Raw genomic sequence first — 45634 nt, 5'->3', positions numbered from 1 at the left:
TGATTGGGGGATTTTTCTTATCATCTACAAAGGTACAAAATTTCTATCACATTGAGTAATAGATAGTTATAAATAATCTTAAAATTTAACGACACTCCCTAAATAACAATCTTACGCTCAAAAAAGATAATTTATTCTCTTTTTCTTTGCTGAATCGATTTTTTGCACTATCTTTGGATAAGATAGGCTGCATCTCAACAAAAAAAATAAAAAAAAGCTTTTTTATTTGGTTTTGTCTTCGATTTAAATAAAAATCTTACGCTCAAAAAAGATAATTCATTCTCTTTTTCTTCGCTAAATCGATTTTTTGCACTATCTTTGGATAAGATAGGCTGCATCTCAACAAAAAAAATAAAAAAAAGCTTTTTTATTTGGTTTTGTCTTCGATTTGCACTATCTTTGCAGCGTGTATTCCATTTGGAGTCAAAAGTAAAGATTTTATTATGAACATTGATGAACATATTAATAATATATTAAATGGAACAGAAGACATTCCTAAGTTTAATCAGCCAGAGCATGCAGGAGTCTGCTCAGCTGGTCCGCTCCTCGTTGGGGCGATCCTCGTATGTGATTTCACCCGAAAAAGCATTGAGTCAGGTGGAAATGCTGGAAAAGGCGAAACGACTCCAGCAAACTGGGAAATAGACGAGGCCCAAGAGAAGGCCATTCAGGTATGGGCAGAACAAAATGGCGTATGGATTGCTTAAGCAGAAAATTGGCTTAAGGACAACTTTGGGCCTGAGCTTGCGCATGGAGCCGAGGCTAAGGTTTTTTGCAAGATGGGAGATTCGCATGTCGTAAAACTACGTGCTTCTATCTATTCCACATTAGGTCGTGCGCTTGAAGCTATAGCTCTTCATAATTACCTTTTCCCTGAAACTATAATGCGGGTTGTTGGCTTTACACGTGATGATGATGGATTATTTCGCATCATTTTGACACAACCGTATATCGAGTGCCTTAGGCTTGCCACAAAGGAAGAAATTGACTTAATGGTATCATCAAAAGGATTTCATGACAATGGTGATTCGTTAGGGGTAAATTATATTTCTAATCGCTTATATCTTGAAGACATGCATCCTGCAAATGTTTTTGTTGAAAGTCTTTCCGGTAAACCGGTTTGTATTGATTGTATTGTAAAGTTTAGATAATGACACGAATCAGGGGACAGGTCATGAAGTGAACCCAAAAAGTTGGACACAACCCTTACTGTTCATATGGAAAACACGGAGGGGAACGGAGGTCCGCAGGCGGACGGAGGAGGGGAACGCGAAGTTATTCACACATTGTCAATTAAAAGAGGTGTTCATCAAGCTGAAGCAAGTTTCGGGAATTATTCGTAAATTGAAGAAAAAAATATATATCCACAGATGACACATATGGACACAGATGGAGGTCCGCAAGCGGACTTTGTGGGAGAACTGCTTTTGACTAATGATGAAGGATTATTCGCAAGCTCATCAAGCTGCGCAAGTTTCTGATAAGAGGGGGGGGGAATGTTTGGTGGATTGGAATTATTTGAGTAAATTTTGATAAGATAGGCTGCATCTCAACAAAAAAAATAAAAGTTTTTGGACTTTAAATTTGGTTTTGTCTTCGATTTAAATAAAAATCTCACGCTCAAAAAAGATAATTTATTCTCTTTTTCTTCGCTAAATCGATTTTTTGCACTATCTTTGCAGCGGATTTTTAAAGATATACTGCTATGGATAAGATAAAAATAACAAGAGAAGAAGCTCTAAGACGTTGGAATTCAGCAAAAGAGACTAAGCGCCGAATGGTTGAAAGACTTGAGGTATTGGCACGCGAGAGTTATAAGGATCAAACTGGTGAATACCCTGTAGAAGTAGAAGTTTGGTGATGAATCCTCTTTCGTTATCTTCAATAAATTCCAATTCTCCTTATGAGGTGAAACAACGTGGTGATGAAACTTTCAGTTTCATCACTGATTCTTCTGCTGAAATATTTGTCAGCTTTGAAGAAGACGACATACTTCAATCAGGGCTTTCTTACCAGTTTGGAATTTCTAATCCCAAAGGCTCTAAGTCTCCAAGAGACTTAAAAGTTCGTGATACAATTCTTTCAATAGTTCAGGAGTTCTTTGAAAAGAATCAGGCTGGTCTGCTTTATATATGCGAAACCGGGGATGGTATGCAGAAGATGAGGAACCGTCTCTTTAAATATTGGTTTAGTTTGTATGGTAAGAGTGATGATTATTACTTTCAGCCGATGACTATATATGATGAAGATGAGAACGAGAATTTCGCGGCCTTGATTATTCGTTATGATAATCCCAAATTCTCGGATATAGTTAAAGAATTTACAACAACTATTAACCTCTTGAATTCAAAGCCTACAGCAGGAGAATAATTGCATTTATTCACGGATGGACACAGATTTGGAGCCGGTGGCTCGGATGATTAATGAACTGTAATATTGTGGTGGGAGGTTATAAGCCGAAGGGCTTTAGCTTTTTTGTTAAAGATTTTAAAATTCTTCACATAATTATTGTAAAATGATTGGGAAATCAACTATTTTGATTAACTTCGCAGCGAATTGATGACTACTAGTAGTGTCTTTTCGCTTATCACTTTCCTGTCTTTCAGGTAATCGCAACATTATGATACATAGTTTATCTTCCAAATCATAAGATATATGAAACCCATGATATTCTCCCTCTCCGCCAGTAGTTTCCATTTGGCCAAAATCTGTTTTTTGTCCATTGTGCTGACATGTGTAAATGTGTTGACATCCGCGGCCACCACCTTGGCTGAATTGCAAGCACAGAACGAACTGTTGCAAGTGAGGTCGAAGGTGAATTTCCTCTCCCTCTGTGTTGTTATCAGCGTGATGATGATTTTCTTTATATGGGGTTTGAGGGTGCGTCACCGTCAGGGGATGATGCTGCTGGAGCGCAAGAACCGAGCACTGCAGCGTACCAACCGGTTGGTGGAGGAAGCCAGAGACGAGGCTGAGCGGCTGTCGAAGAAGAAGACCGTCTATACCCAAAACCTGGCTCATGAGATACGCACCCCGCTCAACCAGATGTATGGTTTTGTGCAGCTTCTGGCCGACGAATCGATGCCGCTCGATGATGAGCAGCGGCGTGAGGTGATACAGGGCATCCATGAAGGTTGTGAACAACTCACCCGGGTGGTGCATGAGATAGATACGGTGGCGGCCAAACTCGACGAGATGGACTCGCTCATGAAGGTAGAGTCGGTATTGAAATAGTCATAGCAATCAGGAGGCCTCCGTATGATACGAAATGTATCCCATCACCCACTGGCCATGCGTTTGGCTCTCTCGCTGCAGCATCTGTTAGCGGTTTTTGCAGGTACCGTGTTTGTACCTATTGTTTTGGGCTTGTCCATCCCTTTGGCTCTGCTTTTCTCGGGTGTTTCCACCCTGATGTTTCATTATTTTACATCGGGTAAGATACCCTTCTACTATGGCAGTTCGTTTACGATACTCGCTGGCATGACGTTCATCCATCATCAGGCTGTCAGCAGGGGGATGACTGATGTGCTGGCCGATTGTTACGTCTGTCTCGGGTCACTGTTTATCGGCGTTATTTATTTGTTGGTGGGCCAGCTGCTCCGGATGGTGCCGCGGGAGAAGGTCATCAGCCTCTTTCCCTCGACGTTGGCAGCGCCGCTGATTATGGTCATTGGCATCGACATGCTTTTCTCCTCCACTTATTCCATCCGCACCGACTGGCTGACGGGCATCGTCACGATAGTGGCTGTGGCCTTGGCGCAACTGTTCTTCAAGGGAAGGGTGAGATTGTTTTCCATTTTTATTGGTATGGCGGCAGGATTGGTATTGTCTCTCGTTAGGGGCACATTCTCGCTGGATGCACTCCGGGGTGCACACTGGTTGGCATCTCCTTTCGACAGTGATTGCATGGCTTTCAGAGTACTCGAACATTGGGATGTTGACATGGTGGGAATCGTCTTCGTGACGGTGTTGCCGCTGGCAGTCATCGCCTTGAGCGAACATGTGGCGGATATGATTATTATCTCATGCACTGCGAAGAAGAATTATCTGCGAATCATCGGACTACCGCGCAGCATCAGTGCCAGCGGACTTGCCACCTTGCTTGCTGCTGTGTTTGGGGCTTCTCAGCCCACAGCCTATACGCAGACAACGGGACTGATTCGGCTTAACCGCATCTGTGACCCCAGCCTCCTGCGTATGGTGGCAGTGATGATGATTGTGCTTTCCTGCTGTCCCAAACTCACAGCTCTCATCAGTAGTATTCCTGCAGCTGTCATCGGGGGTATCACGTTCATCATGTATATCATGGTCATCTGGGTAGGTTGGTGTACGGCAAGACTCCTTGAGAAAAAGAACCGGCATGCGAGGTCGCTCGTCATCATCTTCTCCACACTCGCTGCATACGCCATTATTGCACTCCTCTTGGATGGAGGCCTTCGGGTAGGCAATATCAGGCTCACATCCATCACCGTTGCCTTTATCACGGGACTGGTTCTCCATTTGGCCATTCCCAATCGAGCAGCTTTGACTCCCCAGGAAGAGCATGCTTCTGACGAAGATGCTTCGTCCCCCACCGGCCTTGCCGACCATCATGATGAACCCCAAAAGCCGCAAGCATGAAATAGAAAGACAAGATATATGAGAAAGATAGCCAAGATATTCGGATTCAATAGTAGCCAGCATTCGTTGCGAACCGAGGTGTTTGCCGGGACAAGTACTTTTATTGTCATGGCTTATATCCTCGCCTTGGCCCCAAAGGCTTTTGAAGGAGTGGGCGGGACGGCCGACCCCTTTCCAACGGCAGCTCTGTTTACGGCCACTGCACTGGTAAGTGCAGTGAGTACCTTCTTGATGGCGGTCTATGCCAAGCGTCCTCTGGCAGTGGCTCCTGGTGTGGGACTGCTTTTTTTCATCAGTGGTACGGTGTGTATGCAGATGGGCTATTCCTGGCATTTCGCCCTCACGGCCATCCTGTTGGAAGGTGTCTTGTTTACGGCTCTTGCCTTCTCCAGGTTGCGCTATCTGATTATGGAGAGCATCCCCCTCTCGCTGCGCAGTGCTACGGCGGTGGGAGTAGGTTTATTTTTGGCCTCGCTTGGACTCAAGAGTGCAGGTATGACCGACTCGGGAGCTGCCATTGTCTCTCTGGCCAGTATCGTTACCGAACCAGAGAAACAACTCTTTGCCATCTGCGTGATGCTGTCAGGCGTGCTGATTGTCTATAGGGTAAAGGGAGCTATCTTCTTGAGCATCATTGCCTCCACGATTCTTGGCATTCCCTTGGGATTGACCCGTTTCGACGAAGTGATGAGGATACCCGAATCGCCTGCACCCCTGTTTATGCAGATGGAGTGGAGTGAGGACATATTCTCTATAGATATGTTTGTGTGTGTGGTGTCTATTTTCTTCCTCGATGTTTTCGACACCATCGGTACTGTCTCAGGTGTACTCAGCAATACGAGTCTGAGCCGTAGCAATGGGCGCATCAGCCGCATGTCTCATATCTTCCAAGTGGATGCCATCAGTTCAATGTTGAGCGGTTTGATGGGCACCACTACCTGTACCAGTTATCTGGAAAGTGCCGCGGGTGTGGCCGAAGGTGGCCGGACAGGGGTCACCTCTTTGGTGACAGCGATATGCTTCCTCTTTGCCCTCTTCTTTTCACCCCTTTTCCTGGCCATTCCGCCCGTGGTTACAGGTGCCATTCTCTTGGTGGTCAGTTTCCACATGTTTGCAGCCATCAAACACATCAACTTTACCAATCCTGTGGAGGCCATCCCCTCGGTGCTGGTCATCCTGGTGATGGCAATTATCGGAAGCATCAGCGATGGCATTGTCGTGGGTGTGATAACCTATGCTGTGCTCAATTTCACGGCTGAGATGAAGAAGGAGCGGGAACGCCGTAAACGTGGTCATTTCTTCACGATTAACAAGGACGAATAAATTGAAACACCGTTGGCTACAGAATCGAATGCCAACGGTGTTTTGTCGATTATCATAGAACTTTTGTCTCAAAAAAGTTCTTTATCTTATATATACCAATGTCGTGTTTGTAACGCCCAAACAGAAGTTGTGGATTAACATTGTGGTTGTCAGCTTCCATTTTGATATATGGAGCAATCTTGTAAGGAATGACATTGCGAGTTTTTGACATGAACTTTTTCCAGTCGGCACTAGGAATGATTGCGTTCAAAGCGAAATCATCTGCCTCAGATTCCTCTATGCTCTTCTTGTCCTCCATAAGGTTGATCATCGCTTTGCCGTTTGGGGAAAGATGCCTGAATACATGCCCGACTTCATGCAAGGTAGTAAAGGCGAAATTGTCAATGGTGGCAATCCTTTCTGTGATGACAATAGTTGGTGTGTCCCCATTCCAAAATGACATCCCGTCGACAGGTACCTGTCCGACTTTATTAACAACAATGAATTTGATGCCATATTTGTCAAGAACCATTTTTGTCCGATTGACCGTGTCCTTGTTCTCCTTGAATACACTATTCAGCTCAATAGTCAAAGCCTGAACATCCGCCCCTTTGTCAAAAGGGCATGATGGGGATTCAACGGATTTTGAAAGATGATAGCAGTAATACTTCCATGACAATATATCTACAGGGTCTGTTTTTGCCTTGTCGGACTTGCGATAATATGAGAGTTCCATCTCCTCGGCTTTCAAACCAAAGAAATCATCTAAATTGTCAACGGCAAATACTTCAAAGATGCGCTTCACATCCTCGACTATGTTTCCATTGACAATATTTACCTTTCTGAAAAAAGGTATTGACACTTGTACTTTAAGTACATTCCATATCTCTAGCATTTTAGTCTGCAACATAACCTTTTCACTCAGTTTGGCACAATCCAATTCGTATTGTGTCTGAATGTTCATAAGGTATGTTGCAGAAATGCCAAGAGCGTTTTCCAGCAACAAAGCCATTTCTGGTGTCAGAGAGCGTTTGCCTCTTATGACATCATTCAGAATGGGTTTCTGTATGCCTGTGAGTTCGGACAATTCGCTCTGCTTCATATTACGTGCAGATAATTCATCCTTAATAACCTCTCCTACATGAGTTGCCTCAAATGGTACTGCCTGATTGAAACTAAACTTAGTCATAATGATGCGAAATTTCAATTAATACTATTTCGGTAATGATAATGCTGCCGTCTGCAGGAGAACTTTGGAATATCAATCTCCAGACGTCATTGCACCTTACGGATTCTTGGTCTTTTCTGTCTCCTTGAAGTCTCTCGTATCGTAAACCGTTATCGCGCATGATGTCTTCAATTCTTGTCGCAGCTCTCATCTTGTTGACAGCCTTAACATAACCTTTGATTGCGGCTATTGGAAGTTTTCTATACTTTCTGCTGGATGTCCTGCCGTTTTCGAACAATTCCAGCAAAGCTTCATCTCCTGTTGTTATGTTCATATATTACTTTCAGCCATATATTTTGGCTGCAAAGATATGAATTTAATTTTAATTATCAAAATTGATAATCAAAAATTATCGAACTTATAGCCCTTTTTAACAAAAAGAGTGTTCAAATGCTCTTGAAAGTATTGTTTTCCTCATTGTTCTGCTGATTTTGTAAGCAACCACATCATGCTTGACAAGAATTGTGTTGCAAAGTTACCTGTTTCCTGTATCTATCCTTCATAACTGTTCAATGATTGCGGTATTGTTATCTTGTATATGTAAAGTTTGCCGCCTTTGACATCTTCCTCTATGGTTTCTGTAACCTTAAAAACATTCGTGCGAAATGGCCTGAAGCATACATCAAAGCACTCGTCCTTCATCCAAGACGGACGTTTCGCGGATGTATCTAAACATATTACAACAAATAAATGAGAAACCATCATAACGGTTGAAAATAATGCCGTTTTATAAACAATTTGTTTATTTTTGGGCACAAATTAAGTGATTTTCACAATCATTATCGGCTTCATTCGTGATATAATCACACTATTAATAATCAACTATTTGACTTTGGATATAGACATGAAAAAAGGACTTCCGAAGAAGTCCTTTATTTCTGACCATTTGGGCTTTACTGTGACTCGCATGGGGCTCGAACCCATGACCCCAACATTAAAAGTGTTGTGCTCTACCAGCTGAGCTAGCGAGTCATCGGGCCACTTTTTTAAAAGCGGTGCAAAGGTACGAAGTTTTTTTGAAATAGCCAAATAAATTCCCGTTTTTTTTCGTTTATACCTGTTTTTTCTCTTCTATTTCTTCTTTTTGTACCTTCTCGTCTGCCATTATCTCCATATTTTCACCTTCTATTTCATCCCCTTCTTTGGTCACATACCGCTTATAATAAGCAATGAGTAGTGTGGTGAGAGGCAAGGCAATTATCAGGCCAATAAAGCCTAAGAGGGCGCCCCACACGGAGAGAGAGAGGAGAAGAATGGCGGGGTTGAGTCCCATGGCCTTCCCCATAATCTTGGGTGTGAGCACCATGTCGGTTATGAGTTGCACGATGGCAAATACGGCAAGTGCGGATATGAGGATAACCCAGTAGTTCTGACCAGTATCGACAGCCTTTAGTCCAGCAAGAAGAGCGATGGGGATAAGTCCAAAGCCATGGACGTATGGCACGAGACTGAGCAGTCCCATGAGAATGCCAAGGCCAATGGCCATAGGGAAGCCAATGATGGTGAAACCGATGCAGAAGAGGATGCCTATACACAGCGCCACCAACCCCTGTCCGCGGATGTAGCTATTGAGCTGACGTTCAACGTCGTCCATGAGCGAACGCCAGAAGGGTCGATTCTTCTTAGGGAACATGCGTATGAATCCCTGTGACAACACTTCGTAGTCGAGTAATATAAAAAAGAGGTAGATGAGAGTGACGAGCGACGCTATGATGCTTATGATGACATTTGCCGTCTCGGTGATGACAGCAAAAAGCTTTGGCATAGCATTGCGTATGGCCTCAGAAACCTCCTTATTGCGGAAGAAACGTTGAATCTCGTCGCTGTTCTGGTCAAGCCACTGGCGCACTGCCAAGGGGAAATTGCCGATATGAGTAGTCTGATGGAGATAACGTGTGACCAGTTCGCCAAGTTTTTCAAACTGCTCTATCATTGGAGGTATGATGAGATAGACAATGCCTGCTATGACAGACAGCACGAAGACCAGGGTGACGATGATGGAGAGGGCTCGCCCCGGGACGTGCATACGATGCTGCACAAACGACACTATGGGATAGAGCATGTACGCCAACAGCCACGCCACAAAAAACGGCAGCAGCACATTGCTCAGATAGTTGACAACAAACAATATTGCCCCTATAAGCAGGGCCGTGAGCATCCCACGGACAAAGCGGTCAAATGTAATGGTCTTTTCCAACATATATATATAAATGGTGATTGATGACTAAATAGTGAGGGCGTCGTTAGCTCTGGCTGACACATTTCTTGTAACACTCGCGGCAGAGAGGCTCATATTCGCGGGTCTCGCCAATGAGCACCCGCTTCTCGCCCTCCACGATGCGATGGCTGACATAAGCCAGGGCACCACACTTCACACAAATGGCATGCACCTTCTGCACATCGTCGGCTATGGCACATAAGGCCGGCATGGGGCCGAAAGGGATGCCACGGAAGTCCATGTCGAGACCAGCAACGATGACACGGACGCCACGGTTGGCCAATTCGTTACACACTTCGACAATACCATCGTCGAGGAACTGAGCCTCGTCGATGCCTACTACATCGATATCGGAAGACATCAGCAAGATCTGTGCCGAGGAGTCAATGGGTGTTGACATGATGGCATTGCTGTCGTGACTGACGACCTCTTCATCGGAGTATCTCTTGTCTATTGAAGGCTTAAAGATCTCCACCTTCTGACGGGCGAATTTCGCCCTCTTCAAACGACGGATGAGCTCCTCAGTCTTGCCCGAGAACATCGATCCGCACACCACTTCAATTCTGCCGGGACGGTGCGCTTCCCCTGTTAAGTTTTCTATCATTTGGGCACAAAATTACAAATACGTATTAAAATATGCAAAGTTTTTGGGCTTTTTTTTCGTCATTTGCCAATAATTTACTACATTTGCCGATAATATGGGCACATTATACATCATACCTACCCCCGTGGGCAACATGGAGGACATGACATTTCGCGCCATCAGGATACTCAAAGAGGCCGACCTGGTGCTGGCTGAAGACACACGAACGTCGGGTGTCTTGCTGAAGCATTTTGAGATCCAGAACCGACTGATGTCGCACCATAAATTCAACGAGCACGGCACCTCGGCCGGCATCGTGGAGAGACTGAAGGCTGGGCAGAACATCGCCCTGATAAGCGATGCCGGCACACCTGGCATCAGCGACCCAGGATTCTTCCTTGCACGCGAAGCCGTAAAAGAAGGCATAGAGGTGACCTGCCTGCCCGGAGCCACCGCATTCGTACCGGCACTGGTGATGAGCGGACTGCCATGCGACCGCTTCGCCTTCGAGGGCTTCCTGCCCCAGAAGAAAGGAAGGCAGACAAAATTGACTGAGCTGGCCGAGGAACAGCGCACGATGATATTCTACGAGTCGCCATACCGCCTGGTGAAGACACTGCAACAATTTTCCGAATACTTCGGCACTGAAAGACAAGGATGTGTATGCAGAGAGATATCAAAGATACACGAAGAGGCTGTACACGGTACGATGCAAGAACTTGTGACACACTTTACAGAAACCGCCCCCAAAGGGGAGATAGTAATAATAGTAAAAGGTAAGGACGAGAAACAAAAAGAAGAAAAAAAACAAAGAATTTAAAAAGATAAGCTTATGAGAAAACTTATGTTAATGGGTTTGTGTATGGCTGCCATGGTGGCCTGCAAGCAAGAAAAGCCAAAGACGGACTTTGCCCTTGAGCAGCAACGCGACTCGCTCAACCAGATTATCTCACAGAAAGACAATGAGATAGAAGACATGATGGCTACGATGAACGAAATCGAGGTGGGCTTCCGGGAAATATCGGAGGCAGAAAACCGCGTGAGCATAGCCAAAGACGGCGAAGGTGCCAACAAGCAACAGAGGATACGCGAGAACATGCAGTTTATACAACAGACGATGAAACAGAACCGCGACCTCATCAACAAACTGCGCCGACAACTGCGCGAGAGCACGTTCAAGGGCGAATCGCTGAAGCAGACAATAGAGAACCTCGCCCAACAGCTGGAGGAAAAGAACCAACAGATACAGCAGCTGAGAGCTGAGCTCGACGCTAAGGACATCCACATCTCCGAGCTGGACGAGAACATCGCCAACCTAAATACCGATGTGAGCAACCTCACAGCCGAAAACTCGAGGAAGACAGAGACGATAAACGCCCAAGACAAGGAACTCAACACGGCATGGTTTGTGTTCGGTACAAAGAACGAGCTGAAAGAACAAAACATCTACTCAGACGGCAAGGTGCTGCAGCAGAACTTCAACAAGGACTATTTCACCAAAATAGACATAAGAATAGACAAGGAAATAAAGCTGTACTCACGCAACGCGAAGATGCTTACCGCCCATCCGTCGAGCAGCTACACACTGCAACGTGACGCTAACAAGCAATACGTGCTGAGAATAACCAATCCACAGCAGTTCTGGAGCACAAGCAAATACCTTGTCATTTTAGTAAAATAACAACAGTCATACTGACATAAATGAACAAAGAACAGGCTATACGGAGCGGCATTCCATGTTTCAGCATGGAAGAGCCGCCCTTATATGATGTAATAATGCACAATGACGACGTCACCACGATGGAATTTGTGGTTGATGTGCTGATGGATGTGTTTAGGAAAGACAAGGGTACTGCGGAAACCCTTATGATGAAGATACACGTGGAAGGATCTGCCGTGGTAGGAACATATACTATCGACATTGCAATGACAAAGGCAAAAATAGCCGAGACAAAGGCCCGTAGCTTCGGTTTTCCGCTAATTGTAACAACTTCAAAAAGATAATGCAAAAATACTATAAACACTTAAATTTCTTCCATTGTACGGAAAAGGCAGTAAAAGCCCTACGCGATGCCGTAAAGAGTGCTATAGACGAAGGCCGTGAACTTCTCACTCCTGAGCACGTGCTCTATGAGATAACATTACAGGAAGAGTTTATATCTGTATGCAACGAAAATGGTTTTGATATAGATGGACTGAGGCAAGGACTGACAGAATACGTGAAGAGCATTGACACGGCATCGCCAGACACAGTTCAAGAAGTGATTCCGTCCATGCTCCTCTCGCAATTAACAAATCTGATCAACACCAACAATCACATAGTGTATGACTCTTTGTCAGAAAAAGACAAAGACATGCATAAGTTGCTGAGTGTATGTGCCCCTACATGTATAGCCAGCATCATCATCTCGATGATGGAACTTGACGACAGTGTCGGCAAATATCTGCTATTCAAGTATTTAGGCAACGACACGTATGCTCTCACTTTTATGCTTATGGAAGCGTATTCAAAGGACTTGAGGGATTACTACACTCGCGAATTAACAGACGACGTCCAAGAAACAAACGGCGAGCATCTGGAGGAAGGAGAGGACGAACAGGACGACGACGAGACCAACCAACCCGACGACCAAGACGACGCAAGCGACGAAGACTTTTCAATAGAATTCCCTCAACGACATGTCAGCATAAAAATCATAGACGACATAGGAGTACTGGGAGCAGGAAAGGACGCTAACAAAAAAGAGATTTACAGCAAACTGATGGAGACTGCCGACAGACTGTTTGGCTCTCTGAACAAATTAGGCAAGGCGCAAGGCGAAGGGGCAGGAATACCTTTCGTAGCCATGGGCGCGAAGCCTAACAACCAGCAAAAAGACCAACGATGGAAACAGTATGTGACAAATCTCAACCTTACGGAAACAGCTCACCAATGCTTCTGCCGGGAAAAAGAGACTGAGCGTGCCCTACGTGTGCTTGCCCGCAAGGATAAGCACAACCCCCTCTTTGTGGGAGAGCCAGGAGTTGGCAAGACGACTGTAGTGTATGGCCTTGCAAAAGAATTCAACAAAGAGAGGATGGAAGGCAAGCCTCTCACCATCATCTATTCGCTCGACGTGGGTACGCTGATGGCGGGAACAAGCTTCCACGGAGAGTTTGAGAAACGTCTAAAGATGATACTCGAAGGACTGATGGAAGAAGGCGATTGCATACTCTTCATTGACGATATCCACTCGCTGATGAATACGGGCGGCAACCAGATGATGAGCGCCACCGACATCCTCAAACCATATCTCGAAGCCTCAAAGATAAGGGTTATTGGCGCTACATCGTACTCGGAATACAACAAAAATATCGCCAATATGAAGCCCATTGCAAGGTATTTCGAACTGATTGACGTGAGAGAGCCAAATACGGAAGAGACACTCATGATGATAGAGCCCTTGCTACCTGTCTATGAGGAACACCATAGAGCAAAATACAAAATTGACGCCGTGAAGTATGCCATAGAACAGAGTCACCTGCTCATCAACGACCGATACCTACCCGACAAGGCACTGGACGTGATAGACGAGGCTGGAGCCTATCGAAAGACCCACAGGCTGCTCTCCAAACGGGGAGTAGAGAAGCATAATAGATACCAATACGTTGACAAACAGGTAATTGACAAGATACTCACCGAGGTGTGCAGAATAGACGAGAAGGCGCTAAAGAGACAGACCAACGACCTGCTCAAAGACCTCGACAAAAGGATTGGCAACGAGATATACGGACAGGACGAGGCCATCAGGCAGGTGGTGAACGCCGTGATGATGTCGAAAGCCGGACTGCTCGACCCAAACAAGCCAATAGCCTCACTGCTGTTTGTAGGACCTACCGGTGTGGGCAAAACGGAGGTATGCAGAGTGCTGGCCAAAGAACTGGGCATAGAACTGCTGAGATTCGACATGAGCGAATATACGGAAAAACACACCGTATCGAAACTCATCGGCTCTCCAGCAGGATACGTAGGATATGAAGAAGGAGGATTGCTGACCGACGCCGTGCGCAAGACACCACACTGCGTGCTGTTGCTCGACGAAATAGAAAAAGCTCACCCCGACATATACAATATCCTATTGCAAGTGATGGACTATGCCAAGCTGACCGACAACAAAGGCAACAAGGCAGACTTCAGAAACGTGATTCTCGTGATGACAAGCAATGCCGGCGCACAATATGCTGGACAGGCAAACATTGGATTCAACAACAGCATCACCAAAGGACAGGCTATGCTCAACACCGTGAAGAAGACCTTCAAGCCTGAATTCATCAACAGACTCTCAGGTACCGTCGTCTTTAACGAGATGGACCGAAAGATGGCATGCCTCATCCTTGACAAAAAACTGAGACAGCTATCACAACGTCTGGAACGTAAGAATGTAACCGTGACGCTTACGGACGAAGCCCGACAGCAACTCATTGACGAAGGCTTCTCAAGCCAATTCGGCGCACGTGAGATGGACCGTGTGATACAACGAAGACTCACTCCGCTGCTCATGGAAGAGATCCTCTTCGGGAAACTGAAGAACGGCGGTGACATCGTAGTGGGGAAAGACATGCTGAAAAGCTGACAGCATCACCACACACAGACATAAAAAAACAACGCAACCCCCAACAATGGTAGAGGATTGCGTTGTTTTTGTCGGGATGACAAGACTCGAACTTGCGACCTCACGCCCCCCAGACGCGTGCGCTAACCAACTGCGCTACATCCCGCTCTCATGCTCCAACTTTTCGCTTTTGCGCTGCAAAGGTAGATATAATTTGTGAGATATGCAAGTTTTTATGATATTTTTTTTCTTTTTATACTGTATTCTCTTGTTTATACCAAAGAAAATGGTTACTTTTGCACATGGAAATAGAGTAATACATTATTATATATGCAATATATCATTACCGCACCAGCAGCACTAAACTGCACAGTGAAGCTACCAGCTTCGAAAAGCATAAGCAATCGTGCCCTCATCATCAACGCACTGGCGGGTGGAAACACCATACCAGAGAATCTCTCAGACTGCGATGACACCGACGTAATAATAAAGGCACTAAAAGACAATCCTAAAGAAATAGACATAAAGGCAGCAGGAACAGCCATGCGCTTCATGACCGCTTATCTCGCAGCCACTGAAGGCGAACATATACTTACCGGCACTGAGAGAATGAAACACAGGCCGATAGCCGTGCTCGTCGATGCGCTGAGATACCTCGGGGCAAAAATAGAATATCTCGGGGAAGAGGGCTACCCTCCCCTACGTATCACAGGAAGAAAACTATGGGGAAGGGAGCTGCATATCAACGGCAACGTGAGTTCGCAGTTTATTTCTGCACTGTTGATGATAGGCCCGACACTGAGAGACAAACTTGAACTACACCTCGAAGGGAACATCATATCACGACCATACATAGACCTCACTCTATGGATGATGAAAGAGTATGGAGCCGATGCAGAATGGACCGACATCAACGTCATTACAGTGAAGCCAAAGCCCTATACACCAAGAAGATACTACATAGAAAACGACTGGAGCGCAGCTTCATACTGGTATGAGATGATGGCGCTGAACGCCCGTACGGAAGACACCGTCACACTCACCGGACTAATGGACAACAGCAAGCAGGGCGACTCGATAGCAAGATACCTCTTCAGTCTGCTCGGCGTAAAGACCACATTTGTAAAAGACGACAACAACGGTCCTGACATGGTGAAGCTGAAATACTCTGGACACTCAGTGTCGCACCTCGAATATGATTTCCTCAACTGCCCAGACCTTGCGCAGACATTTGTGGTGACTTGCATTGCAAAGAATGTGACATTCCATTTCACGGGACTCCAAACGCTGAAAATAAAGGAGACAGACCGCATAGAGGCTCTGAAGACCGAGATGAGAAAGTTAGGATACGTGATAGAAGACAGGGACGGATGCGAACTGACATGGGACGGGACATTATGTAAGGCGGAGAAAGACAACGACCTCGACGTGGCCATCGACACATACGAAGACCACCGTATGGCCCTGGCTTTTGCACCTATGGCATTCACCAGAAGCTACATACGTATCAACAACCCGCATGTGGTGACTAAGTCATACCCCCACTATTGGGAACATCTTGACAATATTGGGGTGGAGATAGAACAAGAAGAATAAACAAAAAACGGACAAGCGAACGCACTGATGAACATCGTCGTGATATTAATTCTGCTCTTAGCAGCCGGAGCCATCATAGTGGGCGGACTCCAGTTCTTCTTCTCGTCAGAGGAACTACCCATAAACACCAAGCCCACTTGCGCTACATGCAACGGTGAAGACAACCGCTGCGAGCAGGAGTGCATGATGGAAGCGGCGACCAAACCCGTAGAATATTTCGACGACGAAGAGCTCGACCGCTTTGCCGGACGACAGTCTGATGATTACACTGACGAAGAAACGGAGGAATTTCGCGAAGTGATGCTCACCATGAAACAAGACGAAGTGAAAGAATGGAACCGCAGCCTGATACTACGCGGCATAAACATTCCTGACCAGTTGAAGGACGAAGTGGTGATGATGATAGAAGGCTGAATAAGAGAGAGACGGATGCCGTTAGACATAAGAACAAATAATACAGAAAGCAATGCTTGAACTCCTACAATACACTTTCTTCCAGAACGCACTGATAGGCAGCGTGTTGGCAAGTGTGGTATGTGGACTGGTAGGTACATATATCGTCACACGCCGACTGGTGTTTATCAGCGGAGGCATCACACATGCCTCGTTTGGAGGCGTTGGTCTCGGCGTATTTTTCGGCATCAGTCCTATACTCTCTGCCATGGTCTTTGCCGTAGCAAGCGCATGCGGGGTGGTGTGGATGTCTGACAAGCACAAAGTGAGAGAAGACAGTGCCATAGCCCTATTCTGGACTCTTGGAATGAGTATAGGCATCATCTGCAGCTTCCTAACACCAGGCTTCATGACCGACCTCCCCTCCTACCTCTTCGGCAATATACTCACTATCGGCACAGAAGACCTCTTGCTGTTGGGTGGACTGACCATACTTACGGTATTGTTATACGTATTGTTTGCCGACACCATAATGAGCGTGGCCTTTGACCCCATATTTGCCAAGACACAAAACATGCCGGTGAAGTGTATAGAGTATCTCATGATGACACTTATTGCACTGACGATAGTCGCGACATTGCGACTGGTAGGTATTGTACTGGCTATCAGCCTACTCACCATACCACAGATGACGGCAAACCTTTTTGTTTGCCGCTTTACGACAATGGCATGGCTTAGCGTGGGCATAGGGATCATTTACTGCATAGCAGGCCTCGTGTTCTCGTATCTCCTCAACGTACCTTCGGGAGCATCTATTATCTTCGTTTCGATAGTGATATACACCATACTGAGACTGACTAAAAGGGAATGACCATGAGAAAAGTACGGAGATACATAATGGCGATGCTGACATGTGCTATCACAATGGCGATGCTGACGGCATGTTCTACTCAGAAGAACACGTCGTCGAGCAGATGGTGGCATGCGTTCAACGCCCGGTATAACACCTACTTCAATGGCAGCGAAGCATTTATCGAGGGGTCGCAGGAAAAAGAAAGCCAACACAAAGACAACTTCACCGAGCAGTTGCCTTTATACGCAGCAGGAACGAAGAGCGGCCGGGACATTGGCAAAGACAAATTTGACAGAGCGATAGAAAAGGCCGAGAAAGCCATAAAGCGACATAGCATAAAACGACGCCCACAATGGACAAAGAAACGGCGAAAGACCGAACGCGACATTGAATGGCTGTCGAGAAGAGAATACAACCCATTCATCTGGAAAGCATGGTTGCTACTCGGAAAATCACAGTTTCAGAAAGGAGAGTTTGAGGAAGCAGCAGCCACCTTCTCATATATATCAAGGCTTTATGCCACACAGCCTGCCATAAACGGAATAGCAAGGGCATGGCTGGTGAAGAGCTATAGCGAGATGGGCTGGATATACGAGGCAGAGGACGTGATAGTGAAGATGAAACGCGACACGATGCACTACAGAGCCATAGCTGACTGGGACTATGCCTACTGCGATTTCTACCTCCACAACGGAAAACGCAAAGAGGCCATCACCTACCTGAAAAAGGTGATAAGGCATGAGAGAAGGAAAAAGCTGAAGGCAAGGCAATGGTATATCATGGGACAACTGCTGGCCGAAGAGGGAGACAAGCAAGGAGCTTATAAAGCGTTCAGAAAGGTGGTGGCACTGAACCCACCATACGAGTTGGCCTTTAACGCACGAATAGCACAAACTGAGGTGATGGCCTCCGGAGGGTCGAAAAAGATGATTGGCAAACTGAGACGAATGGCAGCCTCAGACAACAACAAAGACTACCTTGAACAAGTGTATTACGCCATAGGAAACATCCACCTGATGAAAGGCGACACGCTGAAGGCCATAAGCGCATACGAGGAGGGAAACCGCAAGGCGACAAGAAACGGTATAGAAAAAGGTGTGTTGCTGCTGAAGCTCGGCAACCTTTATTGGCAACGGCAGCAATATCCGGATGCCGGGCGATGCTATGGTGAAGCCATCGGACTCCTTGACAAAGACCGTAAAGACTACGCGGAGATGGACGAAAGGTCGAAAGTGCTTGACTTGCTCGTCCCACACGTAAACACCATACACCTACAAGACTCGCTACAATATCTTGCAACTGCACCTGAAGACGTTCGCAATGCCGCCATAGACAGGCAGATAGAGCTGCTGAAGAAGAAGGAGAAAGAGGAACGGGACGCCCAGATGGAACAAGAGGCAGAACAAAAACAGCGAGAGAACGCACAGGGCAACGCCAACAACAACCGCAACGACAGGACTAACACCACCCAACAAAACACGCCTGGAGGCAAGGCCGGCGTATGGTATTTTTATAACCCACTGACAGTAAGCCAAGGCAAGGCTACTTTTGAGAGGATGTGGGGAAAACGAGATAATGTGGACAACTGGCAACGTATAAACCAGACTGTGGTGCAACTTAACGACGACTTCGCGCATAACAACGAAGAGGAACAGACAGGCACTGACACTGACGACACCACAACAGAAACCACAAAAGACGATGGGCCGACGACAAAGAGTAACGACCCTCATACACGCGAGTACTACCTGGCACAGATCCCCATGACAACAGAACAAAAAGAAGCCTCAGACAGGCTGATTGCCGAGGCACTGATAGAGGGAGGAATAATACTAAAAGACAAGATGGACAAGACAGAGGAATGCTGCAAATACCTCGAACGCCTACTCAATAGCTGGCCCGACTACGAACGCAATGACGAGACTTGCTACCATCTCTTCCTCGCATATTCACGACAGGGACGACACACCGACGCGCAGCGCATGGTTAAACGGTTGCAGGAAAGGCATTCTGAAAGCCAATACACACGTCTCCTGACAAATCCATATTACCTGGAAGACGCAAGATGGGGCGAGCATATCGAAGACTCAATATACGCAGCTACGTATGAGGCGTTTAAAAAAGGCATGAACGACGTGGTAAAGGCTAACACAAGGATATCGGACGAGAGATTCGAACAAGGAAACAACCGTCCGAGATTCCTCTTTATCGACGCGCTGACCCTGCTAAGCGAAGGAGACACAAAAGGATGTATAAGCCGAATGACCGAAGTGGTGGAAAAGCACCCCACTGCGGAGATAGCCGAGATGGCCGGCATGATAATAAAAGGAGTGAGACAAGGCAGAAAACTCCAAGGAGGCGGGCATTTCATTGGCGACATCTGGAACAGACGCATGACGGAAAACATGGCTGACACCATTAACGCCGACACACTCATGGTGGAACAAGACGCCAACCACGTGGTGATTATGGCATTCCCGTCAGACTCCATCGACTCCAACCAGATGCTGTATGAACTGGCGAAATACAACTTCACGAACTTCCTCGTGAGGAACTTTGAGATAGCTGTGGCCGAAAACGAAGGCCTATCGAGCATGACCGTCAGCGGGTTTACAAGCTACGACGAGGCACTGCAATATAGGCAACAGCTGACAAGACAGTTTGACGCACTGAAGAAAGAGAACAAGAACATAAGACTGTTTATTGTCAGCGAACAAAACCTACAGCTGCTCGGAACGACATTCAGTTATGCCGAATACGACGAATGGTTTGACACTCACTTTGCGCCTCTCGCGCCCGTGGAACAACCACTGCTCAACGAGCCTACGGAAGTAGTGAGGAAAGAGGTAGAGACAGAAGACGACGACGGCGATAACGAACAAGAAGAGGAGGAAGAAGAGAACGACGACAACATGTTTGACTTTGATGAAGATTTCTACAGATGAAAAATGGACTGCTGCTTTGGGCTGACGACGAGATAGAACATCTCAAAGCCCACGTCATATTCCTGCAAAAGAAAGGATACGATATAGTCACCGTAAGCAACGGAAGAGACGCCATCAGCGAGTGTGAACGACGCTCGTTTGACCTGGTGCTTCTCGACGAAATGATGCCAGGACTCTCTGGCCTGGAGACCCTGCAACGCATCAAAGAGATACAACCCTCTGTGCCCGTAGTAATGGTAACAAAGAGCGAAGAGGAAGACATCATGAACCAGGCTGTAGGTAAGAATATTGCCGACTACCTGATAAAACCTGTCAACCCCAACCAGATTCTGCTGTCGCTAAAGAAGAACATACACCATAAGGAGCTAGTGGCAGAAGTGACACAGATGGACTACCAGCAGAGCTTCCAGCAGATAGGCATGCAGATAGATGAATGTCGCTCTTGGCAGGACTGGACTGAGGTATATAAGAAACTCGTCCACTGGGAACTTGAACTGTCACAACTGTCGGCTCATGACTCACCGCTATTGGACATTCTTAACATGCAAAAGGAAGAAGCGAACAACGGCTTTGCACGTTTCATCAAAAACAACTATCTGGAATGGATGGACGAGATAGCCAAGCCCGGACAGCACAGCAGCGGACGTCCCCTGATGAGCCATGAGGTGATGAAGACGGCTGTCTTCCCCACTCTCGACGCGGGAGAGAAAGTATTTCTCATCGTCTTCGACAATTTCAGATACGACCAGTGGAGAATGATGTCTAAAGAGATAGGCGACATGTTTGACATAGACGACCAGTTGTATTTCAGCATCTTGCCTACCGCGACACAGTATGCCCGTAACGCCATCTTCAGCGGACTTATGCCAGACCGCATATCACAGATGTTTCCCGACCTGTGGGTTGATGAAGATGAAGACGAAGGGAAGAACCTCAACGAGGAACCACTCATCAGGACACAATTAGATCGCTTCAGGCGTAAGGACACGTTCACCTACACAAAAGTCAACGACTCGGCTGCAGCAGAGAAGATGATACAGAAGTTTAACGAGATGAAAAAGCGCGATCTCAATGTGGTGGTTTTCAACTTCATCGACATGCTTAGCCACGCAAGGACAGAGTCGAAGATGGTACGCGAGCTTGCCAATGACGAGAAGGCCTACAGGAATATCACCATGAGCTGGTTTAAGCACTCTGTGGTATATGACTTCTTCAAGCTCCTCGCCTCAAGCGACTTTAGTGTGGTGGTGACCACCGACCATGGCAGCATCCGTGTGACACGACCGGTGAAGATAGTAGGAGAACGCAATACCAACACCAACCTCCGATACAAGTTGGGACGAAACCTTGGTTATAATTCACGCGACCTCTTTGTGGTAAAAGATCCACAACGCATCCACTTACCACAGCCCAATGTGAGCACGAGCTACGTCTTTGCACAGGGAGACGAATTTTTTGCCTACCCCAACAACTACAGCTACTACGTGCAATACTATAAAGACACCTTCCAACATGGAGGCATATCCATGGAAGAGATAATTATCCCATTAGTGAAACTTAAACCCAGAAAGGTATGGAAATAAGAATAGACAAACTGGAAAACATCCGTGAGGCTGCGAAACAATTTGTGGCAGCCATTGACCAAAGCACCGTATTTGCCTTCTATGGCAAGATGGGAGCAGGAAAGACAACATTCATCAAGGCGATATGCGAGGAACTCGGCGTGAATGACGTAATCACCTCGCCCACGTTCGCCATAGTCAACGAATACCGTTCAGACACGACCGACGAACTCATCTATCACTTTGACTTTTATCGCATAAAGAAGATTGATGAGGTATATGACATGGGCTACGAAGACTACTTCTACAGTGGTGCATTATGTTTTATAGAATGGCCAGAACTGATAGAAGACGTCTTGCCGGGAGATGCGGTAAAGGTAACCATAGAAGAAACGGAAGACGGAGGAAGGACAGTGAAATATTAGCAATAAGGCGGATGATGAACATCCGCCTTATTATGTTTAATGAGACCAAGTTTAGAGAAGAGCCTTGAACTTCTCTTCAATCTTTGCCTTATTAGCAGCGCCGACCATCTTGTCAACAACCTGTCCGCCCTTGAAGAAAAGGATGGTAGGGATGTTGCGGATGCCAAACTCTCCGGCTATGTCGTCACACTCCTCGACATCACACTTGCCGACATTGATTTTGCCATCATATTCTGTGGCCAGTTCCTCGATGATTGGAGCGATCATTCGGCATGGTCCACACCATGTAGCCCAAAAGTCAACCACCAAAGGTAATTCACCATTCTTCAACTCTTCGAAATTGCTTGTTGTGATTTTTGTTTCCATTTCTTTACTGTTTAATGTTTGATATTATAAGTGATTTAATTAATTTTATATTCCAATCCATCTTGTTGTTCGATATACTGTAGAAGACGACTGCGAATGTCGATTGAGACAGAACGGCTCTTGAGCAACACATGGTTCTTGCCTTGAGAGTCACGCAACTGGAAGAACAGCTGGGTCTTGCCAGGATTCTCGTTGATTATCTCGTTAAGCTCCTCCACCACCTGAGCATCAAGTTTGTCGGTGTTAACAGATATCGTTATCTTTGTCAGTGTACTGTCCTTAACTGTCTGGAGATACTTGACGTCAGTGACCTTAAGATCGTAGAGTGCACTGTCGCGGAAGCGTTGCTTCAATTCGGCATTGATATACACTGTAGAGCCAATCTGGAACATTCCCGCCCATTTGCCCCAGTCTTCACCGAAAAGGGCAAGAACCCCACTACCGTCAAAATCCTCAATGGTGACAAAGCCGCAAGGTTTTCCCGTCTTAGTGTATTTCTGGCGTATGGCGGTGACGATGCCTCCTATCACCACCTGTTCCCTACCCTGCAAGCGCGACACATCCTCCATCTCCTGACAGGATGTGTTGCAGAGGTTGTCGAGTATCACCTTATATTCGTCAAGCGGATGGGCAGAGAGATAGATACCCACGAGATCACGTTCTTTATTAAGGCGTTCGATGTCACTCCACGGTTCTCCCTTGATTATTGCCGGTGTAGATATCTCTACTGCATTATCATCACCGAAGAGGGAGTACTTCTGCTGCATCATCTCCGTCTGATAGAGCTGACCATAACGCACCAGTTGGTCGATAAACATCTCTCCCTTGGCATTCTTCGCGAAATAATCTTCACGACGCAGTTCGGTGAAACAGTCAAAGCCACCGCTAAGCACAAGAGACTCAATACACTTTCGATTGCAGCTGGAGAGGCTCACACGCTGGATGAAGTCAAAGACAGTCTTGTAGGGGCCGTTGCTCTCACGCTCCATGATGATAGCCTCAGCAGCAGCACCTCCCACACCTTTTATGGCACTGATGCCGAAACGTATCTCACCCTTTTTGTTTGCGCTGAACTTCTGACGACTCTCGTTGACGTCGGGTCCCAATGTAGGGATATTCATGGCACGGCACTCGTCCATGAGTTTGGTGATCTCGGTGATGTTGTCAAGGTTTCGACTCATCACGGCAGCCATATATTCGGCGGGATAGTGAGCTTTGAGATATGCCGTCTGATATGAAACCCACGAATAGCATGTGGCATGACTCTTATTGAAGGCATAGGAAGCGAATTTTTCCCAGTCTCCCCAGATTTTCTCCAGCACCTTCGGATCGTGTCCGTTCTTCTTTCCACCCTCAATGAACTTAGGTTTCATGGCATCGACGATAGCTTTTTTCTTCTTTCCCATCGCCTTACGCAGGGCATCGCTCTCACCGCGTGTGAAGTCGGCAAGCTGACGGGAGAGAAGCATCACTTGCTCTTGATATACGGTAATGCCATAAGTGTCCTTCAGGTATTTCTCCATACAAGGGATGTCATACTTTATCTCCTCCCTTCCGTTCTTACGGGCAATGAACGAAGGGATATAGTCCATAGGGCCTGGGCGATAGAGGGCGTTCATTGCTATGAGGTCCTCGAAGACAGAGGGATGCAGTTCACGCAAGTATTTTTGCATTCCAGGAGACTCAAACTGGAACGTGCCTATGGTGCGTCCGTCGCAATAGAGCTGGTATGTGAGTTCGTCGTCGATGGGTATGGTATCGAGATCGATGGTCTCACCGGTAGTGACGCGAATATTCTCCACTGCCTCCTTCATGATAGAGAGCGTCTTCAGACCAAGGAAGTCCATTTTGATAAGACCAGTGGATTCTATCACATGGCCGTCATACTGGGTACAGCGTAACTTATGTCCGGGGTCGTTCTTGTCCTCAGCCACTGAGACAGGCACCCAATCGCTGATCTTGTCGCGGCAAATAATGAATCCACAGGCATGTATGCCCGTGCCTCGCACTGTTCCCTCAAGCATCTTCGCATACTCCATGGTGTTATGTAGCTTTGGGTCAGGACTTGCCTCAGCCTCACGTAGCTCCGGGATACACTTTATGGCATTGCCAAGATTCATCTTCAAGCCATCGGGCAACTTGTCAGGAATAAGTTTGCAAAGCCAGTTTGCCTTTTCAAGAGGAAGTTTTTCCACACGTGCCACATCCTTGATAGAGTTCTTTGTTGCCATGGTGCCATAGGTGATGATATGAGCACAGTTCTCATGACCATACTTGTCTTCTACCCATTCCAACACACGTCCTCGTCCGTCGTCGTCGAAGTCGGTATCGATATCGGGGAGGGAGATACGGTCAGGATTAAGGAAACGCTCAAACAGCAGGTCGTATTTTATTGGGTCTATCTTTGTGATACCCAAGCAATAAGCCACCACAGAGCCGGCAGCCGAGCCACGCCCCGGACCTACCATCACTCCCAGTTCGTCGCGTGCAGAGTTGATGAAATCCTGCACTATGAGGAAGTAGCCTGGAAAACCCATGGTCTTCATGATATGCAGCTCGAAGCGTATGCGGTCATCCACCTCTTTAGTAAGTGGCATGGGATATAGCTTTGCTGCACCTTCGTATGCCAACTTACAGAGATAGTCGGCCTCGAATTTTATTCGGTACAGTTTGTCGTAACCTCCCAATTTCTGGATTTTCTTTTCTCCTTCATCGCGTGGCAACTGGTTTTGGCCATTCTCGTCAGACGTAAACTCATTAAACAAGTCTTCTTCAGAGAATTTCTGACGCCATTGTTCCTCTGTGCCGAATTCCTCTGGAATGGGGAAGAACGGCATGATGGGTGGATTCTCAATATCGTAGAACTCCACCTTGTCGAGTATCTCGATGGTGTTGGACAACGCCTCAGGTATATCAGCAAACACCTCGTTCATCTCTTCGCGCGTCTTGAACCACTCCTGTTTAGAATAGAGCATGCGCGTGGGGTCGTCAAGGTCCTTACCAGTGGAAAGACAGAGCAGATGGTCATGTGCCTCGGCATTCTCCTGATCAACAAAATGAGCGTCGTTAGAGCATACGACCTTGATGCCATATTCCTTAGCAAGTTCAACGAGCACCTTATTTGCCTCTTGCTGCAGGGGGAAGGTCTCTCTGTTGGCGCGGATAGTGGGGTCTTTTACCTCGTGTCGCTGTAGTTCGAGATAGTAATCGTCGCCGAAGACCCTCTTATGCCACTCTATGGCTTCGCGTGCTCCTTCGATATCACCTTTTAATATTTTCTTTGGCACCTCTCCTGCTATACAAGCCGAGCACACGATAAGGTCCTCGTGGTATTTCTCCAATTCGAAACGGTCTGTACGTGGTCGGCCATAGAAGCCATCAACCCAGGCATTAGACACAAGCTTGATAAGATTCTTATATCCATTATAGTTCTTGGCAAGCACAATGAGATGATAACCACTCCGGTCACCATTATCCTTGTTCTTGTCTTCCTTTCGATGACGTGCCACATACATCTCGCATCCAAAAATAGGTTTAAACGGCTCAAGGCCCTCCTTCTTCCTGCCTCCATTGATTTTGTTGCAGTAGTCGAAGAACTCCTTAATGCCGAACATGTCTCCATGATCGGTCACCGCCATACCCTTCATGCCGTTGCCAACAGCCTTGTCAACGAGTTTTGAAATACTCGACTGACCATCGAGTATTGAATAGTATGTATGAACGTGAAGATGAATAAAATCCTGCATTTTTTGTGTCTTTTGTCGTTTTCGAGGTTCAAAGTTACGGTAAATATGCGAAATAACCAAAAGAAATTGGGAAAAGTTTGCTATTTCTCAAAAAAAAGCAGTAACTTTGCACAGCAAATAAACAATCAAGCGTTACCCCATGGGACAAAGAATAAGAAAACTGAAAAAACAAAGAATACACAGAGAAGGCACCGGGACACTTACATACAGTATGACAGCCATCGTTGTAATAGCACTTTTGCTGCATTGGTTAGACCCGTCGCATATTGCCTTTTGGTCATTTGTTGCCGTTGCCGGCACGGTGTGGGCTATAGTGCTAAACTTCTATCGTTGCCCAATACGAGAATTCAAGGAAGATACCGAACGTGTGGTGGTAGCTCCTGCCGACGGCAAGATAGTGGTGATAGAGGAAGTGGATGAGAACAGGTACTTCCATGATCGCCGCCTAATGATTTCCATATTCATGAGTCTTGTCAACGTCCATGCCAACTGGTTCCCCGTTGACGGGAAAGTGAAATTCGTGAAACATTTCAACGGCAACTTCCACAAAGCCTGGCTGCCCAAGGCAAGCGAAGAGAACGAGCATGCCGATGTGATGATCACCACACCTGAGGGCGAGGATATCCTTTGCCGTCAGATTGCCGGTGCCATGGCCCGCCGTATCGTCACCTATGCCAAGGAAGGAGAGGAATGTTACATAGACGAGCATCTTGGATTTATCAAGCTCGGCTCGCGTGTCGATGTATATCTCCCTATTGGTTCTGAGGTTTGCGTGAAGATGGGTCAAGCCACTACTGGCGACCTCACCGTGATAGCCAAACTGAAAAAACATGGTTGTTGACCGCATATATAAATAAGGTATTATGGCTAATATCATCACTAAGCATATACCCAACACCCTGACGTCGTGCAACCTTATCTCAGGCTGTATCGCCGTATATTTCGCCTTTGCCGGGTGTTATGAAGAGGCGTTATTATTCATTGTCATCGGCGCAGTCTTTGACTTCTTCGACGGTATGAGTGCCCGACTGCTGAACGTGTCATCGCCGATAGGTAAGGAGTTAGACTCATTGGCAGACGATGTCACGTTTGGAGTGGCACCATCAGCTATGATATTCACCGTGTTGTATATTCACGACTATCCTTCTTGGCTTGAGCCATACAGGGAAATAATACCTTTTCTGGCTTTTGTCTTAGCGGCATTCTCAGCCATAAGACTGGCGAAATTCAATCTTGACGAACGTCAGACCACCTCATTTATCGGAGTGCCAACACCGGCAAACGCATTATTTTGGGGCGCACTGATTGCAGGTAGGGAAGATCTTCTCAATTCATCTCCATGGATGGTGGTTATGATAATAGGAATGGTTTTTTTATGCAGCTATCTGCTTATTGCCGAGTTCCCGTTATTTGCATTGAAGTTCAAACATTGGGGATGGAAAGGCAACGAGGTGAAATATGTGTTTCTCATCACCTCCATACCCATCCTTGTCCTTATGGGCATTGCTGGAATATCCGTGGTTATCATGTGGTATGTGTTCTTGGCTTTTATCTCAAACCAGTTTAAACTAATTTAACATCTGACATTATGCTTAAAGGTCTGCTTATATTCGTAGTCATCATATTGGTTGTTGTCAGCGTCATTGTGCTGTTGGCCATAAATGTCATATTAAGATTTATGAAGCGTATGAGGAAAATGGCAAACGGCGAGTTGACGGAAGAAGAATATCGACAGAATACCACACAACGCCGCAATAACCAGTACGAATATCGTGGAGGTCAGCGCAATCGTCAGAAGCCAAGCGGTTCGTCGTTTACCCAACAGACAACGACATCGGAAGACGGTCGTGTGATAATAGACAACCGTCGTCCTACGGAACGTAACCGAAAGATTATTTCCGAGGACGAAGGTGAATACGTAGAATTTACTGAAGAGTAAACGTCAGTTATGTACTAATGTGCCAATAGGCTCACCATCCATAACCTTCTTTAGATTGCCTACTATGTCCATGTTGAAGACATAGATGGGGAGATTGTTTTCCTTACACATCGTGGTGGCTGTGAGGTCCATCACCTTCAGTCCACGTGTATATATCTCATCATATGTGATATCAGTAAACTTTGTGGCTGTCGGGTCTTTCTCCGGGTCGGCGGAATAGATGCCATCGACACGTGTTCCCTTCAGCATCACGTCAGCCTCAATCTCTATTCCACGCAACGACGAACCAGTGTCTGTAGTGAAATAAGGACTTCCGGTACCAGCAGAGAAAATGCACACATATCCAGCTTCCATTGCCTCAATAGCCTTCCACTTGGTATAGAACTCGCCTATAGGTTCCATGCGTATGGCTGTGAGCACCTTTGTCTTCACACCGAGAGCACCGAGAGCAGAACTGAGGGCGAGAGAGTTTATTACTGTGGCACACATACCCATTTGGTCGCCTTTGACGCGGTCAAAGCCTTTCTGCGAGCCGCTGAGTCCACGGAAGATATTTCCGCCACCAATAACGATACCAATCTCTACGCCCATCTCACTGACCTCCTTTATCTGTCGAGCATAGTCAGCAAGACGTTCTGGGTCGATGCCAAAATTCTGTTTGCCCATGAGGCTCTCGCCACTGAGCTTAAGAAGGATTCTTTTATACTTTGCCATATTATTATATCTTGAATTTTACTTCCTTAAATTCATATTCAGACAGTGTTCCATCATGCCGTTGGAGCACTAAATGACCATTATCAAGCACATCCTGCCATGCTGCTTCAAACTCTCCTTGTGAGTCTTTGTAAGGCCAAAAGCCCTCACGTCTGTACAAGCAGTGTTTATAGAAGTCGGAGATTTGATCATATAGTCCCTCATCTATCTTGGCGAAATAAGTCTCAAGACGCTTTATTATCATGTTGAATACCTCTTCCCTATCTACCTCATGTTCCAAAATATTTGCCAAGGAGACAGGATTGGGAGCGTCAGAGACGAAGTCAAGCTGATTAACGTTGACACCAATACCCAAGATGCAATATCCTATTTCCATACCATGGATAGAGCATTGCGACAGCGTACCGCTAATCTTTTTGTCGTGCCAATAGATGTCATTGGGCCACTTTATGGTTATGCCATCAACAAAGGCAGCGAGCACATCGCGTACAGCAAGAGCGCCAGCCTGGAGCAGAACAAACTGCCGTGAGGCAGGTAGATGGAGAGGCCAGCTCTTGGCACTGAACGTTAGGTTCTTGCCTGTCTGGCTCTCCCATGTATTTACGCCCTGACCCCGTCCTGCCGTCTGATATTCAGCTCTTGCTACGGTCATCCTTTTCCCTTCCTCTCCCTGATAGGAGCACAGGAAGTTGTTTGTCGAGTCAACCTCGTCCAAGGAGATAATCAGCGTGTGGTCTGTCATAAGTGCTATTTGTGACGGTTAGCGCGCTGCTCGCGGTATTTAGCCTTCTGCTTTGCCGAACCGCTTCCGTGTGCACCGGTGATATATTTCTTTTTCTTTGCCTTTGTCTTTATCTTTCCGGCATTGGGGTCACCCTTTGGTGCGCTTTTAAAAACGAGCCCTCCACCAGCGATAATATCATCTATATCCGCCATAAAATCGACTTTTATTATTACGTTATTCCTATCAATGGTGGAACAGTCTCACGCCGGTGAATGCCATAGCTATGCCATACTTGTCGCATGTCTCGATGACATTGTCGTCACGAACGGAACCACCCGCCTGAACGATAAACTCCACTCCACTCTTATGGGCACGCTCGATATTGTCGCCGAACGGGAAGAAAGCGTCACTGCCAAGGGCCACACGAGTATTTTTGGCTATCCATTCTTTCTTCTCTTCCATGGTAAGTACCTCGGGACGCTCTTTGAAGAACATCTGCCATGTGCCATCGCGAAGCACGTCGTCGTGGTCTTCTGATATATACACGTCGATGGTGTTGTCGCGGTCGGCACGTCTGATATTATCTACGAAAGGCAGGTTCATCACCTTCGGATGCTGGCGCAGCCACCAGATGTCGGCTTTGTTGCCTGCCAGACGAGTACAGTGAATACGGCTCTGCTGTCCTGCACCAATACCGATGGCTTGTCCGTCCTTGACATAGCATACAGAGTTGCTTTGTGTATATTTCAATGTGATGAGAGCGATGATAAGGTCGCGACGTGCCTCATCTGTAAATGTCTTGTTCTGGGTAGGGATATTCTCAAACAGAGCAGGATCGTCGAGTTTCACCTCATTACGTCCCTGTTCGAACGTGATGCCAAAGACCTGTTTACGTTCGATAGGCTGTGGCACATAGTCTGGATCGATCTTTATGACGTTATATGTGCCCTTACGTTTCTCCTTGAGTATCTGCAAAGCCTCAGGCGTATAGTCTGGTGCTATCACACCATCGCTAACCTCGCGCTTTATGAGGAGAGCCGTAGCCTCGTCGCAAGTATCGCTAAGAGCAACGAAGTCGCCATAAGAGCTCATGCGGTCAGCTCCACGGGCACGAGCGTAAGCGCATGCTACAGGCGTCAGCTCTACTTTAAGGTCATCGACGAAATAGATTTTCTTCAAAGTGTCGTCTAATGGCAAGCCAACAGCAGCGCCAGCAGGCGAGACGTGCTTGAATGAAGCGGCTGCGGCCAGTCCTGTGGCTGCCTTTAGTTCTTTCACGAGTTGCCAACTGTTGAAGGCGTCGAGGAAATTGATGTATCCTGGGCGTCCATTAAGTACCTCTATGGGCAGTTCACCTTCTTCCATAAAGATACGAGAAGGTTTCTGATTCGGATTGCATCCGTACTTCAATGCTAATTCTTTCATATTGTCTAAATGTTATTGTCCACTATTTTGGGTACAAAGTTACACATTTTTTTGCAATCCGCAATCATACTGCACCATTTATTTTGCCTTATCCTTTATATAGTCGCGTGGAGAGATGCCAAAAACAGCCTTAAATGCTGTTGAGAAAGAGCTGGTATTGTTAAATCCCACGGCATACATCACGTCGTTGATATTCTGATGTCCGGCATCAAAAAGCCGGGCGGCCTGATTGATACGGATATTTCTGATGAAGCTGAGCGGCGACTGATTGGTGAGTGTCTTCATCTTCCTGTAGAAATGTACACGACTAAGTCCCACCTCACGTGCAATAAACTCGACATTAAGGTCGGGGTTACTCATATTGTTGTTGACCACTTTCATCACCCTCTCCATGAGTTTGTCGTCAGCGGTCTTCAATTCCACATTCTCCACCTTAGCCTCTTGAGTCTCATTACCCTTCAGTTTGTTTCTCAGTTTGCTTTGCGATGCTATCAGATTCAATATCGTACGTTTGAGGATGTCGATATTGAATGGTTTTGCCATATAGACATCGGCACCAGTCTCAAGTCCCTGCAGTTTTTCCTCATCGCTCGACATTGCTGTTAGCAATATGACTGGTATGGTATTAGTACGAATATTACACTTCAGTTTAGCGCACAATGTGTTTCCATCCATGATGGGCATCATTATGTCGCTCACCACCACGTCGGGCAGCTCCTTCAATATACCGACAAGTGCTTCCTGTCCGTTTCCATAAGTGGTGACTTTAAAGCTCGCGGACAACTCGCGGACAAGATAGTTTTGTATCTCTATGTCGTCCTCTACTACCACGACAGTCGGTTTGCATCCATGGGTTGTGGGCAGTTGCTCTTCGACCTCGATAGTCTCCGGGTTTTGGTAGGTTTCCTCCAAGAGGTTTACGATAGCGTCCTCTTTGTCTTCCGTATCCATCTCTTGTTGCATTTCCTCCTCGCTCAGGTGTTGCGAGCCCAGTGGTATGGTGATGGTGAATGTAGCGCCCCCACCCTTCTCGTTGTTGGCGGCTTTTATGTCACCATGGTGAAGGAGGACGAGCGAATTGGCCAGGTCGAGTCCGATGCCAGTACCCAGATGGCGGTTGTTTCCGCTGATAGGTCCTTGATAGAAGCGTTCGAAGATCTTTCCCAACATTTCTTTTGGTATTCCCTCGCCCGTGTCAATCACCTTCATTGTCATATTCTTATCGTCGTGTGTCAGATTGACGGTAATAGAACCACCTGCAGGCGTGTATTTAAAAGCGTTAGAGAGGAGGTTTACCACAACTTTGTCGAAGTTTGACCGGTCAATCCACAACATCAGTTTGTCAATGTCGTGATTAAACACGAATTTTATGTCCTTTGTTTTTGCCTGATATTCAAACATATTACAGATGTCCTTGACGAAGCTGACAAACTCCGTCTCCCTCATCCTCATCTTCATCATGCCCTTCTCTATCTTTCTCAAGTCCATCATTTGATTGATGAGATTCAAGATACGTTCGGCATTACGCTTAATGGTAGTATATACCGCCACTCGCTGCGGGTCATGGTCGGTGTTGAGCAACGACACAAGAGGTGTGACGATGAGAGTCATTGGTGTGCGTATCTCATGGCTGATATTCATGAAGAACTTTATCTTCGCCTCGTTGAGTTCCTCTGCATGTTTGTGTTCTTGCATCATAAGACGTTCGCGTTCGTCACGCTTGCGATATTTGAAATAAAAATAGACAAGACCAACAAAGATGATGAAATAGAACAGATAGGCTATCCTTGTCATATACCACGGAGCGTGGATAGAAATGACAAATTCCTTAATTTCCGACTCTTGTCCGTTCTTTAATGCTTTCACCTTGAAGCGGTATGTAGCTGGCGGGATATGGCTAAAGTTGATTTCATTCTGTCCTGGCTTAAGATAATTCCATTCCTCGCCGTTTATTGAATAGGCGTATGAAATGTGCTCAGGCGCGTCGTATGTCAGAGTGGAGAGCTGGATTGAGAACGTGTTATCTGACGAAGCGAGGTCGAAATGATTGCTCATCATCACTGGTTCGTCAGTGATAGTATAGAATCCGGACTCCTCTCCTGCGGAGATATCGTTTCCATTGACAATAAGGTTGGTGATTTGTACGGTGGCATTCCACTTGCGTGCATCCACGGCTGCCGTGTTGAACCAAGTGATGCCCCCCACTCCACCGAAGAGTAGCGATCCGTCGGGACCCACAGAGGCAGCTCCGTCACTGAACTCATTGCTTTGCAGACCATCGTCAACATAATAACAGCTTCCCACCTGTCCAGACTTTGTGTCTATCTTGCACAGTCCGTGATTAGTAGCCACCCACAACCATTTTCCCTTGTCCCTAATGATGGAGGCGATGCCATTATCAGGCAGTCCCTTGGTCTCGTCGAAGACCACGGTCTTCCTTGTGCGCATGTCATAACCGTACAATCCGTTGTCGGTGCCATACCAAATCATATCGTTATCATCCTGCATCACAGTCCTGACGTAGATGCCATATTGCAGCACATTCACTCCAAAGGTATTCACCCATGAGTTGTTCTTTATGTCGTAGCAACATAAACCCATTGTAGTGGCAAGAATAACTTTGTTCTTGTCGTTTGACATTGAAATGCTGGAAATATACCCATTGGTAAGCGCATTTAACTTTCGATTACGCCCACACTCAGGATTGGCTATGAATTGCCTTATCTCTCCCGTCTCCTTGTTATATCTTATAAGTCCATTTCCCATGGTGGCTAACCAAAGGTTTCCCTTGTAGTCATCCTCAACACCAAATACATGAAGACGGTCAAAGTCACCGACTTTTACGCTATGGAACACATAGTTCTCATCTACATATCCCAAACCGCTCATATACGAGCCTAACCATACCCTTCCCTGCTCGTCTTGACGGATGCTAAGAACGGTAAGTGGCTCTTCAAAATGACATAATTGTTTATGTTCGTTGTCAAGCACATAGAGTCCGTCGCGGTCGGTTCCTATCCAGGAATTACCTTTCTTATCAATAAATGCACTTACCACGCAACAGTCGCCGATAGGATTCCTGTTGCCAAGCTTATATCCTGCATAATGGAATCCCGTAAACGCCTCTGACTGCATAAACACACCCTTTTGGAGCAATCCCACCCACAGATTGCCTGCTCGGTCTTCAACAAAAGAGCATGCTTTACAATGGCGCATATCCACCTGATAGCTATAATATGGATGATACTGCATGGAAAGGGTATATGGGTCGAGGATAGCTATTCCTTCTCCATCAAAGCCAACCATGATTTTTCCGTCTCTGCGCAGATAGAGAGCACCCACATGCCTTCCTTCTGTACCTTTTACCTGGTCGAAATCCAATGAAGGCACCTTTTGCGCATATATACCCTGATCGTATGTTGAGATGAATATCCTGCCATTACTATCCTCGCATATATCTGCAAATATCAAGTTATTGTTATTTTTGTAAAGATGTTGTAAGATCTTATTATTCTTGATGACCAGCACTTCATTTGTCTCCGTGAGCATCCATATACGTTTCTGCGAATCCTCAAACATCTTTTTCACGCCCAAAATACTCTTGGTAGGTTCATAAGACGTTGCGGTATTAATATCCTTGACCTTGAAGACGCCATTGCCTGAAGTGCCGATAAGTATGGTTCCGTCATGCAGTTCGAGAATACTCTTTACGAATGAAATAACCTTCTCACCATTGTTGTCATATAGACTCACATCATGGAAGCTGTCGTTATAATAAGTCTGGATTCCACGGTTATTACCGACGAAAAGTGTCTTTTCCTTACTCTGTAGAACGACATTGATATAATTTGACTTCATCCCATCACAGCCAGGAAGTCCGATTTTGAAGACCTTAAAATTATATCCGTCGTAACGGTTCAAACCGTTTCGAGTGGAAACCCATATAAAGCCATCGTGGTCTTGGTAAACATGACCGACGAAACAACTTGACAGGCCATTGTCTGTGTTAAACAAACGTCCAGTCTGCGCTCCCGCTGTTAGACACAGAAGAAGCAGGGATAGCAATATTTCATATTTTCTCTCCATTAGGTTCAAAACTTTAAGACAATGTTAGTTAATTACTCGCAAAGGTACAAAAAAAAATAATTACCAAACAAATAAATACACATAAATTAACATAAAAAAAAAGACAAGAAGAGAAAGGGATGGGAAAAAGAATGGGAGTATCGATAAAAACCGATACTCCCATGAATATAATGTTAATAATTTATCGTTATGATACTATTGAAAAGAACCTTGGCGATTAGATACCCAATACCTGCTTAGCTACAGCATTCTCAGGATCAATCTGAATAAGCTTCTCAGCACATTCCTTAGCCTTTGCCATATCGTCAGCTATGCGGGCATAGTAAGAGATGAGGTAGAGATAGCTTTCCTTAAGGCGGCTCTTGTCAGCATTGTTAAGCTCTGTGCGTGAGCTATAGAGCTCGATGAGCTTCTCATAGTGTGGCTTTGCGAGTGCATCTTTCTGCTCGTTGTCCATGGCGTTGTTGACACGGGCGCGCCAGAAAGTAGCATATTCTATTGCGTCTGGATACTTCTCAGCCAACTTTCCATAGAGCTCGTCAGCCTTCTTGAGCGAAGCGATCATATCTGCACCTGTCTCCTTGCTGGCCTTGTAGTAGTAGAGCTGTGGCAGACCAGCGTGGTCGGTAGCTGTAGGTGTAGAATAGGCTGCAAGATAATCGTTGTAGTACTTGATAGCCTCGTCATACTTCTCCTGTGAGCTGAGTGCGTCAGAGAGAGTCTTTATCACACCGGCCTTCTTATCTTTTGAGTCAAACTCCTGGTCGAGAGCCTTCTTAAACATATCAATAGCCTCTTCATACTTCTTTGCGCCATTGAGTGCGTTTCCGTAGTATGTATAGTCGAAATAAGAGAATTTTGCGCTATCTGACTTGTTGAAGAGAGCATCAGCATAGAGAAGAGCCTGGTCATAATTCTTCAAGTCGGTGCTGTTGAAGAAAGCGAGACGGTTGAAAGCGGCGTCACGAGGCTTCTTCTTAAGACCTTCCTGAGCTACAGAGAGGCTCTCAGCATTCTTCTGCTTGAAATAAAGAGCCATAGCATAGTCGGTGATGTCTCGTTCTTCCATCTTTGCAATGTCGGCCTTCTTGTATGCTGCGATAGCCTTGTCGAAATCGTTAGACATATAGTAGATACGTCCAGCGAGAGCGTCAACAGCTACATCAGGGCGCTTTGCGCGGAGTTCCTCGAGCTTCATGACGGCAGCTGTCGGACTAACCTTACGGTAAACGTTTGCATACTTGTAGTATGCTTCAGGGTTCTGTGGATCGAAATAGATAGCCTGCTGGTAGTGCTGTGCGGCAGCACCTCCGTCGTCAGACAAAGCCGAGATATCGCCGAGGAGCAACCATGCAGAAGCACACTTGTTCTTGGCAGCCTTATTGGCCTGTTCTGCATAAATGCGTGCGTTAGCCGTATCTTTCACTTCGTAGAAAGCACGTCCGATACCCACGAGAACGTCAGCATTCTTCTTATTCTTCTTAGCTACTACCTTTACCTGAGCCTGTACGTCACCTGACTTGCTCTTGATAACCTTTGTTATGGATTCAACGATGGTCTTTGTGTCCTCCTGAGCCATAACTGGAACGCTGAGTCCTAACATCAGCGCGCCTGCGAATAAATATTTCATCTGTTTCATAATCAATTTAATTTTATAATTAATATTTTCTCGTATGACGATTCAATGACTTAAAAGTTTAACGCACGGAACCTATTGGCTTACATTAACCTCCCTGACATTCAGTTGTCCATATGCTGGAAGGAGTCCTGCACGGAGGAAAATACGCTGGCCGTTAGGCGACTGTAGGAATGCAGCGAAACCCGATGGCAGTCCCATTCGGGGGTCGTTTAGTAATGCGTATATCGTGCGCACCAAAGGATAGTTTCCGTTGTATATATAATATTGGTATGGTTTCCAACTGTTCTGCACTGTAGCAGAATCGAGGCGGCTAACCGATACCACGCGAATATTCTTGTTGAAGGTAACGTTAGTGGTGTCGCGCTTGTCGTTAAGCCAATTTGAGCCGATGACACCGAGAGCACCCTTGTGAGATGATACATAATTTATCACGTCCTCGCTTCTTTTCACAGCAGTAACAAGAGGCGAAGAGATAAGTTTTCCTTTCAGTATGGAATCTACACAGAAGCGCACTGTACTTGACTGTGCATTGTCAAATACCACGTCAAAATCTCCTAATTTTGATTTAGGATAAACCTCATTCCATTTCTTCACCTCTCCGGAGAGAATACGTTTAATATCTTTTACAGAGATGCAGGAGTCAGGATTCTCATTGTTGACAATGAGAGCAAGTCCGTCGTAAGCCAGAGGGATGGCCCTGGGAAGAAATCTACGGTCTTTAAGGTTTTTCGTTTCTTGTGGTGTGAAGTTACGTGTTGTTATGGCGAGCCACACCTTCTCGTCCATCAACATCTTGACACCCTCTACTTCGTTAGTGTAAACAGGCTTGAGATGCGCCTCCTTATACATGAGTTCGAATATTTCCTTTTGTTCGTCTATTATAGGACAGAAACTACTGTCGCAAACGAACGAAACGGTTCCTTTAGAATAGGTGTCTGTTCTACCATTTTTAGGTTTGTTGTTGCCACACGACAACAACAAACCTGAAATGAGAGTCAGTCCAACCAATATGTTGAATCTGTTAAGCGTCATATACTTTAATTAAAGTTATTACTGCAATCTGAAGGTTACTGGAAGTGTGAACTTCACACGCACTGGACCACCATTCTGCATACCAGGGTTCCAGTGAGGCATGCTCTTCGTCACACGTACGGCCTCCTTATCGAGAGAAGGATCGACAGACTTGGCAACCCTAACGTCGGTGATTGAACCGTCGCGCTCAACGACGAATGTCACGATGACACGACCTTGGATACCATTCTCCTCAGCAACAACCGGGTAGCGGATGTTCTTTGAGAGGAACTCGAAGAGAGCTGCCTGTCCACCAGGGAACGATGGCATCTGCTCAACGACTTCGAAGATCTTGGTCTCCTCTTCCTTCGGTGGTTCGGGCTGTGCGATTACTTCCTTAGCCTTAAGCACTTCACCTCCGGCTTCGTCATTACCTTTCACGTCGAACGAACCGATAGCAGTATTGGTCTTGTTAAGGTCTTCCTGAGACTTGAGCTCCTCTTCTGGCTTTACCTCGTCGTCCTTTTTGATGACTGGAGGAGTAAACTTCACAGAGCTCTTAACCTTTTCAACGACCTTCTGTTCTTCAACTTTCACCGGTGCCTTCTTTTCGACCTTTGCCTCTTTCTTTTCGGCAAGTTTCATAAGCTCGACATCGGTATCCATAGCAACCTTTTTGGGGAAAGCGTTTTCGATAGCTACCTTTGCCCAAACACCCACCATGATCGCGATAATCGTGGCGAAGACGATGAGCATAGACTTAAGGTTACGTTTACCAGTGTCCTTACGGAGGACATAGGCGCCGTATTCCTTATTTCTGCCTTCGAATACAAGATCGACCCAATTATTATCAATAAGATCTACTTTTGACATTGTTCTTTCTTTTTTAAAATGTTAATTACTTAACTCCCTTCAAAGCCAGAAGCTTTTGGTCGTTTTCGTTAATTTTGTCGATCACATACTTACCGATGCAGCAGATCTGCATTTCGTCAAGTGCGTCAACCATGTTCTTATAAGAAGCAGTGTCAAGAGGCTTGATAATGATAGTCAAGGTAGGAACTTTCTCGTTGTCAAGATTACCGTTCTTAATCTCAGCCAATGCCTTCTGATATTGCTCGTCGGTCATCTTCGAGTTAGAGAGCTTCTTCTTGTCGAGTTCGTTCTTAGCTACCATAATCTTCGCTACTGGAGAGATACCTTCCTCGGTAACGTGCTCTTTGAGCACCTTGCGAATGCCGTTGTTGCCCCATGTGGTTTCCTTAAGGCAAGTAGCGTCTTCGTAGTTAGGAAGTCCATCAATATGATAAATCTTGTCATTGCCTGCAAGAATGATGGTGATGGTGTGAGAAGCCTTTGTAGCAGACTTGTCTTCATCCTGCACATTCTTGTCGTTGCTTGGCATCGTCAGCTGCATGGCCTGAGGCTTGCTCAAGGTTGTACACAGCATGAAGAACGTGATAAGAAGCATCATCATGTCCACCATAGGCGTGAAGTCCACGCGGGTGTTCATTTTCTTTTGCTTGCTCGCTTTTTTCTTTGCCATGTTTATTCCTCCGACGATGTTTTAAGATTCGTAATCAGCTGGTAACGGTTCTGGTTCATGTCCTGAAGCTCAGACATCACGGCCTTGACCACCTTGTAAGGAGTCTTGGCGTCGCACTTGATGGCGAGCTTTATGTCAGGATTTGCATCAACCGCGGCCTGTACCCACTCTTGAAATTCACTCTTGCCACCATCGATACTATCGGTGGGGACACCCATTTTCTGGATCACCTGTGCCATCTGGTCTGGCTCGAGATTAAGATATTCAGGCATCTTAGCGACTGGAACGCCAACCATAGATTCCTCTTTGAATTTCTTTATCTGAGCCGCGTTCAGCGAGACGCCGAACTTGTCAGTGACAGTCTGCATGATGCTCTGCATGTCGTTTTTGTTATCAGTGCCGACGAAGATTTTTCCTTCTGGGCTGACAAGAATGGTAAGTACATTCTTCTCAGGCACCTTGACTTCCGACACTGAACTTGGCGTAGTGACCTGCACTGGTTCTGGCTGCAAAAATGTTGATGTCAACATGAAGAAGCACAGAAGCAGGGTCATCACGTCTGACATAGGAGTCATGTCAATCCAGACGTCTTTTTTCTGTATTTTTATTTTACCCATTATTATAACTAATTAAAAGGTAAAACAATTAAGCTTCCTCGTGGTTAACGTCGTATGTTGCAGCAATTGTATAACCAACCTCGTCGAGAGCGTATGTGAGCTTGTCGATCTTGTTTGTGAAGAAGTTGTAGATAACCACAGCGAACCATGATGTCAAAATACCAGAAGCTGTGTTAACGAGGGCCTCAGAGATACCGGCAGACAGAGCCATAGAGTCAGCGCCACCACCAGCAGACAGAGCCTGGAATGAACGGATCATACCGAGCACAGTACCGAACAGAGCGGTAAGAGTACCGAGAGTAACGATGGTAGCTACGATAGGGAGGTTCATCTGGAGAGTTGGCATCTCAAGCTGAGTAGCTTCCTCGTGAGCCTGCTGGATCTTAGCGATCTTCTGAGCCTTCTTCAGTGTGGTGTTGTTCTCAGCGTCCTTGTAAGCGTTGATAGAAGCGAGCACTACGTTAGCTACAGAGCCCTGCATCTTGTTGCAAAGAGCGACAGCCTCGTCAAAGTTACGAGCTTTGATGAGTTCCTTAACCTGTGTTGTGAACTTGCCGAGGCTCATCTTACCGAATGCGCTTCTAAGAGCGAAGAAGCGCTCTACACCGAGGCAGATAACAGAGAGGAGGAGAGTCAAGATAAGACCTACAACGAAACCTCCCTTATACACAGTACCCATGAGGTTTACAGGGTGGCCTGTTGGGTCGTTTCCTGCGAAGTTCTCAGGTGCGCCGAGTACTTGGAAATAGAATGTGTAAGCTACGATACCGCAAATAACGAGGATCCAGATAGCGTTCTTAACTCCTTTAAAGCCCGATGATTTCTTTGCTGGGGCTGCAGCATTTTTGTTTGTTCCCATAATTGATAATTTTAAATTTTTTGTTATTTATGAATAATATTAATATTAGTGTTTTTGGCGTCACTTTTTGCTGTTTGCCTATATTGAATCTTCATTCAAGGGACAAAGTTAACAAAATAGACAGAAAAACCGAAACGATTAACAGGTTTTAACACCAACTTTTTTTAAAATTAATATTGTCTGGTGTCTTCTTACCTATATTTTACTTCAATTCTGCCAACGCGTCCTTTATTCTTCTTATTGCCTCGCGTATATTTTCGTCGCTTGTGGCGTAGCTCATGCGGAAGCACTCTGGGTCGCCGAAAGCGTCGCCTCCGACGGTAGCCACGTGTCCTTTCTCGAGGAGGTAAAGTGCGAGGTCAGACGAGTTGTTTATCACCGTATCTCCATTGCTCTTGCCGTAGAAGCTGCTGCACTTGGGGAAGAGGTAGAATGCGCCTTCTGGCACGTTGACTTCCAGGCCGGGAATGTCTTTGGCGAGTTGGACGATGAGGTTGCGGCGGCGTTCGAAGGCCTGTCGCATCTGCTCTACGCACTCTTGCGACTGTGTGTATGCGAATTCGGCTGCCTTCTGGCTTACTGAGCATGGGCCGCTGGTGTATTGTCCCTGCAGTTTGTTGCATCCCTTCACGATCCACTCTGGTGCGGCGATATATCCTATGCGCCATCCGGTCATGGCGTATGCTTTCGACACTCCGTTGACGATGATCGAGCGTTCTTTCATTCCCTCGAACTGTGCTATACTCTCGTGTTTTCCGATGTAGTTGATATGTTCGTATATCTCGTCGGCAAGTACGAAGAGGTCGTCGTGTCTCTTTATCACGTCGGCAAGTCCCTTGAGTTCTTCCTTTGAATAGACGCTGCCTGTAGGGTTGCTTGGCGAGCAGAGAATGATGAGACGTGTCTTTGGTGTGATGGCTGCCTCGAGCTGTTCGGGTGTCATCTTGAAGTTTTGGTCGAAGCCAGCCTCAACGATCACCGGTGTTCCGCCTGCGAGTTTCGCCATCTGCGGGTATGACACCCAGTAGGGTGCGGGTATTATGACCTCGTCGCCAGGGTTGACAAGTGCCATGATGGTGTTGCAGACACTCTGTTTTGCGCCGTTTGACACGAGCACCTCGTTGACACTGTAGTCGAGGTTGTTCTCGTTTTTCAGTTTAGCGACAATAGCTTTCCTGAGGTCGGGGTATCCTGGTACGGGAGAATATCTTGAATAATTCTCGTCGATAGCCTTCTTTGCCGCCTCCTTGATATGGTCTGGCGTATTGAAGTCTGGTTCGCCCACGCTCATGTTGATAACGTCAATGCCTTGAGCTTTCATTTCGCTGCTTTTCTGCGACATGGCAAGTGTTGCTGAAGGTGCCAGTCGTTGCAGTCGGTCGGATAATTGTGCCATAGTATTTTTGCTTGATATCGTTATTTATGTGCAAAAGTAATCATTTTATTTGTGAAAACGAAGAATTTGCACGTTTTTTTTGCATTTCTGCGTTATTTTTTTGTTTCTGTGCGTTTTTTATCTATAAGTGGAGAGTATGACCCATTCTGTCTTTCTTTGTTTTGAGATATTTGTAGTCATACTCGTTTGGTTTGACTTCGATGGGAACGTTCTCTACTATTTCGAGTCCGTAGGCCTCCAGTCCCACTCTTTTTGTGGGATTGTTTGTGAGCAGGCGCATTTTGTGTATGCCGAGATGTCTTAGCATCTGTGCTCCGCATCCGTAGTCTCGCTCGTCGGGTTTGAAGCCGAGATGTATGTTTGCCTCCACGGTGTCGAGACCCTCTTCTTGCAGTTTGTATGCGGCTATCTTGTTCATCAGGCCGATGCCTCTTCCTTCTTGTTGCATGTAGATGATCACTCCCTTGCCTTCCTTGTCGATCATCTCCATGGCCTTATGGAGCTGTTCGCCGCAGTCGCAGCGCATGCTTCCGAGTATGTCTCCTGTGGCGCACGAGGAGTGTACTCTCACCAGCACTGGCTCGTCTTCTTTCCACTCGCCCTTTATCAGAGCCATGTGTTCCTGTCCTGTCGAGGTCTGGCGGAAAGGCACGAGTCTGAAGTGTCCGTAGCGTGTGGGCATGTCGGCCTCGTTGCCCACTTCTATGAGCGACTCTTTCTTGAGTCTGTAGGATATGAGGTCTTTGATGGTGATGATGTGCAGTTTGTGGACTTCGGCGAAGGCCATGAGGTCTGTCATGCGTGCCATGGTGCCGTCGTCGTTCATTATCTCCATGAGTGCCGCTGCAGGATAGAGTCCTGTTAGTTTGCATAGATCGACGGCCGCCTCTGTATGTCCCGACCTGCGCAGCACTCCCATGTCTTGTGCGTAGAGCGGGTTGATGTGTCCTGGGCGTCCGAAGGTCTCCGGTCTGGATGCTGGGTCGGCGAGGGCTTTGATGGTGGCGGCTCTGTCGTGAGCCGACACTCCTGTTGTGCATCCTTCAAGTTTGTCGATGGTCACGGTGAACGGAGTGCCGAGCATCGACGTGTTGTCTGCCACCTGGTGTGGCAGGTCGAGCTCTTCACTTCTCTTTATGGTGATGGGTGCGCAGAGCACGCCTCTTGCGTATTTCAGCATGAAGTTGACCTTCTCGGGCGTTATCTTCTCTGCCGCGATAATGAGGTCACCTTCGTTTTCACGGTCTTCGTCATCGACTACTATCACGAATTTGCCTTCACGGAAGTCGTCGAGAGCTTCCTCGATGGTGCTTATCTTGAATTCAGACATATCTTTATATATATAATAAGGTGTAAATGTTATTATTCTCTGTTTTTCGCCGTCATCTCTTCTATGCGGTTGCATATCTCGGTGTTTGCGTTCTTTATTACCCTAAGGTCGCGCAGCAGGCGCAGGCGGAACCGCCACATCCTCAGGTAGAAGAAGAGTCCGAGGGGCAGTATTAATCCCGTCAGTGCGTTGAGCCATCGACGGCGGAAAGGCCTTGTGTGGGCATGTGTGGCCAGTACGGGATAGCGGTTGAGGTTTGCTATCACCACCTTGTCCTTGGTGTTGGAGAGGTCCTCGATCACAGCCTCGAGTTCGTCGTTGATGTCGCGTATGGCCCTGTCGTCGCCTTCACGGAAGAACACCTTTATGGGGTTAGGAGCCCTGAGTAGTCCGTGGGTTTGAGAATATTCGGTGATGTCGTTGCTTATCTTTTCGAGTATCGTTGCGTCGTTAGCGTAGTCGGGGTCGTTTATTATCACCTCTTTCTTAAACACGTGTCGCTTTGTGCGTATGCCGAGTATGCGTCTGAAGAAGAGTTTATATGCGTCGATGTTAAACACCACGGAGTCGCGGTTTGCCTTGTAGGTGAAGAAGACGGCCAGCGGCACGAGAATCATCATCGATATCCATCGTCCGAAGAGCACCGTCCAGTTGTCGTCGCGTGCCATTCTCATACCCGAGAAGTCGAAGATGTAATAGACGATGAAGACGAGTACGGATATGATCACCGGCACGCCGAGTCCTCCTTTTCGGATGATGGCTCCTAACGGTGCTCCGATAAAGAAGAAGACGACACACAGCAGCGACAGCGTCACCTTTCCCCATGCCTCAATCTCGTGCATGCGTTCCTGTCGGTTGAGGGCGTATGAATAGTCGCCCTTGATGCTTATCTCGGATGCGTTCATCTCTATATGCGAGAGGGCATCGCGCATCACCACCTGTCGGTCTTCTGCCTTTAGTTTTGCGAATACGCTGTCATAGTCTATCTTTGCCGCGTCCTTGACAGCCTTTGTCGAGTCTTTCTTGTCATTGCATTGCATGTTAAACATGGTGTAGCGTGCGTCGCGGTAATAGGCTCTGCCCACCGAGTCGTTAAACTCGCGTATCGAGTCAAGGTCGTGTCGTATCTTAGTCATGCTTTTTGAGCGGGCGTCGTTAGAGATGCCTGCCACGTCGGCCAGGTTGAATCCGCCGTCGAAGTCGAGCACAATGCGTTTTTTGGAGAATGTCTCACGGCGGTATGGCACGCTCGCGCTTCCTGCCAGGTCTTGCGAGCGCATGTTTTCAAACCACTCGCCGCTATAGAGCGTCAGCAGGAGGTGTTTCTTCTCTGCCGTTGACTGCAGCATGCCCGAGTCTGCAAGTATGATGGCCGCGTCTTCGTAGCCTCCGTTCATGCGGTATATCATGATGCCATAGAGCTTGCCTGTCTTCAGGTCTTTCTTTTGGACATAGAGATTGCTGTTTGGGATACCGTCATAGAACACGCCTTCGGGGATTTCCAGTTCTGGACTCTTCTGCTTCATCGACAGCAACAGCTGTGCAAACGACTTGTTGGCATCGGGGCCTATGACATTTTGGAAATAAAACGAGCCGCAGCAGATAAGGCCCACGACCACTATCAGCGAGCGGAAAGCCTGCATCAGCGAGATGCCGGCAGCCTTGATGGCTGTAAGCTCCGAGCTCTCGCCCGAATTGCCGAAGGTGATGAGCGACGACAACAATATGGCCAACGGGAAAGCCTGCGGCATCAGCATCAATCCCATGTACCAGAAGAACTGTGCCAACACCTCCATCGACAATCCCTTACCTATGAGCTCGTCAACGTAACGCCAGAGGAACTGCATCATCAGCACAAACTGGCAGATGAAGAATGTTCCCACGAAAAGCAGTCCAAACTGCTTGGCTATGAATATATCAAG

General features: G+C 46.6%; 39 protein-coding genes, 2 tRNA genes and 2 pseudogenes (1 of these 43 running past the window's edge). 20 read left to right on the top strand and 23 right to left on the bottom strand.

The annotated features are described in order from the left end of the window. The first annotated feature begins 443 nt into the window (after positions 1–443). The 7 genes and pseudogenes from CIK99_RS04215 (at position 444) to CIK99_RS04185 (ending at position 5943) form a co-directional block, all read left to right on the top strand. A complete protein-coding gene (locus CIK99_RS04215; RefSeq protein ID WP_094380096.1) occupies positions 444–707 on the top strand; it encodes a hypothetical protein in 264 nt (87 codons plus the stop codon). An 18-nt stretch (positions 708–725) separates the two neighbouring features. Further along, positions 726–1151: pseudogene (locus CIK99_RS04210) on the top strand (hypothetical protein); the annotation flags it as partial. A 554-nt stretch (positions 1152–1705) separates the two neighbouring features. Then, the gene (locus tag CIK99_RS04205; RefSeq protein ID WP_094380092.1) at positions 1706–1861 is read left to right on the top strand and encodes a protein tyrosine phosphatase; all 156 of its coding nucleotides are present in this window, start codon (positions 1706–1708) and stop codon (positions 1859–1861) included. Positions 1862–1908: 47 nt separating this feature from the next. Then, positions 1909–2370: a DUF6169 family protein gene (locus CIK99_RS04200; protein ID WP_254047719.1), complete on the top strand. Its 462-nt coding sequence runs from the start codon at positions 1909–1911 to the stop codon at positions 2368–2370. Positions 2371–2742: 372 nt separating this feature from the next. Continuing rightward, the gene (locus CIK99_RS04195) at positions 2743–3234 is read left to right on the top strand and encodes a histidine kinase dimerization/phospho-acceptor domain-containing protein (protein WP_216822782.1); all 492 of its coding nucleotides are present in this window, start codon (positions 2743–2745) and stop codon (positions 3232–3234) included. 24 nt (positions 3235–3258) lie between these two features. Further along, a complete protein-coding gene (locus CIK99_RS04190; protein ID WP_094380086.1) occupies positions 3259–4620 on the top strand; it encodes a uracil-xanthine permease family protein in 1362 nt (453 codons plus the stop codon). A gap of 18 nt (positions 4621–4638) precedes the next feature. Then, on the top strand, positions 4639–5943 hold the full coding sequence (locus tag CIK99_RS04185; RefSeq protein ID WP_094380084.1) for an NCS2 family permease: 1305 nt from the start codon (positions 4639–4641) through the stop codon (positions 5941–5943). Positions 5944–5995: 52 nt separating this feature from the next. On the opposite strand, the gene CIK99_RS04180 is transcribed toward CIK99_RS04185, so the two are convergent. From CIK99_RS04180 to CIK99_RS04160, 5 genes are all read right to left on the bottom strand, one after another. Next, positions 5996–7111, bottom strand: coding sequence for a HigA family addiction module antitoxin (locus CIK99_RS04180; RefSeq protein ID WP_094380082.1), 1116 nt, complete (start codon positions 7109–7111; stop codon positions 5996–5998). After that, complete coding sequence (locus CIK99_RS04175) at positions 7104–7424, bottom strand: type II toxin-antitoxin system RelE/ParE family toxin (protein WP_094380080.1); 321 nt, start codon at positions 7422–7424, stop codon at positions 7104–7106. The genes CIK99_RS04180 and CIK99_RS04175 overlap by 8 nt, the downstream gene beginning before the upstream one ends. Positions 7425–8049: 625 nt before the next feature. After that, positions 8050–8122 (bottom strand) — tRNA-Lys (locus CIK99_RS04170). 79 nt (positions 8123–8201) lie between these two features. Further along, complete coding sequence (locus CIK99_RS04165; RefSeq protein WP_094380078.1) at positions 8202–9350, bottom strand: AI-2E family transporter; 1149 nt, start codon at positions 9348–9350, stop codon at positions 8202–8204. Between the two features lie 43 nt (positions 9351–9393). Then, complete coding sequence (locus CIK99_RS04160) at positions 9394–9972, bottom strand: thymidine kinase (RefSeq protein WP_094380076.1); 579 nt, start codon at positions 9970–9972, stop codon at positions 9394–9396. 94 nt (positions 9973–10066) lie between these two features. On the opposite strand from CIK99_RS04160, the gene rsmI reads away from it, so the two are divergent. Genes rsmI through CIK99_RS04140 form a run of 4 tightly spaced genes read left to right on the top strand, consistent with a single transcriptional unit; the run spans position 10067 to position 14564 of the window. After that, the gene (gene rsmI, locus CIK99_RS04155) at positions 10067–10771 is read left to right on the top strand and encodes a 16S rRNA (cytidine(1402)-2'-O)-methyltransferase (protein ID WP_094380074.1); all 705 of its coding nucleotides are present in this window, start codon (positions 10067–10069) and stop codon (positions 10769–10771) included. 12 nt (positions 10772–10783) lie between these two features. Then, positions 10784–11632, top strand: a complete 849-nt coding sequence (locus CIK99_RS04150) for a hypothetical protein (protein ID WP_094380072.1) — start codon at positions 10784–10786, stop codon at positions 11630–11632. Positions 11633–11652: 20 nt separating this feature from the next. Then, positions 11653–11955 (top strand): ATP-dependent Clp protease adaptor ClpS, encoded by a 303-nt coding sequence (locus CIK99_RS04145; RefSeq protein WP_216822781.1) that lies wholly within the window; start codon positions 11653–11655, stop codon positions 11953–11955. Further along, positions 11955–14564: an AAA family ATPase gene (locus CIK99_RS04140; protein ID WP_254047718.1), complete on the top strand. Its 2610-nt coding sequence runs from the start codon at positions 11955–11957 to the stop codon at positions 14562–14564. The genes CIK99_RS04145 and CIK99_RS04140 overlap by 1 nt, the downstream gene beginning before the upstream one ends. 71 nt (positions 14565–14635) lie before the next feature. Here CIK99_RS04140 and CIK99_RS04135 read toward each other — a convergent pair. Continuing rightward, positions 14636–14709: transfer RNA gene (locus CIK99_RS04135), tRNA-Pro, on the bottom strand. Positions 14710–14873: 164 nt separating this feature from the next. On the opposite strand from CIK99_RS04135, the gene CIK99_RS04130 reads away from it, so the two are divergent. The 6 genes from CIK99_RS04130 to tsaE are packed head-to-tail and all read left to right on the top strand — an operon-like array spanning position 14874 to position 22317. Then, positions 14874–16139, top strand: coding sequence for a 3-phosphoshikimate 1-carboxyvinyltransferase (locus tag CIK99_RS04130; protein ID WP_094380070.1), 1266 nt, complete (start codon positions 14874–14876; stop codon positions 16137–16139). Between the two features lie 27 nt (positions 16140–16166). Further along, entirely contained in the window at positions 16167–16553 is a 387-nt protein-coding gene (locus CIK99_RS04125; protein ID WP_094380068.1) for a hypothetical protein, read from the top strand. Between the two features lie 52 nt (positions 16554–16605). Continuing rightward, entirely contained in the window at positions 16606–17403 is a 798-nt protein-coding gene (locus CIK99_RS04120; RefSeq protein WP_094380066.1) for a metal ABC transporter permease, read from the top strand. Positions 17404–17405: 2 nt separating this feature from the next. After that, positions 17406–20330 carry a tetratricopeptide repeat protein gene (locus tag CIK99_RS04115; protein ID WP_158215894.1) on the top strand — a complete coding sequence of 975 codons (2925 nt, stop codon included), beginning with the start codon at positions 17406–17408 and terminating at the stop codon, positions 20328–20330. Then, the gene (locus tag CIK99_RS04110; protein WP_094380062.1) at positions 20327–21913 is read left to right on the top strand and encodes a bifunctional response regulator/alkaline phosphatase family protein; all 1587 of its coding nucleotides are present in this window, start codon (positions 20327–20329) and stop codon (positions 21911–21913) included. The genes CIK99_RS04115 and CIK99_RS04110 overlap by 4 nt, the downstream gene beginning before the upstream one ends. Next, complete coding sequence (gene tsaE, locus CIK99_RS04105) at positions 21904–22317, top strand: tRNA (adenosine(37)-N6)-threonylcarbamoyltransferase complex ATPase subunit type 1 TsaE (RefSeq protein WP_094380060.1); 414 nt, start codon at positions 21904–21906, stop codon at positions 22315–22317. Before CIK99_RS04110 ends, tsaE begins: the two co-directional genes overlap by 10 nt. 51 nt (positions 22318–22368) lie before the next feature. Here tsaE and trxA read toward each other — a convergent pair whose 3' ends face one another. Next, a complete protein-coding gene (gene trxA / locus CIK99_RS04100) occupies positions 22369–22683 on the bottom strand; it encodes a thioredoxin (RefSeq protein ID WP_094380058.1) in 315 nt (104 codons plus the stop codon). Positions 22684–22718: 35 nt separating this feature from the next. Next, positions 22719–26429 carry a DNA polymerase III subunit alpha gene (gene dnaE, locus CIK99_RS04095; protein ID WP_094380056.1) on the bottom strand — a complete coding sequence of 1237 codons (3711 nt, stop codon included), beginning with the start codon at positions 26427–26429 and terminating at the stop codon, positions 22719–22721. 139 nt (positions 26430–26568) lie between these two features. On the opposite strand from dnaE, the gene CIK99_RS04090 reads away from it, so the two are divergent. From CIK99_RS04090 to CIK99_RS04080, 3 genes are read left to right on the top strand one after another with little or no spacing between them, the layout of a single operon-like run. After that, the gene (locus tag CIK99_RS04090) at positions 26569–27270 is read left to right on the top strand and encodes a phosphatidylserine decarboxylase family protein (RefSeq protein ID WP_094380054.1); all 702 of its coding nucleotides are present in this window, start codon (positions 26569–26571) and stop codon (positions 27268–27270) included. Positions 27271–27304: 34 nt separating this feature from the next. Continuing rightward, positions 27305–28006 carry a CDP-diacylglycerol--serine O-phosphatidyltransferase gene (pssA, locus tag CIK99_RS04085; RefSeq protein ID WP_173805301.1) on the top strand — a complete coding sequence of 234 codons (702 nt, stop codon included), beginning with the start codon at positions 27305–27307 and terminating at the stop codon, positions 28004–28006. 11 nt (positions 28007–28017) lie between these two features. Further along, complete coding sequence (locus CIK99_RS04080; protein WP_094380050.1) at positions 28018–28368, top strand: DUF4834 family protein; 351 nt, start codon at positions 28018–28020, stop codon at positions 28366–28368. A gap of 3 nt (positions 28369–28371) precedes the next feature. On the opposite strand, the gene pyrH is transcribed toward CIK99_RS04080, so the two are convergent. From pyrH to CIK99_RS04010, 15 genes and pseudogenes are all read right to left on the bottom strand, one after another. Then, on the bottom strand, positions 28372–29082 hold the full coding sequence (pyrH, locus tag CIK99_RS04075) for a UMP kinase (protein WP_094380048.1): 711 nt from the start codon (positions 29080–29082) through the stop codon (positions 28372–28374). Positions 29083–29086: 4 nt separating this feature from the next. Further along, positions 29087–29824: a biotin--[acetyl-CoA-carboxylase] ligase gene (locus tag CIK99_RS04070; protein ID WP_094380046.1), complete on the bottom strand. Its 738-nt coding sequence runs from the start codon at positions 29822–29824 to the stop codon at positions 29087–29089. 5 nt (positions 29825–29829) lie between these two features. Continuing rightward, positions 29830–30018 carry a hypothetical protein gene (locus CIK99_RS04065; protein ID WP_094380044.1) on the bottom strand — a complete coding sequence of 63 codons (189 nt, stop codon included), beginning with the start codon at positions 30016–30018 and terminating at the stop codon, positions 29830–29832. Positions 30019–30049: 31 nt separating this feature from the next. Next, complete coding sequence (locus CIK99_RS04060; protein ID WP_094380042.1) at positions 30050–31231, bottom strand: phosphoribosylaminoimidazolecarboxamide formyltransferase; 1182 nt, start codon at positions 31229–31231, stop codon at positions 30050–30052. Between the two features lie 78 nt (positions 31232–31309). After that, on the bottom strand, positions 31310–35089 hold the full coding sequence (locus tag CIK99_RS04055; RefSeq protein ID WP_254047717.1) for an ATP-binding protein: 3780 nt from the start codon (positions 35087–35089) through the stop codon (positions 31310–31312). A 75-nt stretch (positions 35090–35164) separates the two neighbouring features. Continuing rightward, positions 35165–35317: pseudogene (locus CIK99_RS16000) on the bottom strand (hypothetical protein); the annotation flags it as partial. Positions 35318–35534: 217 nt separating this feature from the next. Then, entirely contained in the window at positions 35535–36947 is a 1413-nt protein-coding gene (locus CIK99_RS04050) for a lipopolysaccharide assembly protein LapB (RefSeq protein WP_254047716.1), read from the bottom strand. An 81-nt stretch (positions 36948–37028) separates the two neighbouring features. Continuing rightward, on the bottom strand, positions 37029–37988 hold the full coding sequence (locus tag CIK99_RS04045; protein ID WP_094380036.1) for a PstS family phosphate ABC transporter substrate-binding protein: 960 nt from the start codon (positions 37986–37988) through the stop codon (positions 37029–37031). 18 nt (positions 37989–38006) lie between these two features. Continuing rightward, positions 38007–38840, bottom strand: coding sequence for an energy transducer TonB (locus tag CIK99_RS04040; protein WP_094380034.1), 834 nt, complete (start codon positions 38838–38840; stop codon positions 38007–38009). Positions 38841–38865: 25 nt separating this feature from the next. After that, positions 38866–39510 carry a biopolymer transporter ExbD gene (locus CIK99_RS04035; RefSeq protein WP_094380031.1) on the bottom strand — a complete coding sequence of 215 codons (645 nt, stop codon included), beginning with the start codon at positions 39508–39510 and terminating at the stop codon, positions 38866–38868. 2 nt (positions 39511–39512) lie between these two features. After that, positions 39513–40127: a biopolymer transporter ExbD gene (locus tag CIK99_RS04030; RefSeq protein WP_094380029.1), complete on the bottom strand. Its 615-nt coding sequence runs from the start codon at positions 40125–40127 to the stop codon at positions 39513–39515. Between the two features lie 28 nt (positions 40128–40155). Next, a complete protein-coding gene (locus tag CIK99_RS04025; protein ID WP_094380027.1) occupies positions 40156–40986 on the bottom strand; it encodes a MotA/TolQ/ExbB proton channel family protein in 831 nt (276 codons plus the stop codon). Positions 40987–41188: 202 nt separating this feature from the next. Continuing rightward, positions 41189–42382, bottom strand: a complete 1194-nt coding sequence (locus CIK99_RS04020; RefSeq protein WP_094380026.1) for a pyridoxal phosphate-dependent aminotransferase — start codon at positions 42380–42382, stop codon at positions 41189–41191. 121 nt (positions 42383–42503) lie between these two features. After that, entirely contained in the window at positions 42504–43712 is a 1209-nt protein-coding gene (locus tag CIK99_RS04015) for a bifunctional 3,4-dihydroxy-2-butanone-4-phosphate synthase/GTP cyclohydrolase II (RefSeq protein ID WP_094380024.1), read from the bottom strand. 32 nt (positions 43713–43744) lie between these two features. Continuing rightward, positions 43745–45634, bottom strand: partial view of an LptF/LptG family permease gene (locus CIK99_RS04010; RefSeq protein WP_094380113.1) — the 3' portion only. Its footprint extends 18 nt past the window's final position; 1890 of the gene's 1908 nt are visible here — the last part of the coding sequence; its start codon lies off the right edge, out of view; it ends in the stop codon at positions 43745–43747.

Origin of the sequence: Prevotella sp. P5-92, assembly GCF_002251245.1 — a bacterium.
GTDB lineage: Bacteria > Bacteroidota > Bacteroidia > Bacteroidales > Bacteroidaceae > Prevotella.
Note: the sequence above shows the minus strand (reverse complement) of the source record. Positions and strands in the feature narration are given on the sequence as shown.

What these genes read in the sequence shown, in the direction of transcription:
- CIK99_RS04215 (WP_094380096.1), top strand. Translation starts at nt 444, where the DNA reads ATGAACATTGATGAACATATTAATAATATATTAAATGGAACAGAAGAC.
- CIK99_RS04205 (WP_094380092.1), top strand. Translation starts at nt 1,706, where the DNA reads ATGGATAAGATAAAAATAACAAGAGAAGAAGCTCTAAGACGTTGGAAT.
- CIK99_RS04190 (WP_094380086.1), top strand. Translation starts at nt 3,259, where the DNA reads ATGATACGAAATGTATCCCATCACCCACTGGCCATGCGTTTGGCTCTC.
- CIK99_RS04185 (WP_094380084.1), top strand. Translation starts at nt 4,639, where the DNA reads ATGAGAAAGATAGCCAAGATATTCGGATTCAATAGTAGCCAGCATTCG.
- CIK99_RS04180 (WP_094380082.1), bottom strand. Translation starts at nt 7,111, where the DNA reads ATGACTAAGTTTAGTTTCAATCAGGCAGTACCATTTGAGGCAACTCAT.
- CIK99_RS04175 (WP_094380080.1), bottom strand. Translation starts at nt 7,424, where the DNA reads ATGAACATAACAACAGGAGATGAAGCTTTGCTGGAATTGTTCGAAAAC.
- CIK99_RS04165 (WP_094380078.1), bottom strand. Translation starts at nt 9,350, where the DNA reads ATGTTGGAAAAGACCATTACATTTGACCGCTTTGTCCGTGGGATGCTC.
- CIK99_RS04160 (WP_094380076.1), bottom strand. Translation starts at nt 9,972, where the DNA reads ATGATAGAAAACTTAACAGGGGAAGCGCACCGTCCCGGCAGAATTGAA.
- rsmI (WP_094380074.1), top strand. Translation starts at nt 10,067, where the DNA reads ATGGGCACATTATACATCATACCTACCCCCGTGGGCAACATGGAGGAC.
- CIK99_RS04150 (WP_094380072.1), top strand. Translation starts at nt 10,784, where the DNA reads ATGAGAAAACTTATGTTAATGGGTTTGTGTATGGCTGCCATGGTGGCC.
- CIK99_RS04145 (WP_216822781.1), top strand. Translation starts at nt 11,653, where the DNA reads ATGAACAAAGAACAGGCTATACGGAGCGGCATTCCATGTTTCAGCATG.
- CIK99_RS04140 (WP_254047718.1), top strand. Translation starts at nt 11,955, where the DNA reads ATGCAAAAATACTATAAACACTTAAATTTCTTCCATTGTACGGAAAAG.
- CIK99_RS04130 (WP_094380070.1), top strand. Translation starts at nt 14,874, where the DNA reads ATGCAATATATCATTACCGCACCAGCAGCACTAAACTGCACAGTGAAG.
- CIK99_RS04125 (WP_094380068.1), top strand. Translation starts at nt 16,167, where the DNA reads ATGAACATCGTCGTGATATTAATTCTGCTCTTAGCAGCCGGAGCCATC.
- CIK99_RS04120 (WP_094380066.1), top strand. Translation starts at nt 16,606, where the DNA reads ATGCTTGAACTCCTACAATACACTTTCTTCCAGAACGCACTGATAGGC.
- CIK99_RS04115 (WP_158215894.1), top strand. Translation starts at nt 17,406, where the DNA reads ATGAGAAAAGTACGGAGATACATAATGGCGATGCTGACATGTGCTATC.
- CIK99_RS04110 (WP_094380062.1), top strand. Translation starts at nt 20,327, where the DNA reads ATGAAAAATGGACTGCTGCTTTGGGCTGACGACGAGATAGAACATCTC.
- tsaE (WP_094380060.1), top strand. Translation starts at nt 21,904, where the DNA reads ATGGAAATAAGAATAGACAAACTGGAAAACATCCGTGAGGCTGCGAAA.
- trxA (WP_094380058.1), bottom strand. Translation starts at nt 22,683, where the DNA reads ATGGAAACAAAAATCACAACAAGCAATTTCGAAGAGTTGAAGAATGGT.
- dnaE (WP_094380056.1), bottom strand. Translation starts at nt 26,429, where the DNA reads ATGCAGGATTTTATTCATCTTCACGTTCATACATACTATTCAATACTC.
- CIK99_RS04090 (WP_094380054.1), top strand. Translation starts at nt 26,569, where the DNA reads ATGGGACAAAGAATAAGAAAACTGAAAAAACAAAGAATACACAGAGAA.
- CIK99_RS04080 (WP_094380050.1), top strand. Translation starts at nt 28,018, where the DNA reads ATGCTTAAAGGTCTGCTTATATTCGTAGTCATCATATTGGTTGTTGTC.
- pyrH (WP_094380048.1), bottom strand. Translation starts at nt 29,082, where the DNA reads ATGGCAAAGTATAAAAGAATCCTTCTTAAGCTCAGTGGCGAGAGCCTC.
- CIK99_RS04070 (WP_094380046.1), bottom strand. Translation starts at nt 29,824, where the DNA reads ATGACAGACCACACGCTGATTATCTCCTTGGACGAGGTTGACTCGACA.
- CIK99_RS04065 (WP_094380044.1), bottom strand. Translation starts at nt 30,018, where the DNA reads ATGGCGGATATAGATGATATTATCGCTGGTGGAGGGCTCGTTTTTAAA.
- CIK99_RS04060 (WP_094380042.1), bottom strand. Translation starts at nt 31,231, where the DNA reads ATGAAAGAATTAGCATTGAAGTACGGATGCAATCCGAATCAGAAACCT.
- CIK99_RS04055 (WP_254047717.1), bottom strand. Translation starts at nt 35,089, where the DNA reads ATGAAGTCAAATTATATCAATGTCGTTCTACAGAGTAAGGAAAAGACA.
- CIK99_RS04050 (WP_254047716.1), bottom strand. Translation starts at nt 36,947, where the DNA reads ATGAAATATTTATTCGCAGGCGCGCTGATGTTAGGACTCAGCGTTCCA.
- CIK99_RS04045 (WP_094380036.1), bottom strand. Translation starts at nt 37,988, where the DNA reads ATGACGCTTAACAGATTCAACATATTGGTTGGACTGACTCTCATTTCA.
- CIK99_RS04040 (WP_094380034.1), bottom strand. Translation starts at nt 38,840, where the DNA reads ATGTCAAAAGTAGATCTTATTGATAATAATTGGGTCGATCTTGTATTC.
- CIK99_RS04035 (WP_094380031.1), bottom strand. Translation starts at nt 39,510, where the DNA reads ATGGCAAAGAAAAAAGCGAGCAAGCAAAAGAAAATGAACACCCGCGTG.
- CIK99_RS04030 (WP_094380029.1), bottom strand. Translation starts at nt 40,127, where the DNA reads ATGGGTAAAATAAAAATACAGAAAAAAGACGTCTGGATTGACATGACT.
- CIK99_RS04025 (WP_094380027.1), bottom strand. Translation starts at nt 40,986, where the DNA reads ATGGGAACAAACAAAAATGCTGCAGCCCCAGCAAAGAAATCATCGGGC.
- CIK99_RS04020 (WP_094380026.1), bottom strand. Translation starts at nt 42,382, where the DNA reads ATGGCACAATTATCCGACCGACTGCAACGACTGGCACCTTCAGCAACA.
- CIK99_RS04015 (WP_094380024.1), bottom strand. Translation starts at nt 43,712, where the DNA reads ATGTCTGAATTCAAGATAAGCACCATCGAGGAAGCTCTCGACGACTTC.